The organism is Sulfuricaulis sp. (assembly GCF_041499725.1).
GTDB lineage: Bacteria > Pseudomonadota > Gammaproteobacteria > Acidiferrobacterales > Sulfurifustaceae > Sulfuricaulis.
The window spans coordinates 1-53,830 of sequence record NZ_JBGQKW010000005.1 but is presented as its reverse complement, the minus strand read 5'-3'; the positions used below and the strand labels follow the sequence as shown (position 1 = coordinate 53,830).

Here is a 53,830-nt window from a genome sequence, read left to right as displayed (position 1 = left end):
ATTTCATCAAGCGTGGCGGGCGTGTATGGATCCGGGTGTTTCCGGACAAGCCGGTGAGCAAGAAACCGCTTGAAGTGCGCATGGGCAGCGGCAAGGGCAACGTCGAGTACTGGGTGGCCGAGATCAAACCCGGCGCCGTGCTGTATGAGATGGAAGGAATCAACGAGCAGGAAGCGCGCGAGGCGTTCAAGCTCGCGGCCGCCAAACTCCCGCTCCGAACCACGTTCGTGACCAGAACGTTGTAAGGCAGATATGAAGATGAAAACGAAAGAATATCGAGAGATGGATACCGCGGCGCGCCAGAAGGAGCTGACTGACATGCTGCGCGAACAGTTCAACCTGCGCATGCAGAAGGCGACCGGACAGCTGGCCAATACCGCGAATCTGCCGAAGGTGCGGCGCAATATCGCGCGTATGCGCACCGTTATGAACGAGAAGTCGAGATAAGGACATGGGCGAAAAGACGAAAACTGCGCGCTCGCTGAGCGGTCGCGTGATCAGCAACAAGATGAACAAGACGATTACCGTGCAGGTGGATCGCCGTATCCGCCATCCGCTGTACGGCAAGATCGTTACGCGTCATACCAAGCTGCACGCGCATGACGAGAGCAACGAGTGCAAGGAAGGCGATCTGGTGCAGATCGAGGAATGCCGGCCGTTGTCGAAGTCCAAGGCCTGGCGTCTGGTGAAGGTGCTGGAACGGGCCCGCGAGGTCTGAATAAGGCTTTGAATTTTGGCTGATTTTGGTGTGAATGTTATAATCGCGCGCTTTCGCCCGGGGCGGGGCGCCGTGTGGAGACAGGCTAATGATCCAGATGCAGACCACGCTGATGGTTGCCGACAACAGCGGGGCAAAAACGGTGCAGTGCATCAAGGTGTTGGGGGGTTCCCATCGCCGCTATGCCGGTATTGGTGACGTGATCAAGGTCAGCGTGAAGGAAGCGATTCCGCGCGGCAAGGTCAAAAAGGGCGATGTCTACGACGCCGTCATCGTGCGTACCCGCAAGGGCGTGCGCCGGACGGACGGTTCGGTGATCCGCTTCGACACCAACGCGGCGGTGCTGTTGGACACCAAGCGCGAACTGATCGGCACGCGTATTTTCGGACCCGTGACGCGCGAGCTCCGCAACGAGCAGTTCATGAAGATCATCTCGCTCGCGCCCGAAGTGCTGTAAAGGTTGGAGATTATGAAAAAGATTCGAACAGGTGACAAGGTGATGGTGCTGACCGGCCGCGACAAGGGCAAGCAGGGCACGGTCCTGCGTGTGCTCGAGGACAGCCGCGTGCTGGTCGAGAGCGTGAACATGATCAAGCGCCACACCAAGCCGAACCCCAACAAGGGGGTGACCGGCGGGATTATCGATCGGGAAGCGCCGATCCACGTTTCCAACGTTGCCCTGTACAACCCGGCGACGGGCAAGGGTGAGCGTGTTGGCACGCGAATCATGCAAGACGGGAACAAGGTACGGTTCTTCAGGAAAAGCGGCGAAGTCGCCGACGTGAAATGATTTTTTAAGGAAGCCCTCACCCCTTACCCTCTCCCGCTGATGCGGGAGAGGGGGAGTAGGTGAAATCTTTCCAGGTATAAAACGGTTTTTAAGTGAGTTGATTTTTAATATGGCTAGGTTAAAGGAACATTATCGGAAGAGCGTGGTGCCCGCGTTGCAGGCCAAGTTCGGCTACCAGAACGTGATGCAGGTGCCGCGCATTATCAAGATCACCCTCAACATGGGGGTGGGTGAAGCCATGGCCGATAAAAAGGTGATCGACAACGCCGTCAACGACATGGCGCAGATCAGCGGCCAGAAACCCCAGATCACCCGTGCGCGCAAATCGATCGCGAATTTCAAGGTGCGCGAGAACTGGCCGATCGGCTGCAAGGTGACGCTGCGCGGCGAGCGCATGTATGAATTTCTGGATCGCCTGATCAGCGTGGCGATCCCGCGCATCCGCGACTTCCGCGGTCTGCCGTCGCGCTCCTTCGACGGACGCGGCAATTATTCGCTCGGCATCAAGGAGCAGATCATTTTCCCCGAGATCGATTTCGACAAGGTCGATGCGGTCCGCGGAATGGACATCACTATCGCCACCAGCGCCAAGACCGACGCGGAAGCGCGCGCGCTGCTCGTGGCGTTCAGTTTCCCGCTGCGCAGTTGAGGATTTTTGCATGGCCAAGACAAGCATGATCAATCGTGACAAAAACCGCACCGCGCTGGTTGCCAAGTATGCCGTCCGGCGCGGCGAGTTGCGCGACAAGGTGAAGAACGTAAAACTCTCCGAAGAGGACCGCCACGCGGCCATGGTCGCGTTGCAGAAACTGCCGCGCGATTCGAGCTACACCCGCCGCCGCAACCGTTGCAGCCTCACCGGACGCTCGCGCGGCTATTACCGCAAGTTCGGGCTGTCGCGCTCGAAGTTGCGCGAGATCATGATGCGCGGTGAAGTGCCCGGCGTTACCAAGGCGAGCTGGTAAAAGGAACTAAATTTATGATGACCGATCCGATCGCCGACATGTTGACCCGCATTCGCAACGGCCAGAAGGCCGAGAAGATGAGCGTGCACGTGCCGGCTTCCAAGCTGAAACTCGCCATTGCCAAGGTGCTGCAGGACGAGGGCTATGTCGAGGCTTGCCAGGAAATCATGGTGGCTGGCCGACCCATGCTCGATATCACCCTGAAATACCACGGCGGACAGCCGGTGATCGAGCGCCTCGATCGGGCGAGCACTCCCGGTTTGCGCCGGTATCAGGGCACGAACAAATTACCGCGCGTCGCTGGCGGAACGGGCGTGGCGATTATCTCCACCTCGAAAGGCATCATGTCCGACCGTGCCGCCCGCAAGGCCGGGCTCGGCGGCGAAATTCTGTGCATCGTATCGTAAGAGTCCGCTATGTCACGAATCGCTAAAAATCCGGTGGCAGTTCCGAGCGGCGTCCAGGTGGCGCTTGCCGGCGCCAAGCTCAGCGTGAAAGGCCCTAAGGGCAATCTGGAGCATGAGATGCATCCGCTGGTGAAGATGACGCAGGAAGGCAGCCTGCTCAAGTTCCAGCGCACCAACGACTCGGCACTGGCGCGCGCCGTCTCCGGCACCACGCGGGCACTGGTGAATAATATGGTGAATGGAGTCGCCAAAGGATTTGAGAAGAAGCTCACCATCATCGGCGTCGGTTATCGCGTCGCGGTGCAGGGCAAGAAGCTCAACCTGACGCTGGGCTATTCGCACCCGATCGTTTATGACATCCCGAATGGGATCACGATTGAGGCGCCGGATCAGACGAATCTGGTCATCAAGGGCGCGGACAAGCAGCTGGTGGGCCAGGTGGCCGCCGAAATCCGCGACTACCGCTCACCGGAGCCGTACAAGGGCAAGGGCGTGCGTTACGTCAATGAAGTGGTGGTAAAGAAGGAAGCCAAGAAGAAATAACGGCTTCGGGTACAGGTAAACGAATTATATGAAAAGAGAAATTAACACACGTCTGCGCCGGGCGCGGCATATACGGCGGAAAATCATCGGCCTGCAGGCTGACCGCCTGTGCGTGCACCGTACGCCGCGTCACATCTACGCTCAGATCATCGACAAGACGGGTGGCAAGGTGCTGGCCTCTGCGTCCACGGTCGAAGCGGACGTGCGTGGCCAGATCAAGCACGGCGGTAACGTCGAGGCGGCGAAGCTCATCGGCAAACGCATTGCCGAGAAGGCGAAGAGCGCGGGCATCACGCGCGTGGCCTTCGACCGTTCCGGCTTCAAATATCATGGGCGCGTGAAGGCCTTGGCCGACGCGGCGCGCGAAAACGGTTTGGACTTCTGAGGACTACATAGTGGCGGCATTCACGGAATCCGAAGGACGTAGCGATAATTTTCAGGAAAAACTGATCAGCGTCCGGCGCGTGGCCAAGGTCGTCAAGGGTGGCCGGATTTTCGGCTTCTCGGCACTGACCGTGGTGGGCGACGGCGCCGGCCGCGTCGGCATCGGTCGCGGCAAGGCGCGTGAAGTGCCGGCGGCGGTCAGCAAGGCCATGGAGAACGCGCGCCGTAACATGACCAAGGTTCAGCTCAAGGGACCGACCTTGCATCACGCGGTCATGGCGGCGCACGGCGCCTCCAAGGTCGTGATGAAACCCGCTTCCGTGGGCACCGGCGTCATTGCCGGCGGCGCCATGCGCGCGGTGTTCGAGGTGGTGGGCGTGCAGGACGTGCTCGCGAAGTGCCTCGGCTCGCGCAATCCAGTCAACGTGGTGCGCGCCACCATCAAGGGTCTGCAGGCGATTCACAGCCCGGACATGGTCGCGCGCAAGCGTGGCAAGAAAGTCGAAGAGATCCTCGGTTAAGGAGCGGAACCATGGCCAAGAAAAAACTCCGGGTGACGCTGCTGCACAGCTTTTTCGGCACCGGCAAGAAGCATATGGCGAACGTTCGCGGACTGGGTCTGCGCCGTCAGCGGCATAGCGTGGAGCTGGAGGACACCCCGGCGGTGCGCGGGATGATCAACAAGGTCTCCTACCTGGTGAAGTGCGAGGAGATATGAACATGCAGCTGAATACGATGAAACCGGGCCGCGGCGCCAAAACGGCGGCCAAGCGCCTCGGACGCGGTGGCGGTTCAGGTCTGGGCAAGACCTCCGGCAAGGGTCACAAGGGTCAATCGGCGCGTGCCGGCGGCTATCACAAGGTCGGTTTCGAGGGCGGCCAGATGCCGATACAGCGGCGTCTGCCCAAGCGCGGTTTCCGTTCGGCCATGAAGGTGCAGGGATTGACCGCGGAAGTGCGGTTGCTCGAACTGGGCAAGGTCGAAGAAGCGGTGATCGATCTGGCCGCGCTCAAGAAGGCGAACATCGTTTCGCCGCAGGCGGAACGGGCCAAGGTTTATCTTTCCGGTTCGCTGGAGAAACCGGTAGTGCTGCGTGGAATCCTGTTGACCAAGGGTGCGCGCGAAGCGGTACTGAAGGCCGGCGGGAAGGTCGAGGACTGAGATAATGGAGCCCTGCTTCGTTCGTCTTGCCATGGCAATGAAGCCCTACTTCGTTCGTCCTGTCATATGAGTAGTCCAGCCGGAACTTTCGGCGGTCTCGCGGGCTTGGGCAAGCTCACGGACCTCCGGCAGCGGATTTTTTTCGTGCTGGGCGCATTGATTGTGTATCGCATCGGGACTTATATCCCGGTGCCGGGCATCAACCCGGTGGCGCTGGCAAAGATGTTCGAGGGCACGCAGAACTCCATCGTTGGGCTCTTTAATATGTTTTCCGGCGGTGCGTTGCAGCGGTTTTCGCTGTTCGCGCTGGGGATCATGCCGTACATCTCGTCGTCCATCATCATGCAGCTGATGACGTCGGTGATACCGACGCTGGAGCAGCTGAAGAAAGAAGGCGAGAGCGGGCGGCGCAAGATCACGCAGTACACCCGTTACGGCACGGTGGTGCTGGCCACCTTCCAGGCGCTGGGTATCGCCATCGCGCTGGAGAGCCAGACCTCGGCCGGCATGCCGGTGGTGATCGTTTCGGGCATCGGTTTCAAGCTGATTACGGTGATTTCACTTGTGTGCGGCACGATGTTCCTGATGTGGCTCGGCGAGCAGGTGACCGAGCGTGGCATCGGTAATGGTATCTCGATCCTGATTTTCGCCGGCATCGTCGCCGGGCTGCCGGGAGCGATTGCGCATACGTTGGATCTCGCAAGCCGCGGTACGTTCCAGCCGCTGTTCGTGCTGGTGCTGTTTGCGATCACGCTGGGCGTCACTGGGTTCGTGGTGTTTGTCGAGCGCGGTCAGCGGCGTATTACGGTGAACTACGCCAAACGTCAGCAGGGGCGGCGGGTGATGGCCGGACAATCGAGCCACTTGCCGCTGAAGATCAACATGGCGGGCGTGATCCCGCCGATCTTCGCCTCGAGCATCATCCTGCTCCCGGCCACGGTGGTGAGCTGGTTCGGGCAGGCGGAAGGCATGAACTGGTTGCGCGACATCGCCACGACGCTGTCACCGGGACAGCCGATTTACGTGCTTCTGTACGCGTCGGCGATTGTGTTCTTCTGCTTCTTTTATACAGCCCTGGTGTTCAATCCCAAGGAAACGGCGGAGAACCTGAAGAAGTCCGGGGCATTCATCCCGGGCATACGGCCGGGCGACCAGACGGCGAGCTACATCGATGGCGTGATGTCGCGGCTGACCCTGGGTGGCGCGATCTACGTGACGCTGGTGTGTCTGCTGCCGGAGTTTCTGATCGTGAAGTGGAACGTGCCGTTTTATTTCGGCGGCACCTCGCTGCTGATCGTGGTGGTGGTGTGCATGGATTTCATGGCCCAGGTGCAGGCCCGGTTGATGTCGCATCAGTACGAGAGCCTGTTGAAGAAGGCAAATCTGACCGGTGGCATGGGGTTGTCGCGCTAACCGCGCGGTTTGAGAGTATCGGGAGAAAAACGATGAAAGTAAGGGCGTCCGTCAAGAAAATGTGCCGTAACTGCAAGATTGTGCGGCGGAAACGTGTGGTGCGGGTGATCTGTTCCGATCCGACCCATAAACAACGTCAAGGCTAGAAACCTTGTAAAACGGTTGATTTTTACGAGATGAATCAGTACCCTTGCGCGTTTTCCCGTGCCGGGGCGCAGCAGGAGAGAGAAGCGAAATGGCCCGTATTGCAGGTATCAATCTTCCGAACCAGAAACACATCTGGATCGCTTTGACGTCGATCTTCGGGATCGGCCATACGCGCGCGCGCGACGTTTGCACCGCTTCGGGCGTGTCGCCGGTCGCCAAGGTGAAGGATCTGACCGACGCGGAAGTCGACAAAATCCGCCTCGAGGTGGCGAAGTTCACGGTGGAGGGCGATCTGCGCCGCACCGTGTCAATGAATATCAAACGCCTGATGGACCTCGGCACCTACCGGGGCATGCGTCACCGCCGCGGTTTGCCGGTGCGCGGTCAACGGACTAAAACCAATGCCCGCACCCGCAAGGGTCCGCGCAAGAGCGTCATCCGCGGCACGGGCAAGCCGACCACCGAATAGCACACCGGAATACTGAATAATGGCTACCAATCAAACTGCCGCACCTGAATCCGCCGCCGCACCGGCCAAGGTCAAGAAGCGCGTCAAGAAGAGCGTTTCCGAGGGCGTGGCCCATATCCATGCTTCGTTCAACAATACTATCGTCTCGATCAGCGATCGTCAGGGCAACGTGCTTTCCTGGGCGACCTGCGGCAACACCGGTTTCAAGGGTTCGCGCAAGAGCACGCCGTTTGCCGCGCAGATGGCGGCCGACAAGGCGGGTCGCGGTGCCCAGGAATACGGGGTGCGTTCGCTCGAGGTGCGCGTGAAAGGTCCGGGACCGGGACGCGAATCGGCGGTGCGCGCGTTGCATGCCCTGGGATTCGAGATTGCCAATATCATCGACGTGACGCCGATGCCCCATAACGGGTGCCGTCCGGCCAAGCGACGTCGCGTTTAAGTTCAATACGGAGAGAACAGTCAGTGGCGCGTTATACCGATTCCAAGTGTCGTCAGTGCCGGCGTGAAGGCGGCAAGCTGTTCCTGAAAGGCGAGAAGTGCTTCACCGAGAAGTGTCCGGTGGACAAGCGCGCCTATGCCCCCGGCCAGCACGGCCAGCAGAAGAGCCGCCTGTCCGATTACGGCAAGCAGCTGCGCGAGAAGCAGAAGCTGCGCCGCATCTATGGCGTGCTCGAACGACAGTTCAAGAATTACTACCAGGAAGCCGCGCGCCACAAAGGCTCGACCGGCGAGGATTTGCTGAAGATGCTGGAATCCCGCCTGGACAACGTCGTCTACCGCATGGGTTTCGGCATTTCGCGCTCCGAGTCGAGGCAGCTCGTGCGTCACAACGCCGTGCTCGTCAACACCAAGCGCGTGAACATCCCTTCCTATCAGGTCCGGCCGAACGATCTGATCGAAATTGCCACGTCGTCGCGCGAGCAGTTGCGCATCAAGGCCTCGCTCGAAGCGGCGGGACAGCGCGGCATTCCAGAGTGGCTGGACGTGGACGTCAAGGCCATGAAGGGCACGTTCAAGACCGTGCCCGAGCGCAACGATTTGCCATCGGAGATCAACGAAAGTCTCGTCGTGGCGCTTTATTCGAAGTAATGTAATCAGTATCTAGCGAGGACGCCCTCATGCAGAGTTCTGCAACCGAATTTCTGAAGCCGCGTCTGGTGGATGTGCAGACGCTTTCCTCCACGCACGCGAAAATCACGCTCGAGCCGCTCGAACGCGGTTTCGGCTATACGCTCGGCAATGCGCTGCGGCGTATTCTGCTGTCCTCGATGCCGGGCAGCGCGATCACCGAGGTCAAGATCGAGGGCGTGCTGCATGAATATTCCACCCTGGAAGGCGTGCAGGAGGACGTGATCGAAATCCTGCTCAATCTCAAGACGGTCGCGCTGCGCATGCACGGCCGCCAGGAAGTGACGCTGAGGCTCGACAAAAAAGGACCGGGCGCGGTCACGGCCGGCGACATCCAGCTGGAACACGACGTGGAAGTGGTCGATCCCAGGCACCTGATCGCCACCCTCACCAAGGAAGCGACGCTCAGCATGGAGCTCAAGGTCAATCGTGGCCGCGGTTATCAGCCGGTCACGGTGCGCACCGGCGAGCCGGGCCGTTCCATCGGCACCATGCAGCTCGATGCCTCCTACAGCCCGATTCGCCGCGTGGCCTATACGGTCGAGAACGCGCGCGTGGAGCAGCGTACCGACCTCGACAAGCTGGTGCTGGATATCGAAACCAACGGCGCTATCAACCCGGAAGAGGCGGTGCGGCGCGCGGCCAACATTCTGCAGGATCAAATTTCCATTTTCGTCGAACTCAAGAGCCCCGAGGCCAAATCGGAAGAGAAGAAAGAGCCCGAGATGGACCCGCTGCTGCTGCGGCCGGTGGACGATCTCGAACTCACCGTGCGCTCGGCCAATTGCCTCAAGGCCGAAAACATTTTTTACATCGGCGACCTCATTCAGCGCAGCGAGTTCGAACTGCTCAAGACGCCGAATCTCGGCAAGAAATCTCTCACCGAGATCAAGGACGTTCTGGCCCAGCACGGACTGTCGCTGGGCATGAAACTCGAGAACTGGCCGCCGACCTCCCTGAAGGAGAGAGAGAAGACCCCGGAGCAACAGGGTTCCGGCATCTAAAGAAATCACAAGGCTTAAACCATGCGTCACCACAAGAGCGGTCGTAAACTCAACCGCACCAGCAGTCACCGTGAGGCGATGTTCCGCAACATGGCGGTTTCGCTGCTGCGTCACGAACAGCTGGCAACCACGCTCCCCAAGGCGAAGGAACTGCGGCGCGTGGCCGAACCCCTGATCACGCTGGCCAAGAGCGCGACGCTGGCCAATCGCCGGCTGGCTTATTCGCGCTTGCGTGACCGCGAGATGGTGGGAAAATTGTTCGACGATATCGGCGTGCGTTTCAAGGACCGTCCGGGCGGCTACCTCAGAATTCTCAAGACCGGTTACCGCCGTGGCGATTCCGCGCCCATGGCGCTGGTGCAGTTGACCGAACGTCAGGCCGTAACCACGGCGGCAGAACCGGCGGTTGAAACGGCGCCCGCGGCCGAAGGCAAGGCCAAGAAAGTCAAAAAAGCCAAGGCAGCGCCCAAGAAAAAATCCGCCACACGCAAAAAATCGGCGGCCAAAGCCAAAGCGGAATAGCGCCGGTTAGATCGAGCGTGCATCAAAAGCCGGGCCCGCGCCCGGCTTTTTTGTTTGATGTTTGTGAAAGACAATGAGGCATGCAGGCCATGATTGTCCTTTTTACCGATTTCGGTCTCACCGATCCCTACGTCGGCCAACTGCATGCGGTGCTCGCGCGGGAGGCGCCGGGCGTACCGGTCATCGACCTGTTCCATGCCGTTCCTGATTTCAATATCCGCGCCGCCGCTTATTTGTTGCCGGCCTATATCCACGAGTTTCCGCCGGGCACGGTTTTTGTGTGTGTCGTGGACCCGGGCGTGGGCGGCGCGCGCCGGCCGTTCATGCTCAAGGCCGACGGGCGCTGGTATGTCGGACCGGACAATGGCTTGTTTGAGATGGTGAGGCGCCGCGCCGGTGAATGCGATTGCCGCGTGATCCGCTGGCGGCCGCCGCGGCTGTCCGCCAGTTTCCACGGACGCGACCTGTTTGCGCCGGTGGCGGCGCGGTTGGCGCGCGGCGAGATGCCGGATTCCGAGCCGGCGGGTTATTTCCCCGACCGCCGGTCCAGAGAGTCGACACTGGTGCGCGACGAGATGCCGGATTCCGATCCGATCACGCCTGCACCTCGCCCGGGAGAGTCCTGGCCGGACGACCTGGCTGAAATCCTGTATGTTGACCATTACGGTAATTGCGTTACCGGTCTGCGCGCGGTGACGATGCGTCCGGAGCAGGCACTTCGTGCCGGCGGGGAAGTGGTGAAATATGCACGGATCTTTTCGGATGTACCGCCGGGTACGGTCTTCTGGTACGAGAACGCCAACGGGCTCGTCGAGGTCGCTGTCAATCGCGGCAGCGCCGCCGCGCGTCTTGGTCTGAAACCCGGCGATCCCATCGTGTTTCTGGAGAAATGAACCGCGCATGAAGGAATGGAGCCTGCAGAAACGGGTGCTGTTCATGGCGCTGGCACCGCTCACGGTGGCGGTGTTCCTGTTGGCGCTGCAGCAATTCACCAACGCGCGTATTCAGGACCTCGAACAGGCGCTGCATGACCGCGGACAGGCGCTCGCCACGCGCCTGGCATCGACTTGCGAAGACGCTGTTTCCACCCATAACCGGAAAAAGCTGGCGGAGTTGCTCCAGTCGACCTTGAAGGAAAAGAATGTGTTGTCCGCGACAGTCACGGACATGGGGGGCAGCATTCTCGCGCGCGCCGCCGTTGACGAGAAGGACAAGGGCCCCGTCACAGACGTCACGCGCTACAAATTCCTCGCGCCCATCTATCGTGTTGAATCGTCCGGGCGCGCCACGCCGCCGGTGTCCGAACCGGTGGACCTGCGGAAGCAGGTTGGATGGGTTTCGGTGTCGCTTTCCCGCGCCGCGCTGCAGACGGAGCAGAACCGGATATTGTTCCAGAGCCTGTTCATGGTGGCGCTGGGCCTGGTGGTGACCGTGGTGTTTGCGTTGCGCATGGCGCGCACCGTGACACGGCCGGTGCTATCGCTTACCCAGGCGGTGGGCAAGATCAAGAACGGCCAACTCGATCATCGCGTCGCCACTCTATCGGGTGGAGAAGTCGGCCAGCTGGAGGACGGCATCAACGCCATGGCCGCCGCCCTGCAGGAGGCGCGCGACAAGGAGAAAAAGCGCTCGGAGGACGCACTGTTTCTGGAAAAGGTGCGCGCCCAGGTTACGCTCGAATCCATCGGCGACGGTGTCATCACCACCGACGCCGAAGGCCGGATCGTTTACATGAATCCGGTGGCCGAGCAGTTCACGGAATGGAAAGGCGACGCCGCGCGCGGCAAGCCGCTTTCCGAAGTGTTCAAGATTTTTGACGAGGATTCCAAGCACCTCGTAGAGTACCCCATCCATTATTGCCTCCAGGAAGGCCGTATCATTCGCCACGACAGCCATCACCTGCTGATGAGCCACGAAGGCGGGAAGATCGAAGTCCAGGACTCCGCGGCACCTATTCGCGACCGCGATGGCGCCATTCTCGGTGCCGTCGTGGTGTTCCACGACGTCACCGAGATCCAGAGCATGGCGCGGCGGATGGCATATCTGGCGAGCCACGATCCGCTCACGGGACTACTCAACCGGCGCGAGTTCGAGACGCGCCTGCATCAGGTTCTCGAAAGCGCCCAGGCCGGGTCGCGCGAGCACGCGTTGTTGTATCTCGATCTCGATCAGTTCAAGATCGTCAACGATACCTGCGGGCATATTGCGGGCGATGAACTCCTGAAACAGTTGGCGAACCACATGCAAAAGGAAATCCGCGCCAGCGACGTGCTCGCGCGCCTGGGCGGGGACGAGTTCGGGGTGGTGCTGGAGGATTGCTCCGTTGACAAGGCCAAGCAGATCGCCGACCTGCTGCGCCAGTCGGTCAAGGATTTCCGCTTTTTGTGGGAGAGCCGCACGTTCGAAATCGGCGTTTCCATCGGTCTCGTGCCGATCTCGCGCGACAGCGGTGGAATAACGGAGGTGCTGAGCGCCGCCGATTCCGCCTGTTACGTGGCCAAGGACCACGGGCGCAACCGCATCCATATCTACCAGCCAGGCGATCGCGCCATGGCCCAGCGCCGCGGCGAGATGCAATGGGTGCACCGGCTGCGGCAAGGGCTAGAAAACAACAGCTTTGATCTTTATTGCCAGGCAATCGTCCCGCTGGGCGAGGAAGCATCCCCGTCCGCGCGGTTTTACGAAATATTGGTGCGCGTTCAGGACGAGGACCTGGTGTTGCCCGCGGCATTCATTCCGGCCGCCGAGCGTTATCATCTCATGCCGTCGATCGACCGCTGGGTGATCAGGACCGTGTTCTCGATGCTGGAAGAACATCAGGCGCGCGGCGGTGGCGGCGAACCCGGCAGCGCCCGCTTCGCGATCAACCTGTCCGGCCAGTCCCTGGGCGATGAAAAATTTCTGGATTTCGTCATGCAGCAATTCGCCCAGCACCACATCAGTCCCGCGAGTATTTGCTTCGAAATCACCGAAACGGCGGCCATCGCCAACCTGTCACGCGCGCGCGATTTCATCGCGCGATTCAAGAGCATGGGCTGCCACTTTGCGCTCGATGATTTCGGCTCCGGCCTGTCTTCCTTTGGCTATCTCAAGAGCCTGTCGGTGGATTACCTCAAGATCGCGGGCGATTTTATCGAGGGCATGGTCGAAGACCCCGTCGACCATGCGATGGTGGATGCCATCAACCAGATCGGGCATGTCATGGGGCTGACCACCATCGCCGAATCAGTGGAGAACGCTCCGATCCTGAATAGTATCCGCGAGATGGGAGTGGACTACGCGCAGGGCCTGGGGATCGATACCCCGAAGCCCTTGCACCAGGTGTTGCAGCTGCCCGAGCAGGAATGGAATGCGATCCGCGCGCGGGCGAAAGAAATGTACAGCTGAGAGATTACCCGGTCAGCCGCCGTGGCGGCGCGGCGCGTTTCAGAACCTGCCTGAGAAATGCCCCGGTGTGCGAAGCCGGGTTCTGCGCCATGTTCTCGGGCGTGCCCGCGGCCAGAACCTTCCCCCCGCCGTCGCCGCCTTCGGGGCCGAGATCGATGAGCCAGTCGGCGGTTTTGATGACGTCGAGATTGTGCTCAATCACCACCACCGTGTTGCCGTGGTCGCGCAGCCGCATGAGCACCACGAGCAACTGCTGGATGTCGTAAAAATGTAGCCCCGTCGTGGGTTCGTCCAGGATATATAAAGTGCGCCCGGTATCGCGCTTGGACAGCTCGCGCGCGAGCTTGATGCGCTGCGCCTCGCCGCCGGAAAGCGTGGTGGCGCTCTGGCCCAGCTTGATGTAGGACAAGCCCACGTCCAGCAGTGTCTGCAGTTTCTGGTTCACGGCGGGGATGGCGCTGAAGAATCCCGCCGCCGTTTCCACGGTCATGGCCAGCACCTCGTCGATGCTCTTGTCCTTGTAGCGGATGTCGAGGGTCTCGCGGTTGTAGCGCTTGCTGCGGCAAATATCGCACGGCACGTAGATATCCGGCAGGAAATGCATCTCCACCTTGATCAGACCGTCACCCTGGCAGGCCTCGCAGCGCCCGCCGCGCACGTTGAACGAGAAGCGGCCCGGTCCGTAGCCGCGTTCGCGCGCCATCGGCGTGGCGGCGAAGAGTTCGCGGATCGGCGTGAACAGGCCGGTGTAGGTCGCCGGGTTGGAGCGCGGCGTGCGCCCGATCGGGGCCTGGTCGATGTCCACGATCTTGTCGAACTGGTCGAGTCCCTCGATGTTGCGGCACGACGCCGGTTCGAGCGCGGCCCCGTAGAGGTGCTTGGCGACCGAGGCATACAGGGTGTCGTTAATGAGCGTGGATTTTCCGGAACCGGAAACGCCGGTCACGCAGGTGAATAGCCCCACCGGTATCGATACATCCACGTTTTTCAGGTTGTTGCCGGTGGCGCCGCGTATCACGATCTGGCGCGCGGGATCGTTGCGCGTCCGCGCGGACGGGATGGGGATTTCCCTCTCGCCACGCAAATAGGCCCCGGTAATCGAACGTGGGTGGCGCACGATGTCCTCCGGCGTGCCCTGGGCCACGACCTCGCCGCCGTGCACGCCCGCCCCGGGGCCGATATCCAGCACGTGATCCGCGGCGCGGATCGCCTCCTCGTCGTGTTCCACCACGATCACGGTGTTGCCCAGGTCGCGCAAGTGCCGCAGGGTGTCGAGCAGGCGCGCGTTGTCGCGCTGATGCAGGCCGATGGAGGGCTCGTCGAGCACGTACATGACGCCGACCAGCCCCGCGCCGATCTGCGAGGCGAGGCGGATGCGCTGCGCCTCCCCACCGGACAGCGTTTCCGCCGCGCGCGCGAGCGTCAGGTAATCCAGCCCGACGCTGACCAGAAAGCCGAGCCGGTTGGCGACCTCCTTGACGATCTTGGCGGCTATTTCGCCGCGGCTACCTTCGAGGCGCAGGGCATGGAAGAAATCCAGCGCCGCGCGGATCGGCAGATGGGTGATATCGTGCAGCGGCCGGTTCTCGATGTACACATGCCGTGCCTCGAGTTTGAGGCGCGATCCGCCGCAGGTTTCGCACGGCTGATGGCTGAGATATTTCGCCAGCTCCTCGCGGACTGAACTGGATTCGGTCTCGCGGTAACGCCGTTCGATGTTGGGAATCACGCCCTCGAAGGCGTGTTTGCGCCGCGAGTGCAGGCCGCGTTCGCCGAGATAAGCGAAGGCGATGATCTCCTCGCCGCTCCCGTGGAGAATCACGTTGCGTATCTTTTCCGGCAGCTCCTCGAACGGTTTGTCGAGATCGAACTTGTAATGCTTGGCCAGCGATTCCAGCATCTGGAAATAAAATGCGTTGCGCCGGTCCCAGCCGCGAATCGCCCCGGCCGGCAGCGGCAGGCTGGGATCGCTGACCACGCGCGCGGGATCGAAGAACTGGCGCACGCCGAGCCCGTCGCAGATTGGACAGGCGCCGGCCGGGTTGTTGAAGGAAAACAGCCGCGGTTCGAGCTCGGACAGGCTGTAGCCGCAATGCGGGCAGGCATAGCGCGCGGAGAAAACCATTTCCTGCGCGCTGCGGCCTTCGTCGTCCAATACCACGGTGCGCACCAGGCCCTCGCCCAGACCGATCGCGGTTTCGAAGGATTCGGCCAGACGCTGTTCCTGTCCGCGCTGCACCGCGACACGGTCCACCACCGCCTCGATGGTGTGCTTGATGTTCTTCTGGAGTTCCGGCGCTTCGTCCAGCGAAACCACCGTGCCGTCGATGCGCGCGCGGATGTAACCCTGCGCGCGCAGCCGGTCTAGGATATGTACGTGCTCGCCCTTGCGCGCCTCGATTATGGGCGCGAGCAGCATGAGCTTCGAGCCCTCGGGCAGCTGCATGACGTGATCCACCATCTGGCTCACCGTCTGGGCGGACAGCGTCACGCCGTGTTCCGGGCAACGCGGCTCGCCCACCCGCGCGTACAGCAGGCGCAGGTAGTCGTAAATCTCCGTCACCGTGCCGACCGTCGAGCGCGGGTTGTGCGAGGTGGATTTCTGTTCGATGGAAATAGCGGGACTCAATCCCTCGATCAGGTCCACGTCCGGCTTTTCCATGAGCGCCAGGAACTGGCGTGCGTAGGCCGACAGCGACTCGACGTAGCGGCGCTGGCCCTCGGCATAGAGCGTGTCGAAGGCCAGCGAGGACTTGCCGGAGCCGGAAAGCCCGGTGATGACAATGAGCTTGTCGCGCGGCAGATCGACGTCGATATTCTTGAGATTATGCGTGCGTGCGCCGCGAATTCGGATGGTTTCCATGCTTCTCGACTCGGTGTTATGACCCGGCCCCGAGGGGCCCGGCCAGAACTGCAGGATTTATGGGCAACCTGTTAATATACGCAAAACTGAGTGTTTTTCCCAACGAATCCAGCAATCAAGCATGCTTCCCTCTGAACGGATGAACCCCCTCGAACTGCGGGCCAGCATCGGGCTGGCCAGTATCTACGGCCTGCGGATGCTGGGCATGTTCCTGATCCTGCCGGTATTTGCCGTGTATGCCGAGCATTTGCCCGGCGGGCAAAGTCATACCCTCATCGGTATCGCCCTCGGTATGTATGGCCTCACCCAGGCGATCCTGCAGCTGCCTTTCGGCATGGCCTCGGATCATTTCGGGCGCAAACGCGTCATCTACTTCGGCCTGCTGATCTTCGCCGTTGGCAGTTTTATCGCCGCTTCCGCCCACGACATATATATGGTGATTATCGGCCGCGCCATCCAGGGGGCCGGCGCCATTTCCGCGGCGGTGACGGCACTGCTGGCGGACCTCACGCGCGAGGAACACCGCACCAAGGCCATGGCCGTGATCGGCATGACCATCGGTCTGACCTTTGCGCTTTCTTTGGTTTTGGGACCGGCGCTGTATCATTTGATCAACATCCCGGGAATCTTCGCCATGACCGGCGTGCTGGCGTTGCTGGCCATCGTCGTGGTGAAGATCGCGGTACCGGATCCGCGTCACAGCCACTTCCATTCCGACGCTGAAGCGGCGCCGGCGAAACTGCGCGACGTGTTGCGTAACCGCGAACTGGTCCGTCTCAATTTTGGAATCTTTGCCCTGCACGCGGTGCAGATGGCGATGTTCGTGGTGGTGCCGTTTGCGCTCAAACAGACCGGCGGCATCGACGCCAATCACCACTGGCAGGTTTATCTGCCGGTGATGATCATCTCGTTCCTGTTCATGGTGCCGCCGATCATCTACGGCGAGAAAAAGGGCAGGTTGAAGGAAGTCTTCATTGCCTCCGTGGCGCTCATGCTGATAGCGCAGATCGCCTTCGTGACGGCGATCCAGCATTTCTGGGGTATCTTTATTGTGCTTTCGGTTTATTTCGTGGCGTTCAATATCCTGGAAGCCAGCCTGCCTTCGATTATTTCAAAAATTGCACCCGCGGGATCCAAGGGAACGGCCATCGGTGTATACAACACCTTTCAATCTCTCGGTTTTTTTGTAGGCGGCGCCATGGGCGGGTTGTTGTCGAGTTATTTCGGCGCTTCCGCCGTGTTTATGTTCGGCGCCGGGCTTATCGGTGCCTGGCTCATTCTGGCATTTCGCATGAAACCGCTGCCGGCGGTGAAAAACCTGATGTTCCATGTTCGCGAACTCAGCACGCAAGAAGCGCGTCGCCTGGAAGAAAGGCTTTCAGCTGTCCTGGGCGTCACCGAAGCCAAAGTGATCGCGGAGGAGGGCGTGGCCTATCTCAAAGTCGACAGCCGCCGCCTGGACGAACCGGCGCTGCGAGTGCTCCTGCCTTCCACCTGAAGCCTGTAAGATTTATTTGCGCAGGTTTTTTTCACTTCCCGCTTTAACATATCGGCATAATATGAGGAACCAAGGCTGATTCCACGGGTGGATTGTCGAGGCGTTTGAATCTGGCTATGATGAGCGCACCCTAAACTTCACGGAGAATGTTTTATATTTAAGGCACAGGGCTCTGTGATCAACCATTGGAGAATCGAGTATGGCACGCGGTGTAAACAAGGCAATTCTGGTAGGTAATCTGGGTCGGGACCCCGAAGTTCGTTATTCCCCCAACGGCCAGGCGGTGGCGAATGTCACGCTGGCAACGTCGGAATCATGGAAGGACAAGACCAGCGGCGAAAAGCAGGAGAAAACCGAATGGCATCGCGTCGTATTTTTCGGGCGTCTGGCGGAAATCGCCGGTGAATATCTGAAGAAGGGCGCGCAGATATATGTGGAAGGCCGTCTGCAAACGCGCAAGTGGACGGACAAAGACGGGCACGACCGCTATACCACTGAAATTGTCGCCAACGACATGCAGATGCTGGGCTCACGCGGCGGGGCCGGCGCCCCGAGCAATGACAACTTCAATCAGGACCAGCCGGCGGATAACACCGGCAGTGCCGGAGCCAAGAAGACCACTCCCGCGGTGGCCGGGGAATTCGACGACGATATTCCATTCTGAGCGAGAAGCGCAGCGTACAAGGCGTGAGGACAGGCCCCTCACGCCTTTTTTATGTCTTCCAGGCGGTTAGCCCGGCGGCCAGCGCAGAAAACGTCCACCGAGCAGATGCAGATGCACATGAAACACCGATTGACCGGCATCGGCATTACAGTTCAGGACGGCGCGGTAACCCGACTCGGCGACCCCGGAGTTTTTGGCGATCTGTGCCGCGGTCATTAATAATTTTCCGACGAGACCGGCATCCCCCGGCTTCAGATCATTCAGGGTGGCAGTGTGTTTTTTGGGAATCACCAGGACATGTACCGGGGCCTGGGGGTTGATGTCCTTGAACGCCAGTACGTCGTCGTCTTCGTACACCGTGTTGGGCTTGATCTGACCCGACACCATTTTGCAAAACAGGCATTCTGTTGTCATATATAATTCCCCCTGGAGTTCTTGAGGTGTAGCGCCCGGCGAGGGCCACTCGTGGGCACAGCATAGTGCGTAATGGACGGTTAGAAAAGCGTAGCCCTGCTGCGCTCGTCTTGTATACGAGTAGCGCCCGGGGCTGGCAGACTGCCAAATGCCGTCTATATATATATCGATTATGCATGGCATAACGCGTACAGCAGGATTACATTTATTTATTGGTTACAGATGGGCAATATTTTTGCGGGAGGTGGAAGATGCCTATGTATGAAGAGCCGGTGGTAGGCGCCTTTTACGAGGACGAGGATGGCCGGTCGTTTGAAGTGATCGCTTTCGATGAGAACGACGGATCGATTGAGATCCAGTACGGTGACAGCACAACCAATGAGATTGATCTGGATGACTGGTATGGCCTGGACCTGGAACGGCTTGAATCCGATGAGGAAGACGAAGACGAACTTGAAGAAACGGATGCCAGCAAACCGCCTGACGATGACGATGACGTTGATCCGGATGAGGACGACGACGATTCCCCGGATGATGACGACGAGTAACCAAACGTCTCTTTAAAAAAATGCGGGCCCGCGAAGGTCAGGGGCAGGCCGTCCCTGGCCTGCCCGCTCGACGGGTCAACGATCCAGAGATCATTGACGCGTAACCGTCTCACCCTCGGCGCGCGCTTGCGTGCCTTACCTAAAAAAACTAAATTCTTCTGCTTTCGAAAATGCTGAGATTATTGCCGGTTTCCGCTTAAACCATATCCTTCAGCATTTTTAACGGCTGACACTTGACCACGTTGCGTGCCGGTTTCGCCTTGAAGATGACCTCTTCCTTGGTGAACGGGTTGATACCCTTGCGGGCTGGCACGGCGGGCTTGTAGACCATCTTGATCTTCATCATGCCGACGAGATTGAAGATGCCCGGACCCTTTTTCAGATCACGCTCGATGAGGCTGGTCAGCGTATCGAAAACCGCAACGACGTCTTTGCGCTTGAGACTGGTTTTCTCGGCGATATGGGCGTAGATCTCTGACTTCGTCGTCGGTTTCTTTCCCGGTTTGTTGTTTGCCATGTAGTGCTCCTGAGTGGAAGATTGGGGTTAAGGGGTTTCCATGAACCGGGCATAATTTAGCGGAAAAACCAGGGGGATAGAAGAGCACAATGGCATTTTTCCCTGAAATTTCCGGGTTCCCGGATACCCCGCCGTGACATTCAGCCCAGGCGATGTTTACCCTGTGAAACTAAAAATAATTCATTAATTTAGTGATTCTTTTCTTGGCCACTCTCCTCGCGCCATCCCCATAGGTGGTGCCGTGTCAGATCAACCCGGTGCTTCCTTGTCCGCCCACAACCAGAAGTACCCCTGGGTGGATGGCGTGGTCAAGCCCAACACCGTGTATCGGTGCCCTGCCTAACCCGGTTGGGCCGAGCCGATGGCAGGTGGCTGGATCAGGTTAGCGGATTATCGGCCTTGGTTGTGGCGCCAGGCTCTTCCCCGAATTCAGCAGCACAACCAGACAATGCTTTAAAAATAATGCGTTACAGCGGTCGCCCGGATATAATGCGTCTTGTCTGGCGTATCTACCGCCCCCATAATTTGGGGGCGCACTGTTTTCAGGAGGCTCTGTATGCCGATTTACGAATATGAATGCGGGGCCTGTGGCCACCGGTTTGAAGTCATTCAGAAAATTAGCGACCCGGCGCTTACCGGCTGTCCCAGCTGTGCCAAGTCCGAGCTCAAGAAACTGATCTCCGCGACCGGATTCCAGCTCAAGGGAACGGGCTGGTATGCCACGGATTTCAAGGGAGGCGGCCAGAAGAAGGAGAAATCCGAACCTGGTTCCACGCCACCCAAGAAGAAGGCCGGTGGCTGTGGTGGCGGCACCTGCGGCTGCGCCCACTAAAAGATGATGGCTGCCCTGCGTCGTTACCTCATGGCCGGGCTGCTGGTATGGGTCCCGCTCGGGGTGACACTGTTGATTGTGGCATTTCTGGTGGATCTGATGGACCAGACACTGCGCCTGCTGCCCGAAAGCCTCCAGCCGGAAAACCTCCTCGGTTTCCGCGTCCCGGGCCTGGGAGCCGTGCTGACGGCCGTGATCGTGTTCGTGACCGGCATGATCGTCACCAACCTCTTCGGCATGCAATTGTTCAACATCGGCGAACGGATCCTGCAACGCATCCCGCTGGTGCGTTCGATATATGCCTCGGTCAAGCAGGTGACGGAGAGCATGTTTTCCTCCGGCAAGTCGTTTCGCAAGGTGGTGTTGGTGGAATACCCGCGCAAGGGGATGTGGTCGCTGGCGTTTCAGACCGGCACGGGCGCCGAGGAAGTCCGGGACAAGACCGGACGGGACGTCACCAATGTTTTCATTCCGACCACGCCCAATCCCACCTCGGGTTTTTTTCTCATGGTGCCGCGCGAGGACGTGGTCGAGCTCGATATGAGCGTGGACGACGGCCTCAAGATGCTGTTGTCCGTCGGTGTGGTGGTTCCGGAGCCCAAGAAAGATAAAGCCACTGATCCACGCGTGCGCCGGCTCTCCTGAGCGCACTTCTCCCGATTGTCGATAAATTAATAAATAGGTCAGGCATGCGCAGTCATTTTTGCGGCGAACTCAACGAATCCCTCATTGGCCAACGCGTCACGCTCTGTGGCTGGGCGCATAGCCGGCGTGATCACGGCGGCGTGATTTTCATCGACCTGCGCGACCGCGCCGGGGTGGTACAGACCGTGTTCGATCCGGATCAGAAACAGGCCTTTGCCGCCGCCGAGTCGGTGCGTTCCGAGTTCGTGCTGCGCGTGCAAGGCAAGATACGCGCGCGACCGGCCGGCACTGAAAATCCGCATCTGCGCACCGGGAAAGTGGAAGTGGTGGCCGACGGCATCGAGGTTCTCAACCGCGCCGAGGCCTTGCCGTTCCAGCTTGACGAAGTGGATCTCTCGGAGCCGGTGCGCCTCAAGTACCGTTATCTCGACCTGCGCCGCGATTTCATGCAGAAGAACCTGCGCCTGCGCCACAAGGTCACGCAGTCCCTGCGCCGCTACCTCGAGGATCGCGACTTCACCGAAATCGAAACCCCGATGCTCACCAAATCCACCCCCGAGGGCGCGCGTGACTATCTCGTGCCCTCGCGCACGCATCCGGGGCATTTCTTCGCGCTACCGCAGTCGCCGCAACTGTTCAAGCAGTTGCTGATGGTGGCGGGATTCGAGCGCTATTTCCAGATCACGCGCTGTTTCCGCGACGAAGACCTGCGCGCCGACCGTCAGCCGGAATTCACCCAGGTGGATATCGAGACTTCGTTCCTCGACGAGAACGGCGTGATGGATATTATGGAAGAGATGCTGCGCGTTCTCTTTAAGAACGTGCTGTCCGTGGAACTGCCCCAGCCATTTCCGCGCATGAGTTACGACGAGTCCGTGCGGCGTTACGGCTCGGACCGGCCCGACCTGCGCGTCCCGCTGGAACTGGTCGATGTCGGCGATCTCATGAAGCAAGTCGAATTCAAGGTGTTCGCCGGTCCCGCGAACAATCCCAATGGCCGCGTGGCGGCGTTGCGCGTGCCCAAGGGCGGCGAATTGCCCCGCAGCCAGATCGACGGTTACACTGCCTTTGTCGGCCAGTATGGCGCCAAAGGACTGGCCTATATCAAAGTCAATGACGCCGCGAAGGGACGCGACGGCCTGCAATCGCCGATTCTCAAGTTCCTGCCGGACGACGTCATCGCCGGGATCGTGCAGCGCACCGGCGCCCAGACGGGAGATCTGATTTTCTTCGGGGCCGACACCGCCAAGGTGGTCAACGATTCATTGGGCGCGTTGCGCCTGAAACTTGGCGAGGATCTGGGCCTCAGGCAGGCCGGCTGGAAAATCCTGTGGGTCGTGGATTTTCCGATGTTCGATTATGACGCCGAGGCCAAGCGCTGGGTGGCATTGCACCATCCGTTCACCTCGCCCAAGGCCGAAGATGTGGAGCGCGTCGACCTCGATCCCGCGAACGTGAAGGCACGCGCCTACGACGTGGTGCTGAACGGCTCCGAGATCGGCGGCGGTTCGATTCGCATCCACCGCATGGACGTGCAGGAGAAGGTGTTCGCCGCGCTCGGGATCGGTCACGAGGAGGCGCGCGCCAAGTTCGGTTTTCTGCTGGATGCGCTCAAGTACGGCGCGCCGCCGCATGGCGGCATCGCTTTCGGGCTCGACCGCATTTGCGCGCTCATGAGCGGCGTGGATTCGATACGCGACGTGATCGCCTTTCCCAAGACGCAAAAAGCCACGTGCCTGATGACCGAGGCACCGAGCGAGGTCGACGAAACCCAGTTGCGCGAGCTGCACATCAAGCTGCGCAAGCCCCCGGAGAAAATCGCCGGTGAGGCAACTTAATATGACAGGACGAGCGCAGCAGGGCTACCTTGTCGTTCCCGCCGACGAAAAAGTTTAAACGCCCCGAATCGGTCCTGGTTGTGGTTTACACCCGGACCGAGAAGGTGTTGCTGCTGCGTCGCGCGGACGATCCGGATTTCTGGCAATCGGTAACCGGCAGCCTGTTATGGGAAGAAACCGAACCGCGGCAGGCCGCGGCGCGCGAGTTGCAGGAGGAAACCGGACTCAGGGCGACAGAAGGTTTGCGGGATTTACGGCTGACCCATCGCTACCCGATCCTGCCGAAATGGCGCCCACGCTACGCGCCGGAAGTGCGGGAAAACACCGAGCATGCCTTCGCGCTTGAACTTCCCGCGGAAATCCTTATAACGGTGAATCCCGCCGAGCATGTCGGCCATGGTTGGTTTACCTTTGACGAGGCGGCGGGGAAGGCGGCTTCGTGGACCAACCGTGAAGTTATATTAAAGCTGAAACCCAAGGGTTGAATCATGGCAACTGCGCTCGCCTACGAACAATTCGACAGTGTCGCCGATGATAATTGCGACGCGCGTATCCGCGCCTTTTGCGGCCGCCACGGCGGGCTGGTGTGGCGCACTTCGTCAAGTTCTCGCCCGGCGCTCCGCCGTATGCTCGACGTCTCACCATAACGAACGCCAAGCCCCAAACCGTCGTTCTCATCCACGGCCTGTGGTTCCCGGGCTACATTCTATTTGTGCTCGGGCGCCGTTTGCGGCGCCAGGGTTTTACCGTGCATGCGTTTTCCTATCCTTCGGTTCGTGCCGATCTGAGCGCGAATGCCGAACGGCTCGCAGGTTTTCTCGATACGCTCGATGCCGACACCGTGCATCTCGTGGGGCATAGCCTGGGCGGTATTCTGATCCGCGCGCTGTTTCATCACCATCCACGGCAAAAACCGGGACGCATCGTGACCTTGGGCACGCCGCACGGCGGCAGCCGCGTGGCACAGCATCAGAGTCGTTATGCACCCTGGCGCTGGGCAATGGGTAAGGGAGTGATACAACTGCTGACCGGTGCCCCGCGGCACTGGACGTCTCCGCCACGCGAGATCGGCGTGATCTGCGGCACACGTTCCTTCGGCATGGGCCGGCTGTTGGTTCGCCATTTACCGCGACCGAACGACGGCCTGCTGACCGTGAAAGAAAGCGCCTTTCCTGCCGCCCGCGAGCACCTGGCGCTGCCGGTCTCCCACACCGGCATGTTGTTCTCGCGCGAGGTGGCTGAGCAGGTCGGACAGTTTCTGATGACCGGGAAGTTTTCTCGCTAGCCGGTTGTGAAGGAATGGAAAAGGAATGACTCCAAGCGTAAGCAGCGGAATTCGGATACGTATCTTTAGAGCAATCATCACATCATTCCCGCTTTCGTGGGGACGACAGAAGGTCTATGAGGCTAATCGGGTTTTCTGACACAAATACAGGGTTGGGACACACACGTGGCGATGTTAGACTGTCCCGGCGGCGCGCTAATGCCGCCCACGACATACCACGGGAGTTCGCATGGCCGGCCATTCGAAATGGGCCAATATCAGGCACCGCAAGGGCGTCCAGGACGCCCGGCGCGGCAAGATTTTCACCAAGATAATCCGCGAGATCACCGTGGCGGCGCGCGCCGGTGGCGGGGGCGATCCGAAGCTTAACCCGCGCCTGCGCACCGCCATCGACAAGGCCCTGGATCAGAATATGACCCGGGACACCATCGAGCGCGCCATCAAGCGCGGTACCGGCGAGCTCGAAGGCGCGCATTACGATGAAGTGCACTATGAAGGCTATGGTCCGGCCGGAGTCGCGATCATGGTCGAGTGCACCACCGACAACCGCACGCGCACGGTGGGCGAGGTGCGTCACGCTTTCTCCAAGCATGGGGGCAACCTGGGTCAGGACGGTTCGGTAGCGTTTCTCTTCAAGAAAACTGGTGCGCTTAACTATCCGCCGGGCACGAACGAAGACAGGATCATGGAGGCGGCGCTGGAGGCGGGCGCCGACGATGTCGTTTCCGACAAGGACGGCTCGATCGAGGTGTTGACCGCGCCCGAGGCATTTCATGCGGTGGTCGAGACCATGGTAAAACGCGGGCTCAAGCCCGAGCATGCCGAGATTCAACTGCGCGCCTCGACCTCTGCGCCGGTGAGTGGCGAGGACGCGGAAAATCTGCTCACGCTGCTCGAAGCGCTGGAGGATCTGGAAGATGTACAGAATGTATTCTCCAACGCAGACCTCCCCGAAGAATTACTCAAGCAGGCCGGCTGATGCCGATCTTAGGAAATCGCGCGCAGCGCGCACGGCTCGCATCCTTCCCCCTGAAAGGGGGAAGGAATGAGGATGGGGGTGCGATGCGTCAGGTTTCGCGACAACCCAACCATCCGACCCCCACCCCTTACCCTCCCCCTGAGAGGGGGAGGGGGAGTGATTGGTGATGCGAATATTAGGAATTGATCCCGGTTCCCGCGTTACTGGCTTCGGTGTGGTGCAAGTGTTGCGCAACGGCCGTATCGAATACATTGCCAGCGGCTGCGTGCGCGTGCCCCAGGGCGAACTCGCCGACCGGCTGAAGACCGTCTATGACGGGGTGACCGAGATCATCAAAACCTACCAACCGACGATGCTGGCCATCGAAAAGGTATTCATGGCAAAAAACGCCGACTCCGCGCTCAAGTTGGGGCAGGCACGCGGCGCGGCGATACTCGCCGGCGCCAACCAGATGCTCGACATCGCCGAGTACACCGCCCTTCAGATCAAACGCGCCGCCGTGGGCAAGGGCCATGCCGGCAAACAGCAAGTTCAGCACATGGTGAAGGCACTGCTCGGGCTCAGCGCCGCGCCGCAGGCCGATGCCGCCGATGCGCTCGCCTGCGCCATCTGTCACGCGCACCATGCCGTGGGCCTGCAATCGCTCCCACGGCGACCCTCGCGGCGGCGCCGGATGAGGTTGCCCTTGTGATCGGCCGGCTGCAAGGCGTGCTGTTGCGCAAGGAGCCGCCGGCACTGATGCTGGACGTGGGCGGCGTGGGTTACGAGCTGGAAGCGCCCATGACCACCTTTTACGAACTTCCGGCGGTGGGCGAGAGGGTCACGCTTTATACTCATCTCGTGGTGCGCGAGGACGCGCATCTATTATATGGTTTCGTCCGCGAGGCGCAGCGACGGCTGTTCCGTGAGCTGCTCAAGGTCAATGGCGTGGGCCCGCGCGTGGCGCTTGCGGTACTCTCGGGGCTCTCGGACGAGGAGTTCTGCCGCTGCGTGGCGGAAGAGGATATCGCGCGACTGACCAAAGTGCCGGGCATCGGACGCAAGACCGCCGAACGCCTGGTGATCGAGATGCGCGACAAGTTGCCCAAGGATATTCCGACGCCGGCCTCCACCACCGCGGCCGGTCCGGTGACGCCGGGCGATCCGGTGAGCGAAGCGGTGAGCGCGCTGGTGGCGCTCGGCTACAAGCCCAATGAGGCGAGCCGCGCGGTGCGCAGCGCTTCCACCAAGGGACTGAGCGCGGAAGAAATCATTCGTCAGGCGCTCAAAGGCATGGCAGTATAAAACAAGGTGCCCTCTCCCCTTGCCCTCACCCGGACGAGGGGTCGGGATTGGTGAAATGAATTGGAGGAGCCCTTTCCCCATCCCTCTCCCGCAAAGCGGGAGAGGGAGAGCAGGTGAAAAGTCTATTCATATGATTGAGACCGACCGACTGGTATCCGCGCACGCGGTGGAAGCGACCGACGAAACTGTCGATATGCGCCGGTTGCGTCCGGCGCGCCTCGCGGAATACGTCGGTCAGGAGCCGATCCGGCGGCAGATGGAGATTTTCATCGCCGCCGCCCGCGGGCGGCATGAGGCACTGGACCATGTGCTGCTGTTCGGCCCGCCGGGCCTCGGCAAGACCACGCTGGCCCATATCATCGCCAATGAAATGGGCGTGGGCCTGCGCCAGACCTCGGGGCCGGTGCTGGAGCGCCCTGGCGACCTGGCGGCCATCCTGACCAACCTGCAGCCGAATGATGTCCTGTTTATCGACGAGATTCACCGCCTGAGCCCCATCGTCGAGGAAATCCTCTATCCGGCAATGGAGGACTACCAGCTGGACATTCTCATCGGCGAGGGTCCGGCGGCACGCTCCATCAAGCTCGACCTGCCGCCGTTCACGCTGGTGGGGGCGACCACGCGCGCGGGACTGCTGACTTCGCCGCTGCGCGACCGCTTCGGCATCGTCCAGCGCCTGGAGTTTTACGATCCGGCGGAACTCGCCCGGATCGTCGAGCGCTCCGCCGGGATTCTGGCCGTGCACATCGAATCCGCGGCGGTGACGGCGATCGCGCGTCGTTCGCGCGGCACCCCGCGCATCGTCAACCGTCTGCTGCGCCGCGCGCGCGATTTTGCCCAGATCAAAGGTGACGGGCGGCTGACGAGCGACATCGCCGAGCTGGCGCTCAACATGCTAGAAGTGGACCAGTGCGGGTTCGACATGCTCGACCGCAAGCTGCTGCTGGCGGTGATCGAAAAATTCTCCGGCGGCCCGGTGGGTGTGGACAATCTCGCCGCCGCGATCAGCGAAGAGCGTGATACCATTGAGGACGTGATCGAGCCGTTTCTGATTCAGCAGGGCTACCTCATGCGCACGCCACGCGGGCGCATGGCTACCGCCACGGCGTGGAAGCATTTTGGCCTGAGCGCTCCGCAAACCCCCGATCAGGTGCAGCGCGGCATTTTCGAGGAATGATAATATTGTTCAGCCGCAGAGAACACAGAGCACACAGAGCGAGACAGAATAATTTTTCTTTTCTCTGTGCCCTGTGTGTTCTCTGCGACAAAAATTAATATGAAAGCGGTTTTCTCCATACCCATCCGGGTATATTACGAAGACACGGACGCCGGTAACGTGGTTTATTACGCCAATTATTTGAAATTCATGGAGCGGGCGCGCACCGAATGGCTGCGCGCCCTGGGCTTCGAACAGGATGAACTTTCCCGCCGTGACGGCATCTTATTTGCCGTGCGCTCCGTCAAGCTCGACTTCCTGAAACCCGCCCGTTTCAATGACCTGCTCCAGGCGACGGCGCAGGTCGCGAAACGCGGGAACGCCAGCATTACTTTTGCGCAGCAGATACGGCGCGAGGGTCTCACGCTGTGCGAGGGCGAAGTGAAGGTGGCCTGCCTCGATGCCGCCACGTTCGCGCCCTGTCCCCTCCCGCCGCGTCTGCGCGCGCAGCTGGATGACGGGGAGGCGCCGTGAACGTCACCGCCACCGAAGGCATCGCCATGTGGTCGCTGGTCCAGCATGCCTCGCTGCCGGTGCAACTCGTGATGCTTCTGCTGCTGGCCGCGTCGGTGCTTTCCTGGACCATGATCTTCCGCAAATGGTTCGCGCTGAAGAGCGCCAAGCTCACGGCCGACCGCTTCGAGGCAAAGTTCTGGTCCGGCGCGAATCTCAATCAGATGTTCTCCGAACAGTCGCGCAAGGAGACGAACGCCAGCGGCATGGCCAGCATTTTTGTCGAAGGGTTTCGCGAGTACAAGCGCCTCCATCAGCAGGCCAATATCCAGCCCATGGACATACTCGTGGGCGTGCAGCGCGCCATGCGCGTGGGGCTTTCGCGCGAGATCGATTATCTCGAGACGCATCTTTCGTTCCTCGCCACGGTCGGTTCGACCAGCCCCTACGTCGGATTGTTCGGCACGGTCTGGGGCATCATGAATTCCTTTCGCTCGCTCGGCATGGTCCAGCAGGCCACCATCGCGCATGTCGCCCCGGGTATCGCCGAGGCGTTGATCGCCACCGCCATCGGCCTGTTCGCCGCCATCCCGGCGGTAATCGCGTATAACCGCTATTCCAATAATGTCGAACGGCTGGTGACGCGCTACGAAATCTTCATGGAGGAATTTGCCAGCATTCTCCAGCGCCAGGCGTTTGCCTCGAGGGCCTGACCATGGAGCCCTACCGCAAGCGCCGCAAGAAGCTGATGAGCGAGATCAACGTCGTGCCGTATATCGACGTCATGCTGGTGCTGCTCGTGATCTTCATGATCACGGCGCCCTTGCTTTCGCAGGGCGTGAAAGTGGATCTGCCCAAGGCCGCGGCGCAGCCGGTGGACAGCCAGGACCGCGAAACGCTGGTGGTGACGGTGGATCGCGAGGGCCGGTATTTTCTCGATGACCGCCGTATCACGTCCGATGAATTGAGCAGGAAAGTGGCGGCGATCCTGCGGGCGCGGCCGCAGACGCCGGTGCTGATCCGGGGCGACCGGCAGTCCAATTATGGTGAAGTGGTCAAGGCGATGACTCTGCTGCAGTCGGCCGGTGCGCCGAGCGTAGGGCTGCTTACCGAGCCGCCGGGAAAATAGCGTGTTTGCCAGGACGCTGCGCCGCAATCCGGGGAGAATCCGGGCCATTGTTTATGCCGTGTTGGTGCATGCGGTGGTGATCGGGCTTGCCGTCATCGGTTTCCGCTGGACCAGGGCCCCTTCCACCGACCAGGTGATACAGGCCGTGGCCGTGCCGGAGCAGGCAGCGCGCAAGCCCGAGGCGGTGGACACGCGGGCACAGGAAGAGGAAGAGGCGCGCAAGAAGGCCGAGGCGGAAAAACGCCGTCAAGCGGAGTTGAAGAAAAAGCAGGACGAGGAACAGGCGCAGCAGCGTCTCGTCGTGGAGCGCAAGAAGAAGGAAGCCGAGGAGAAGGAAAAACAGAAACGCGCCGCCGAGCTTGAGCACAAGAATGAAGATAAGCGCCGGCAGAAGCTGACCGAACAGTCGCTGCAGGAGCAGCTGGCGGCAGAGGAAAAACAGCGCACCGATACCACGCGGGCGGCGCGCGCGGCCACCGTCGTCGACAAGTACAAGGCGCTGATCCGCCAGCAGGTCAGCCGCAGCTGGAGCCGTCCGGTCGGTGTCGCCAAGGGGCTGAAATGCGTGGTGCAGGTACACCTCACGCCGGGTGGCAATGTGCTTTCGGCTGTCGTGGTGCGCTCCAGCGGCAACGGGATTTTCGACCGCTCGGTGGAAAACGCGGTACACAAGGCCGAGCCGCTGCCGTTGCCAGGGGACCCGACCTTGTTCGATAATTTCCGTGAAATCGAGTTTTTGTTCAATCCTGAGGAATAGGAAACAGGGAGTCCGATGCGAATGTCTGCCAAATGGATTGTCGTGACGGGAATGCTGCTGTGGTCCTTCACCGCTCAGGCGGTGCTGACCATTGAGATCACGCGCGGAGTGGACACCGGTACGCCCATCGCCATCGTGCCGTTCAGCTGGGAAGGACCGATCAAGCCGGCGCAGAATGTTTCCGACATCGTGGAGGCCGATCTCGCGCGCAGCGGACGGTTTGCCGTGCTGCCCCGCAAGGATTTCATTTCCACGCCACACGAGGACAAGGACGTGGTGTTCAAGGACTGGCGCATCCTCAAGGCCGAGGCGCTGACGGTCGGCAGTGTGCGTCTTTCGACACCGGGCAAGTTTCAGGTGCAGTTCCGCTTGTATGACGTTTTCAAGGAAACCCAGATCGCCGGCTTCCGGTATACCATCAGCGCCGATCTGATGCGCTCGGTCGCGCACCAGATCGGCGACATCATCTATGAAAAAATCACCGGTGAACACGGCGCCTTCAATACGCGCATCGCTTACGTGACGCGCGAGGAACCGCCCCGGGGTTTGCCGGTCTACAAGCTGCAAGTGGCGGATTCCGATGGCTTCAACGCCCAGACCGTGGTCCGCTCCGCCGAGCCGCTGATGTCGCCGGCGTGGTCACCCGACGGTAATCGTCTGGCTTATGTTTCGTTTGAAGACAAGCGCTCGAAGGTGTATGTCCAGAGCTTGACGGACGGGCGCCGCGAATTGCTGGCTGAATTCACCGGCATCAATAGCGCGCCGGCCTGGTCGCCCGACGGTACCCGGCTGGCATTGACCCTGTCACGGGACGGCAATGCCGAAATTTATGTGATGCTTCTCAACTCACGGGCGCTGAAGCGGCTGACATTCGACCCGGCCATCGACACCGAGCCTTCCTGGTCACCCGACGGGCGCGATATCATTTTCACCTCCGACCGCGCCGGATCGCCGCAGATCTATCGCATGAACGCCTCCGGCGGGTCGGCCGAGCGCCTGACCTTCGAGGGCGATTATAATGCGCGTTCCTCATACGCCGCGGACGGCAAATCGATTACGTTTGTCAGCCGTAACCAGGGCGGTTATCGTATTGCCGTCATGCGGCTGGACAACAAGACAGCACAGGTCTTGACGGATACCTCGCTTGACGAATCGCCCAGTTTTGCCCCCAATGGGCGTATGATTATCTATGCCACCGAGGTCCGGGGGCGGGGGGTACTGGCCTCGGTCTCCGCCGATGGACGTGTGCGCCAGCTGTTTAAATTCGAGGAGGGCGATATACGCGAGCCCGCGTGGTCGCCTTACAACCGTGAACTGCAATATAAGGAGTGAAACATGAAGAATAGGAAACATCTCGCCGCATCCTTGCTTATCGCTTTGGCTCTTGCCGGCTGCGCCGGTGAGGAGGCGACCAAGCCCACCCCGGGGGACGAAAAAGGCGCCGCATCGGCGCAGACCGGGTCTGCGACGGACAAATCAGCCACGGGTGCTTCGCTTTCCGAGCGGGAAAAGCAGAGACGCGCCGAGCTGCTGGCTCAGCATAGCGTGCACTTCGCCTTTGACAGCAGCACCATCGATGACGAGGCGCGCGCCATCGTCGAGGCCCATGCCGCCCATCTCGTGGCCAATCCGCAGATTAAGCTGAGTCTCGAAGGTAACTGCGACGAGCGTGGCACGCGCGAGTACAACCTGGCCCTCGGCGAGCGCCGCGCGCAGGCGGTCGAGAAGATGATGAAAGTGCTGGGCGTGACCGGCAATCGCATCAAGACGGTGTCCTACGGCGAAGAGAAGCCACTGTGCCAGGAGCACAACGAGTCCTGCTGGCGCCAGAACCGCCGCGCTGAAATCGTCTACAAATAACGACGATGCCGCTTCCCCGGCGTTTCATCGCTTTGGCCGGGATACTGGCGGCCGGCCTGTCGATTCCGTTCTTGCCGGCCGCAGGCGCGGCCGAAGGTTCACGCAACCTGCCGCCGGTAGTCGAGCTGGGGGCCGGCTCGACGCCGGCCTCGCCGTCACCCGCGCGTGAGGCGCTGGCCGACCTCCTGCAGCAGCTGGAAACCCTGCAGGCGGAAATGCGCAACCTCCGCGGTCAGGTAGAGGTGCAGGCGAACGAGATCGAACGCCTGAAGGCACGGCAGCGCGAGCTGCTCGCCGATATTGACCGGCGGGTCGGTGAGCTTGAACGTCGCGGCACCGCGGCTGCTGCACCCGATGCCAATACCGCTCCCGTGGCGCCGGGCTTGGCGGCGTCGGCCGGTTCAGCGCAGGAGCAGCAGGATTATGACGCGGCGTTCAATCTGATGAAGCAGGGCTTCTATGAACGCGCGGCCAAGGGTTTTCGCGACTTTATTGCGAAATATCCGCAAAGCGCACTGCGCGACAACGCCCGCTACTGGCTGGGCGAGGCTTATTATGTGGCGCGCAATTTCCGTCAGGCGCTGGAGGAATTCGGCAAGCTCATGAGCGATTATCCGAAAAGCCCGAAAGTGCCGGATGCGATGCTGAAAACCGGCTATAGCCATTATGATCTGGGTGAATGGGCCAAGGCGCGCGAGAGCCTCAATCAGGTGATAGCGCGCTATCCCGGTACGCCCGCGGCGAAATCGGCGGAACAGCGTTTGGCGAAAATGAAAAAAGAGAAGCATTAACTTGTGTCGCAGGCCGACACAACAACCGCAAACACCCGGCCGGTGTCGTCCGCCGGAGACCGGCTGCGCATCACCGAAATATTTTTTTCTCTCCAGGGTGAGGCGCGCACGGTAGGTTGTCCCACAGTATTCATTCGGTTGACCGGCTGTCCGCTGCGCTGCTCCTACTGCGACACGGAATATGCTTTCTACGGCGGACAGTGGATGGAGTTCGGCGATATCCTGCGCCGCGTTGCCGAATATACCCCGCGTTATGTCACCGTCACCGGCGGCGAGCCGCTGGCGCAACGCCCTTGCCGCGAACTGCTCACCGCCCTGTGCGATCAGGGCTATGAAGTGTCGCTCGAGACCGGCGGCGCGCTCGATGTCGCCGGTCTCGATCCGCGGGTGAGTATCGTGATGGACCTCAAGACGCCCGGATCGGGCGAAGCGAGTCGCAACCTGTACGCCAATATCGCGCATCTGACGAAAAAGGATCAGGTCAAGTTCGTGATCTGCGATCGCGCGGATTACGAATGGAGCCGCGCAAAGCTCGCCGAACACAAGCTCGACCGGATCGGCGAGGTGCTGTTTTCTCCCTGTTACGGGCAACTGAACCCGACCGATCTCGCCGAATGGATTCTCGCCGACCGCTTGCCGGTGCGCCTGCAGATTCAACTGCACAAAATTCTGTGGAACGATGCCCGCGGACACTGACGCCGGCGGAAAAGCCGTGGTGCTGGTCTCCGGCGGTCTCGATTCGGCCACGGTGCTCGCACTCGCCGCGGCCACGGGCGCGCGCTGTCACGCGCTGACTTTCGACTACGGGCAGCGCCACCGCGTGGAGCTCGATGCCGCGCGCCGCGTGACGCAGGCGCAGCGGGCGGCCGATCATCGCGTGGTCAGGCTCGATATCGGCTGGATGGGTGGATCGGCCTTGACCGATATGGCGATTCCCGTTCCGCAGGTGCCCTCCGCCGGCATTCCGGTAACCTACGTGCCGGCGCGCAACACGGTGTTTCTCTCCATCGCGCTCGGCTGGGCCGAAGTGCTCGGCGCGTCCGATATTTATATCGGCGCGAATGCGATGGACTATTCCGGTTACCCCGACTGCCGCCCGGAATTCATCCAGGTATTCGAGCGGCTCGCGAACCTGGCCACGCGGGCCGGGGTGGAAGGGCGCGGGTTTCACGTGCATGCGCCGCTGATGCAACTGCGCAAGCACGAGATCATCCGTGAAGGCAGCCGTCTGGGCGTGGATTATTCTTTGACCATCTCATGCTATGACCCCGATAGCAGCGGCCGCGCCTGCGGACGTTGCGATTCCTGTCGTCTGCGCGCCCAGGGCTTTGCCGAGGCCGGTGTCGCGGACCCGACCCGGTACCGGAGATAAGGTCCGCCGAGACTGGAAATTTTCTCCCGACTTGGCAATATTGGACTATTCTTTAGAAGGTCGGGCAATCGGAATGGCACCGACTGGAACACTCAGATATTTTGGAGGAGAAGAAAAATAATGATACTTTCGATTCTGGTTCTGGAAGGCCCCTACAATCACGAAGCCTCCGACAGCGCTTACCACTTCATCCAGGCCGCCCGCGCCAAGGGCCACAGCATCCGCGGCATCTTTTTCTACGACGACGGCGTGTACAACGCCACCAAACTCATGGACCCGCCGCAGGATGACCGGCATATTTCCAAACGCTGGTCGGAACTGGGCGCGACCGGAATCGACATGGTGGTATGCGTGGCCGCGGCCAAGCGGCGTGGCATCACCAATGAAGTGCTCGTACCGAATATCCACATTTCGGGGCTGGGGCAGCTGGCGAGCATGATCGACGAGTCCGACCGGATCGTGACGTTCGGCGATTGATTTTTCAGGCATCAAGACAGAGGCGGGGTTCATGGCGGAGAAAGGCAAGAAGGTTATGGTGACGGTGCGCAAGGCGCCGCACGGCAGCATCTATGTGCAGGAGTCCATCGAGGTCATGTTCATCTTCGCGACCTACGAGATGGATCTCTCCGTGGTTTTTCTCGACGACGGCGTGCTCGCCCTGCAGGCAGGGCAGGACACGAAAGATCTCGGCATCAAGGGTTTCATGGCCTCGCTCGGCGCGCTCGTGGACTGGGAGGTCACGAAGGTTTACGTTGACCGGCAATCGCTGAAAGACCGCGGTATCCCCGAAGGCGCGATCATCGCGATCGGCAAGGACGATGACAGCGGCGCACCGATACGCCCCAAGGTGCTGGACACCGCCGAAGTTGCCGCGATGATGACCGAACAGCACAGCATTGTCTCATTCTAGGATTTGTCCATGCTCCATACCGTCAACAAGTCACCGTTTCAGAACAGCGCGCTGGAAAACTGCCTGCGGCTGGCGCGCGAGGGCGACGTCATTCTGCTGCTGGAGGATGGCGTGTACGCGTCTGCCGCGGGCACCGTCAAATCGTCCCTGATCGAACAGGCCGTGAGGCGGCACGCGGTTTATGCCATCGGGGCGGATCTGAAAGCCCGCGGCCTGGACAAGCTCATCAAAGAGGTCCGCATCGCGAGTTACGGCGATTTCGTGGACCTGGTGGAAAAGCATCCGGTCCACGCCTGGTTGTAAGATAATATCTAGGAGCGGGGTTTCATCAGCCCTTCTTGATGTAGAAGTGAATCTTTCCGTCCGCTTCGCTGGTTTCCATGATCTGATCGCCGGTCTTGTTCACCAGGGCGGGAATATCGCTCTTGGTGCCGATGTCGGTGGCCAGCAGATGCAGTACTTGTCCCGCCGCCAGTGATTGCAGCATTTTTTTGCACTTCATGACGGGCATGGGACAGCTAAGCCCGCTGGTGTCGAGTTCTTTGTCAAAGGTCGGCATCGATTGTACCTCACGGTGAACGCTGGGTGGTTATTTTAACGCTCCCGGTTCTTTCGGGTAAGCCCTGTCGTGTATGTCGGAATGTCGTTGCGAGCGCCAGGATTCAGTGACCGGCGGTTATGGCACTAGACGTCAAAGCCACGCAAAATAATCCATGGGGTGGCCCGGGAATAAAGCCCCGGGTGTCCGCGTCTAGAGCGGTCATGTGTATTTCACCGTAAGGCAGTGAGCAGGGGGTTTTATGGAACTCAGCAATGTTCAGAACGTAGCGTTGGGGGGATTTCTGGTGGCCGTGGCGTTCGGCGCTATCGCCAACAAGACGAATTTCTGCACCATGGGCGCGGTGAGCGATTGGGTGAACATGGGCGACAAGAAACGTCTGCGCGCCTGGTTTCTGGCGATCGGCGTCGCCATCCTCGGCTCGCAACTGCTGCAGGCGCTGGGTTACATTGATCTCAACAAATCCATTTACCTGGCCGCCAACTTCGGCTGGCTCGGACATCTCCTCGGCGGGTTTCTTTTCGGCGTGGGTATGACCTTGGGCGGCGGCTGCGGGCAGCGCACGCTGGTGCGCACCGGCGGCGGCAGCCTCAAGTCGCTGGTGGTGATGCTGCTGATGGCCATCACGGCCTACATGACTCTGCGTGGTCTGCTGGCGCTGGTGCGTCTGAATGCCATCGAGACCACGAATATCGATCTGGCGGCGCGCAACATCGCGGACCAGAGCATGGCGACGTTGATTCAGGTGGTCACCGGCGCCGCGGATGCGAAAACGGTGCGCTGGATTGTGGCCGGCATTACCGGTCTGGGATTCACGATCTACGCCCTGGCCAGCGCCGAGTTTCTCAAGAGCTTCAAGAACCTGTTCGCCGGCGTCAGCATCGGACTGTTCATCGTCGCGGGCTGGTACATCACCGGCAAGCTCGGCTTCGATGAGTTCGAACCGGTGCGGCTCGAATCCTACACCTTCGTCGCGCCGGTGGCGGAAAACGTGAATTACCTAATGACCTTCACCGGCTCCACGATCAACTTCGGCATCGCTGCGGTATTCGGTATCGTCGCCGGTTCGTTTCTGTACGCCGTGCTTTCTGGAAATTTCAAGATCGAAACCTTCAGCTCACGCGGGGACATGGTTAACCACATGATTGGCGGCGTGCTCATGGGTTTTGGCGGCGTCATTGCCCTGGGCTGCACCATCGGCCAGGGCGTCACCGGCATGTCCACGCTGGCGCTGGGCGCGGTAATCACGCTCACCATGATCATCTTCGGCGCCGCGTTGACCATGAAAGTGCAGTATTACCTCATGGATGAGCATGGATTTTTCCGGGCGTTGCGGCTGGCGCTGGCGGACATGAGACTGCTGCCCGCCGCCCGCTAGCCAGAATCAGCCTGATCCTTCGCTTCTCCGGCCCGAGTCATTCGGTTTGACAGGGTTACGCGGCCTCTGGATAATGCCGCCTCCCGTTTTCCCCCACTTTGGCACACGCGGGCCGTTAGCTCAGTCGGTAGAGCAGCTGGCTTTTAACCAGTTGGTCGGAGGTTCAAATCCTCCACGGCCCACCAATTATCAACAACTGTGGTGAGCAGCAAAATTTAAACTATTGGCCGGAGGTTCACTTTCTTCGCTCCGCTATCCCGCTCCGCTCGAAAGCCCAGGGTTCGCCATCCCTGGCGAACCCGCTCGCCAGGGCCTTTGTCCAGTGGACAAAGGCCTTAATCCGGCTCGCCCTCCACGACCCACCATTAATCAATCACTTAATGCATGTCTCGGAGTAGTGCTGTCCGATAAAACACTGATTGTCCGATATCCGATCCTATTGAGCGGCTTCACGCGCTCAGGACGCCGCCGATAGATGCGTTGCGTGGTTGCGCTGTCAGCGTGAGTAAGTAGCTGTTGAGCCTGCGCTAGTGTCTCGGCATCCGAAACGCACTTCGCCCGCAGGTCGTGTCCAGTGAAACGCTCTTTTACCCAGCGATGACCCGGAGAATTCGAATTCCCGGCGACGTCATAGGGTCGAGTTCGATCCTACAGCTTCAACCATCCCGTGGAAATTGCGAGAAAACTCGCGCTTCCGACGATGATCCATAACACAAGCCCGTGGACGAACGGACGATATCTGATGTTCTTCAGCGTTGAACGGGCCATGCCACTGCCGATCAGGAATAAAGCTAGCACGAGGGTTCGCTGCGAAACGTCAGAAACCACATGACCGGCCGGTATGAGCGTAGGCGCCCAGGTGACGAGAGCCGCCATCAAGAGAAATCCCAGAATGAACCAAGGCCGCTTCACTTTAGTCTGAGCGCATGCTCCATCCTTTCGCATCCAGAACAAGCTGACCACACACACCACCGGAACGATCCAGAGGGCTCGAGCCAATTTCACAGTTGTGGCGACCTCCAGCGCTTTGGTCCCGTATTGCGACGCTGCTCCGACCACCGAGCTCGTGTCGTGGATTGCCAAGGCGCTCCAAAGGCCGAATTGGTTTTCATCGAAGCCCGCCCGGTGTCCAATCCAAGGGAACAGAAAAAGCGCCAAAGCGTTTAGAAAAAATACGATCGTCAGAGACAGCGAAACCTCATGATCCTTGGCCCGCATGGTTGATGCGACCGCGGCGATCGCACTGCCACCGCAAATCGCCGTGCCTACTGAAAGCAGAAGCGAGGTCGTGTAATTAGTTCGGGTTAACTTTCCCAACGCGAGGCCGAGAGCCAGCGTCATCGATATGCCTACGGCAGTATAGAGCGCGCCATGCATTCCGACGGCAGCAATGGTCATTAGATTCATCGCCGCGCCAAGTCCGACGACGGATACCTGCAGTAGTATGGGTGTGTAGCGGTGAGTCGTCGCAAGATAAGGATTGCCGATAGTGAGGGCGAAGAACATACCCATCATGAGTGCGACGCCAGCCGATATGATTGGCAGCAGTGTAAATAAACCGACCACAAGAAAGAGAACCCGAGCGATTGTGGTTTTAGACGTCCCTATCGGATCTCGAAAGCGGGCAAGCGCGCGGGTTACGGGCGGCAGCGATCGGGTCGCGGTATTCAACCCGAAACTGATCAAGGAAAGGATGCTCAAGCCCCCGCGCTGCAGGATCGACGGTGCAACAGTCTTATGCGCAGCATCTTGTGCCGCCGGCTTTATGTAAGCCTGAGTTGGTAATTCCATTTTAGAGTCCAAGCGTGACAGCGGTCTAACCGATGCCATGTCGGACCATTTGGTTGAAGACAATCCCTGCCATAGGCGAGTGCAAGGAATATGCCAAGGAAAGCGGTGTCGCAATGCGCAGCGAGCAATAATAGTAGAGGGCAGAAACCAGGATAAAAAATGCCTTCAGATATGCGTTTCCGTGGGAGCGAAGGATGGTGTTCCTCTTGGGAATTGGTTCACCCCTTTATTTCTCCGGTTTTAACGCGATAGGCAAATTTTATATGTCCCCTGCCAAATATTATATATCCGAGGACATCCAATTCTTTGAAAAGACAGGCTTATTGAGTTGGCACGGAGATTGCTGCTTACCTGGTGGTTTAATTAAATTAAAGGAGAGTATCCATGAAAGCAGAATCCATCACACGTAAATTACAGCTCGTAGTTTTTTTATCCGCGTTAAACACACTAGCCGTCATGGCCATGATGGGCCAGGCATACAGCTTCGATGTCGATAAAGCATCAGCCAAAGCACCTGAAAAGGTATCGCTAATCGGCAATATGGACGCGTCAATAAACGCAACAGATGCGGTTGTGCTTGAAAGATAGAGCCACCGGAAAATAAGCGAGCAAGATTGAGGTATTCAGCGTCCTTTGGGTCTAACCCGCTAAAAGTACCTGTATGCTTGGCATTAATTTTGCTATACGTATCTAATGATACGAACACAATGTGAGATCGGCCTGGAGTGGAAGGCCAGGGGACTCCCCGTCGAGTAAGCCTGTATTCATTCGCAGCCGGCAACCGCACATGGCAGGACACGTAACTTTATGCTGAAAGATCTAAGTATCAAAATGCGACTCTACATCAACATGGGCTTGGCGCTCATGGTGATGTTTATTCTAACAGGGGTGGACCTCTACAGCGTCAGACAGGGTTCGAGCGCGCTTGAATCTGTCTACGAGCGCTGGGTAGTCCCGACATCGGATCTCACGGCTGTTGACGCCGATCTGAAGGAATTGCGCTTCCGCATGGCGGCCTATCTTGTGGATCAGATGCCGGCGGTAGGCAACATCAATCAGCTCGGCGAGGCGCGCGCGCAGATCCCGGAGCGCTGGAAGAAATACAAAACGCTCACGGAACAGGACAAACTCAACGACGAGGGGCGCGAGCTGATCGGAAAGATCGACAATCAAATTGCGATTCTGGGGCCTTTTCTGGACAAATTGGAGGCGGCCTACCGCGCGAACAGAAAAGCGCAGGTAGCCTCAATGCTGGAGAACGAATGGCCGCAAGTACATGCCGGGCTGCTGAAGCCGATCTCCAGCCTGCTGAAGACCCAAGAGGACGCGGTCAAGAGTACCTATGATCACTATGCGGCCGACGGCTGGCGGCTGATCTCGTTTGTACTGATAGTGCTCGTGGCCGTTATGGTAGTAATGATCTATTCCGGATTGCGTAACGTTCAGGCTATTGGAAAACCGCTCGCGCAGGCGGCGGCTCTGGCCGCGCGCATCGCCTCGGGCGATCTCACCGGCAAAGTTGAAGTACGCAACCATGACGAAGTCGGACGACTGTTGATGGCGCTGAAGCAAATGAACGATAACCTGCGGCGCCTGGTGGACAGTATTCGCAGTAGCGCCGACTCGTTTGCGCACGGCTCGCAAGAAATGAGCTCGGCGGCGGAACAACTTTCCTCCTCCGCTCAGGAACAGGCCAGCTCGCTCGAAGAGACCGCTGCTTCGATGGAAGAGATGACCAGTACCGTGAAGCAGAACGCCGACAACGCGCTGCGCGCCGACAAGGTGGCGCTCGAGGCTCGCGAAGCGGCAAATGAAGGCGTGGTGATGTCGTCCTCGGTCCAGCGGTCCATGGAAGCGATCAACGCGAGCAGTAATAAGATCGCCGACATCATCGGCGTTATTGACGAGATCGCCTTTCAGACCAACCTGCTGGCGCTCAATGCCGCGGTCGAGGCAGCGCGCGCCGGCGAACAAGGACGCGGGTTTGCCGTGGTCGCCGCTGAGGTACGCAACCTCGCCCAGCGTAGCGCTTCGGCAGCCAAGGAAATCAAAACATTAATCCAGGACAGCGTGGAAAATGTGCAGGACGGTACGCAGCTTGTCAACGCCTCCAGCAAAACACTAGAGGGCATCGTCGAAAGCGTAAAGAACACGGCCGAGATCATCGCCGAAATCAGCGCCTCCAGCCAGGAACAGGCTTCCGGCATCGAGCAGGTCAACCGCGCCATCATGCAGATGGACGGTGTCACGCAATCCAACGCCGCCCAGGTCGAAGAACTCTCCGGCACCAGCCAGTCGCTGGCCGTGCAGGCGGAACAGTTGCAGGAACTGGTTGCTCAATTCAAGATCGACTCCGGGCAGCCGCAGCGGGTTTCCGTGTCGGTGCCTTCCTCCGCTGCGCCAGCCTCTCAAGCGGAATCTAAACGCACGCAGGAAAAGATTTCCTCGAAGGTCCTGTCTCTTCGACCCCAAGCGCGGGGAGTCGCGGCACGCGCTGTAAAGCTGGATCTTGGGGATTTTTGAAACACATGTTGTTTATCAAAGGAGATCAAGTCATGGCTATCTTTATTGTCAAGCTCAGAAAATTTCTTTATGGCCTGTTCGGTTTCGCGGTCTTGGCGTTCCCGACCCTGGCTTTGTCATCCGGACCTCAGACACCCGAGTCCATCCCGGGAGTGACGGTGGTCACGGCCGAGAAGGCGAAGGCCATGGTGGATGGCGGCATGCTGATGGTGGATACGCGTGTTGCCAACGAGTATGTCGAGCAGCACATCAAGGGAGCCGTTAGCATTCCATACAAGGAGAAGAGCGACAAATCAGTGCACTTCGACGTGCGCCAGGACAGTTTTGATCTTGAGAAACTGCCCACGGATAAAAACACATCGGTGATTTTTTATTGCAACGCGGGCGAGTGCTGGAAAAGCTATAAGTCTAGCGTGGTCGCCGTCAAAGCCGGGTACAAGAATATCTACTGGCTGCGTGGCGGGATTCCGGAATGGAAATCAAAGGGTCTACCGGTCGAGTAGGCTCGGCAGGCAGCGCGGCTGCACCAGAAATACTGGCCGAGTTTCAAATTCCGTTTTTTAAGGATCATTCTCGGCAACGCGTACAGAAAAAGCTTCAAGGGCAGAAACGCTCTCAAAAATCCCAGGGCAACACGCGTACATTCGTCGGATGTCCTGAAGGTTCTTCAGGACATCAAGGGATCTCCAAAGGGCAGGGATGGCATTCGTTTAATCGTTACTCGGGCCAGACCGTAAAAGGGGATTGTTATGTACCGTGTTAGCAGAAAGTTTGTATTTTTCCTATTGATAGTCGGGGTTACTGCTTGTTTGCCCACCACGGCGGGGGCCGAGCAGAACAATGAATTCCCACTGCGCTGGCGATACCCGGACGTGAGGACTCTTTCGACCCAAGAATTCTACAAGATGCACGATAGCGTCCTGGTCGTGGATGCCCGCACCAGGTTCGAGTGGGAGACGATGCGCGTCAACGGTTCGATCAACGTGCCGGTGGACGAAGTCGATAACGGCAGGAACCGCGCGTTCGAGGCGGACATGTCAAAAGTACAAAATGCGAACACCAAGCCGATCGTTTTCTACTGCAACGGCAAGGCGTGCGCCAAATCCTATGAAGCGGCACGGCGGGGGCAACGCGCCGGAATCACCAATATTTTTGCCTATGACGCCGGGATCTTTGACTGGGCCAACGCTCATCCGGAACTCACCACGTTGTATGAAAAAACACCGATCGACAAGTCGGACCTTATCAGCCCCGCGGAGTTCAAGGCGCGCATGCTCCCCGCCAAGGATTTTCGCGCCAGGGCGAATGCCGATAAGTGCAACTGTATCATCGTGGATATCCGCGACCGGGGACAGCGCGATTTTCTACTGTTTCCGATGCGCGAGGAGCATGTGAAGGTTGACGATAAGGCCGCGCTGAATGTCCTGATAGAACAAGCAAAGCTGCAAAGGAAGACATTGCTCATTTATGACGCCGTGGGCAAGCAGGTCATGTGGCTTCAATATTATCTGGTGCGGCGCGGAGCCGGGGACTATTTCTTCATGCAAGGCGGCGAAGAAGGGTATGTGGCGTCGCTGAAGTAGGGCGCATGCATGTAAACGTTGTGGCCAATAGCCAGCTGTTGAAAACATCGTCTGTGGTCCCCCGGGGCTGGGGCCGGTTGAAGTCGCGTTAGGAATTTTGGACAGTGATGGATATATCCGTACTCAGCCCGTTGCGAGTCGGCTCTTGCCTAACAGGGTGGCGAACTCCGCGGCAGGCAACGGCTTACTGAAATAAAAGCCCTGCGCGGCGTCGCAGTGTTCCGAACGGAAAAACTCAAACTGCGTCTGTGTCTCTACGCCTTCAGCGATTGTTTTCAACCCCAGGATGTGCGCCATGTTGATGATCGCCCGAGCGAGGGCGGCGTCGTCCGCATCGTCCGGAATGTCGTGTGTGAACGACTGGTCGATCTTGAGCGCCTTGACCGGGAAACGTTTGAGGTAGGACAGTGAGGAGTAGCCAGTACCGAAATCGTCGATGGTGAGCGTGATCCCCATCTCGGCCAGAGCGCGCAGTGACTCGAGCTTCTCGGCATCATGGTGCAGCAGGACGCTTTCGGTGATCTCCAGCTCAAGCATAGTCGGGTCGAGGCCGGCATCCTTGAGCGCCCGGCGCACGGTGCGCGCAATGGGCGGTTGGCCGAATTGCCGCGCCGAAAGATTGACCGCCACGCGCAACGGGCGCTTGAACTCGCGCTGCCAGCGCTGACATTGGGCGCAGGCCTCGCGCAGCACCCATTCGCCGATTGGCACGATCAATCCGGTGTCCTCGGCCAGCGGGATGAACTGCGCCGGCGGGATCAGCCCGCGCGCGCCGTGCCGCCAGCGCACCAGTGCCTCCATGCCAAGGATCTCGCCGGCTGCGCATCCAATGATTGGTTGGTAATGCAGCACCAGCTCCCCGCGGTCCACCGCGTGGCGCAGGTCATTCTCGAGCGCTAGATTTTCGACCGCTTTGGCCATCATATCCGCGGCATAGAAACGATAGGTATTACAGCCGTGTTCCTTGGCGCGGTACATCGCGATGTCGGCGTTGCGCAACAGCCCCGACACATCCTTGACGTCGAAGGGGTAAAGCGTGATGCCGAGGCTGGCGGTCATATGGAGTTCACGCCCGGCGATGTGAAACGGCTGCGTGAAGGCATCGAGAATTTTCTGCGCCACGCGTGCAACATCGTCCACGTGTCCTATATCGGCGAGAATCAGTGTGAACTCATCTCCGGATAGGCGCGCGACCGTGTCGCCCTTACGTGCCGCGCCGGTCAGGCGCTCGGCTACGGCCTTCAGAAGCTGGTCGCCGGCGTCATGCCCGAGCGTGTCATTGATGTTCTTGAAACGGTCGAGGTCAAGGAATGCCACGCCCACCAATCGTCCGTGACGGTCGGCCTCGATCATGGCTTGGCCCAGACGGTCGGCGAACAACACGCGATTTGGCAGCGCGGTCAGACTGTCATAGTGCGCGAGATGTCCGAGTTGTTCCTCGGCGCGCCGGCGCTCGGTGATATCCACCTGAACGCCGAGCATGCGGACCGGCCGGCCGGCTTCGTTGCGCCGCAACGCGCCGCGCGACAGGAACCAGCGGTACGAGCCGTCCTTATGACGCAGCCGGAACTCGACCTCATAGTAAGACATGCGGTCGGCGAGACAGTCTTGGATCGTCGCAAGTGCGCGCTCGCGATCTTCGGGATGCAGGCGGCTTTCCCATGCTTCGTAGCTGCTCGGCATTTCCTCCTCACGATAACCGAGCTGGCGCTTGAACACCGGCGACAGGTAGACAGCGTTGTTTTGCGGGTCCCAGTCCCACAAGCCGACATCGGCGGCTTCGGTAGCGAGTTGGAATTGCTCTTCGCTGTTCTGCAGCGCAGTAAGCGCCACGCGCGTCTTCTCATGCATGTGATTAATAGCGGCGGCCAGTTCATCCAGTTCATTGGGGATACGGTGACCCTTCTGTGCCAATATCAGCGGCGACGCGGGCAGGCGCACGTCCATGCCGCGCACGTAGGCGGCCATGGTCTGCAAATGGCGGTTCACCAGCCAATGGAAAAACACAAACGCGAATCCGGCCATCAGGAAGGTCTGGAGACCATTGCTCGCAAGAATGATGAGCGTCTGGGTGAGCAGTTGGTGGTAGACATCATCGAGGCTTACCACCACGGTCAGGGTGCCGAGCGGGATTTCTCGTCCCTCTTGCGTGTACACCATCGGGTATTGCTGCTCGATCACGTTGGCCGAGCGCCGGGCCCCCGCCTGTGACCAGAGTTTCTCGCCCTCGCGCACCGCGACGTACTCGAAATTCGGGATGTGCGCGATGCCTTCGAGTTGCAACAGGAGGTCATTTTCGTTGGTGGCCCACAACGATCGGGTCAAGGCCTTCAGATGCACCTGTTCGATTTGCCGAAGGTCAGCCTCGATGCCGCGCATGTCGTGACGGTACTGGCTGTAGAGCTGGATGACGGTAAGGAGCAGCGTAATAGCCAGGCTGAACAGAACGATCGCGACGATCAGTCGCCGCGCAAGCGGCGAGCGCAGCTGCTCGCGACGCCATATGAAATTGTTTACCATCCTGTGGTCTTGTCGTACGGCAGGAGTTTTTCGCGGTAGACGCGTTGATAAAATCCCTCGCGCTTGAGTGTCAGCAAGGCCGTTGCCAACTTCGGCACGAGCTTGGTGTGACGCTTATTCAGGTAGATATACATCGCGCTGCTCGCGAGCGGTGGTTCGAGCGGGCGAATGTTCTTGAGCCCCTGCTTCTGGATAAGCGCCAAGCCCATCCAGCGCGCATACAATGCCACCTCGATGCGATCACGATCGAGCAAGCGGAAAAGTTGCTCGGGGTCATCGACGGTGGTCACGCGCCCGGCGCCGGCCATGTTCCGCTCGTAGAATTTCCAGCCCTTGATGAACCCCACGGAATGATGGCGGATCGCTTCAAGGTTGGCTGGGATCGAAGCTTCCTTGCTGAAGGCGGCAAAATCCCAGTCGATGAGTTTCTCCGGCACGCGCACGAGATTCGGGTATTGCTCCTCGATACCCGCAATCCGTGTCAAATCACCATCCTGCAGCCCGTTGTTGGTAAGCAACAGCGCACGTTCGGCGGGCAATTTGACCAAGCGCAACTCGACCCCGATCCGTCTGAATGCTTCGGTGGCGATCACATCGAGAAAACCGGTGTGTTCGGGGGTGGTGAAGGGCGGCTCATTGACGTCGTTCAGTACCAGCACCTGCGGCTCGGCGGCGAAATCAACCGGCGAGATAAACAAAAGGCACGTCAACAATAATAACGTCCGACCACAGACATTCCTTAACCATGCCACAGTTATTCGAGCCGCCGAGAGCAGATCTGGGAAAATCACATCTTTCCATCGCCTATGGGACTTATAAAAATCATACCGGCAACACCGGGCCGAGGCCTGCATCGTTATCGCGGCAAGAATCCTATATGCGCTATAAATATACATGTGAGCATGACTGTCATTTATCATTATAGCCAAGCCCGTAGTCCAAAAATCCATACAGGCCGCTCCCATTAACCGAGTCCAGCTGTGCTTGGTCAATTCTCAGGATCCCACCGCCCCGGCGCCTGAAACCACCCACAGCCCACCACATACGGGTAAACTGTCATTCGTTGACGTGAATGACGATGAATCCTGACAGCCCTCCCGCACCGGCGCCGGAAACGAAAAACCAGCGGTTGTTTTTCGCGCTGTGGCCGGCCCTTGAACTGAGCCGCGAGCTGTATAGCGTTGCCGGCCGGGTTCTGGAGGGCGACGCACGACGCGTGCCGCCGGAGAACATTCATCTGACGCTGGCGTTTCTCGGCTCGGTGAAGGCGTCATTCCGGCAGTGCGCTGAACAGATTGCCGCGGCGATTCGAACCGGCTCCTTTACGCTGACGCTGGAACAGATCGGCTGCTGGCCGAAGCCGGGCATCGTGTGGGTGGGACCCCGGAATACGCCCGAGCCCTTGTCGCGACTGGTGCAGGAATTGAATGCCGGGCTGGCCGCCTGCGGTTATGTGCCCGAGGAGCGATCTTATGCGGCGCACCTCACCGTGGCGCGCAAGTTGCGCCGGTGTAATAAAAATCTTCCGATTGACCCGCTGATGTGGGAGGTGCGCCGATTCTGCCTCGTGCAATCGCACACTCACGCCGAAGGCGCGCGCTATGAGATTGTCAGCGCCTGGGAGCTTAATTCGTCGGAGCCGTGAGTACGCGTCCCTGGGAAGGCAGTTTTGTATAGAGCAGGGCGCGCATGGTCAGCAGGTTTGCCAGCGTCCCCTCGTGGATATGAATCTTGAGCGCGTTTTTTCCTTTGCGTTCGGCCATGCATTCGCGACGACGCAGATCCGCGGTGCGCAGGATGGGGTCGCTGTAGGAAAAATAGGCCACACGTTGCCGGCGCCGGATGAGTTCGAGAGTGATCGTATGGCTGCGCAAGTCACCGCGCGTGCCGATGACCAGCGCCAGTTCGCCGCGTTTGGCGATAAGATAGCTGAAGTAATTGGTATTGCTAACGGCGCAGATCAACCGGGCGATGTCTTGCCGTATCAGATCCAGCAAGTCGACGCGCTTTTCTTCATGCTGGCATTTTCCCCGCGCACGACCATCTCTAAGCTGGGCGGCGATTTCATCAGGCGTGAAGTAGCCCATCATGTCGCGCACGCCTGGCCGTGTCCCGCCTTACCAGCGCGCATAGAGTCGACCGTTCTCAAGCTTGGATTCAAAACGTTTTAAAGGTCGATTTCCTTTTTCCACGCACTTGCCGGTTTTGATGTCGAAAGCCCAGTGGTGTTTGGGGCAGGTCAAACGAAAGCCTTCCAGCGCGAGATGCGGGATGTTGGTGACCTGATGCGGACAGCGGCTGTCGTAGATGTGGAACTCGCTATTGGCGCGGTATACGAAAAGGCTGCGCCCGTCGCTGTCGCAGTAGGTGATTTTGCCTTCCGGGACCTGATCCGCCGGACTGACTTCATGCCAGCGTTTTTCGACGCCGAGGTTCTCGGCGCGGAATTCGGGAATATCCATGTCGATCAGGATGTCGATGGCCCAGACGATCTTGGCCAGCCCGAGCGCCGGGAACGCGTGCAAAATCGCGTCGAGAATTTCATTGGGCGTGGCGCCGGCGTCGAGTGCGCGCGGCAGGTACTGGCGGAGTCCCTTTTCGGTCTGGGTCGCGATTTTGGTGATGACGGTGATCAGCATCCGGGTTTTCGGGTCGAGCGATTTCCCCGTTTCCTTGAGAAACTTGAAATAGGACGTCATCGCGTCGGGCCGAATCTTGACCAGATAATCCAGGGCGTCACTCATCTCGGAAATTCTCCTGTCGTTGTTGAGTCGGCATGACAATCGCACGCTGCCGGTTGGTGTGTATTATGAGCAGCCGCCGTCACCCGCACCAGCAATCCAAAAGAGATAACCCGAGTGGGTTGTCGTCTAGAAAAACCGGGAATGAAAGAGACTTAGCCACCCAGGGGGATGTATTTGGTCGGCAAGACGCCGTGCGCGCCCGGGGGGAGGACCTTACGGATTTCCAATTCCCGGCCGGGTCCCGCACCTTCCTGATGCATCAGGTCGATGACCTTGGCGGGCGTAAACGGCGTCTTGTCCGGGTTGAGAACCATGGCCACCTTGGGTTTCAGGCGGCGCGTGCGGTTGACGGAGATCACCACTCCGACAGCGCCGGTGCTGAGTTCGACAACGCTGCCGATGGGATAGATGCCCATGCACTGGATGAACTGTTCGACCAGCACCGGCTGAAAATCGCGGCCGCGCCACGAGTACATTTTTTTCAGGGCATCGTGCGCCGACATGCCGGCGTGATAGGAGCGATCCGAAGTGATGGCGTCATAACAGTCCACGATGGCCCCGACGGTACCGAAGAGTCCGATGTCTTCTCCCTTGACGCCGATGGCGTAGCCGCCGCCCGCATAGCGTTCGTGATGGAACCGGGCGACGTCAATCGCAACGGAAGGAATGCCGTGGGTTTGTTCGAGAATATCGACGCCGCAGGGGACGTGACTTTTCATGAGAGTGAATTCTTCTTCTGTCAGCTTGCCCGGTTTGTTGATGATATCGTTCGGGACTTTCATTTTTCCCACGTCATGCAGCAGCGCGCCAAGCCCGAGCAGGTTCAGCTCCTCGTCCGAAAGATCCAGATGACGACCGAAGGCGAGCGCGAGCACGCACACGCGCAGACTGTGGAGCGCGGTGTATTCGTCTTTTTTCTTGAGCTGGTTGAGGCACATGAGTGCATCCGGGTTGCGGATGACGCTGTCGACCATGTCGGCAACGACTTTTTTTGCGCCGCTGGTGTCGATGCTGCGGCCGAGACGCACATCCTCCATGATGTCGTAGACGGCCTCGCGAGTATTGGTCACGACGATTTTGGCCTGGCCGATTTCTTCGTCGAGCGTCGTTAAATCCTGATACCGCGGTGCGTGGCGATGCCACGGGGCGAAATTCTCCACCACCTTTTCGAGATGGATGATGCGCTCCTTGGAATTTTCCCCGGACGCCACCGCCGTGAACGATGTAGCCGCGACGCGCCGTGGCTTCGGGGAGACATCGGAACCTTCGTTGGTGTCGATGAAGACGTGCTTGCAATGTCGCTTGAGTTCCTCGATCTCCTCTTCCGACGTGATCTCGAAACCCTGAAACAGGAACGGCGTATCGCGCCAATTCCGGTCCAGCTCGGAGACGTACATGCCCGGGCGCAGGTCCTCGACGGGAATCTTCTTCTTCATAATCCTAAAGATAGCAGCAAGAACTACGCCAAATTGGCGCGAAATTCAGGGGGTGGGAGAGAAAAACAGGCTAGACATTCTTTTTGTTTTCAAGCAGTTTATAGATTATCGGCGTGAGGATGATTTCCATGGCAAAGCCCATCTTGGCGCCAGGCACGACGATGGTATTGGGGCGGGACATGAACGATCCGTGGATCATAGTCAAAAAGTAAGGGAAATCGACGTTCTTCGGATCGCGGAAACGGATCACGACCAGACTCTCGTCAGGCGTGGGGATGTCGCGCGCGATGAAGGGGTTGGAGGTGTCCACGACCGGCACGCGCTGAAAGTCGATGTGGGAGCGCGAAAACTGCGGAGTGATGTAATGCACATAGTCGTACATGCGCCGTAGAATGGTATCCACCACGGCCTCGGCGGAGTAGCCGCGCTCGGCGGTGTCGCGTTGAATCTTCTGGATCCATTCCAGGTTGACGATCGGCACCACGCCGACGAGCAGATCCACCCACTTGGCGACATCCACGCCGGCCTTGGCGTCCACGACGCCGCCGTGCAGGCCTTCATAAAACATGAGATCGGTGCCGGAGGGAATGTCTTCCCAGGGAGTGAACTCGCCGGCCTTGAGCGTTGTGCCAAGCCGCTTGTTGTGTTCGGCGGCCTCCTCTTCGCTGTGCAGGTAGTAGCGTTTCTTGCCAGTGCCGGTTTCGCCGTAGGCCTTGAACTGTTTTTCCAGCTCATCGAAGATGTTGGACTCGGGACCGAAATGGCTGAAGTTGCGGTTGCCGCTGGCTTCGGCTTTTATCATCGCCTGACGCATCTCGGCGCGGTTGAAGCGGTGGAAGCTGTCGCCTTCCACGATCGCCGGGTTGATTTGGGCCCGCCGGAAAATGTGCTCGAAAGCACGTTTGACGGTGGTGGTGCCGGCGCCGCTCGAACCGGTGATGGAGATGATCGGATGCTTCTGGGACATCGCTAGAATTCCTTCAGGTCGCTGAAAGCGGCACATTCTACCTCAGAGAGATAAACGGATACTACTCGCCGCGAATCCGGCGAAGCCGCGGTTATGCTTCAGCCAGCGTATCCGGGGTTGCCGGAAGCACCTTTGAGACGGGGAATATAGGGTTGGCCGATGCGGGCGGATCTCGAAGCGCGCAGATATTCGGCCACGACGTCCCACACGGGCTTGCCGGGCTCGATCGGCTGGACGCTGGCCCAGCCGGCGACCTGGTATTTTTTCGCGGCAGCGAGCGGTTTGCCTTTTATCGTCACATCCTGGATGCGCCGGCCGTGCGTCTGGGCGATGTCGAGCGTGTACTGGAGGCCGCCGACGCGTACCATGTCGCCGCCCTGCTGATAGTAAGGATCCGGGTGGTACAGGTTATCGGCGATGTCCTCCATGATGATCTTGATCTGTTCGCCGCTGAGCTGGTTCACGGTGGCGGTAGCGTAGGTGATGGCGGTCTGATCCATGAGGTTATCCATGGTGATCGTGTCGCCCGGTAACAGCGTGGTGCCCCAGCGGAAGCCGGGTGAGAACGCCATGTCCGCGCCCTGCACCGCGAGCAGCGCATCGATGATCAGCTGATCGAAGGTGCCATTGAAATTTCCGCGGCGGTAAAGCAGACCTTCGGTGACCGCGAGTTTCTCGGCGAGCTTATCGGCATAAGGCGCTCGCACCTTTTCGATGTAAGCGGCCATTTCCTTGTCGGGTGCAAGCAGGTTGGCGAACACCGGCAGCAGCTTGTAGCGGTAACCGCGCAGCTTGCCGTCTTTCACGTCGAGATCGAGCAACGACAGGAATTTTCCGTTGCAGCCGGAGTTGATGACGAGTGTCTGACCGCCGCGATTTTTCACGAGAGACGGCGCCGGCACGGCGTCATGCGTATGTCCGCCGAGGATGGCGTCGATGCCGCGCACGCGGCTTGCCATCTTGAGGTCCACGTCCATGCCGTTGTGCGACAGCACCACGACGACTTGCGCACCCTTGCCCTGCACCTCGTCCACCATTTTCTGCATGTGATCGTCGTTGATGCCGAAAGTCCAGTCCGGAATGAGATATCGCGGGTTGGCGATCGGCGTGTACGGAAATGCCTGGCCGATGATCGCGACCGGCACCTTGTTGATTTCGCGGATGACGTAGGGTTTGAAGATCAGTTCACCCCAGGTGGCGTCGCTGACGTTCTGCGCCAGAAATTCGATGTGACCCTTCAGGTCATTATCGACAATCTGCTTCACGCGTTCGGCGCCGTAGGTGAATTCCCAGTGCCCGGTCGCGATGTCCACGCCGAGCAACTTCTGGGCATCGACCATGTCCTGTCCCTTGGTCCACAGCGAGGTGGCCGACCCCTGCCAGGTGTCGCCGCCGTCCAGCAGCAGCGTGCGGTCCGGGCGGCTGGCGCGCAGGTTTTTCACCAGCGTGGCGAGGTGGGCAAAGCCGCCGATCTTACCGTAGCGGCGCGCGGCCTGCTCGAAATCGAGATAGGTGAAGGCATGCGCTTCGATGGAGCCGGGCGCGATCTTGAAATGTCTGAGCAATGCTTCGCCCACCAGATGCGGGGGTTTTCCGCGAGCCGCACCCACCCCAATATTAATGTTGGGTTCGCGAAAGTAGGTCGGCATCAACTGCGCATGGCAGTCGGTCATGTGCAGCAGCGAAACGTTGCCGAATGGCGGCACGTCGTAAAGACCCCCCGCCTTTCTGTCGTCGGCCAGTGCCTTACGGCCGGTTACATCGTTGTCGAACACAAGGCCGGCGGCGGCTCCCACGGCGAGCATTTGCAGGAATTCGCGTCGCGAAAGACTCATTGTTTTATCCTGTTTCTGGTAGTTGTCAGAAAAAATAAAAAATTTAATGGGTGGAATCCGGCTTTGTTCCTTGGCTGCGATGGGACGCGTGGAGGTATATGCCTATTCCTTAAATAATGAAGTACAAATTAAAAACCCGGCGTTACGCCGCCGGGTTTTTAATGAGCGCCCGGTCAGTCTAGTTGCGCATGGCCGGCGCCGTCAGGGGCAGGCCGCTGCTCATATAGGTCTCGTAGAACTGAAGGTCGTTATAAATCTCGCTGCCGTGCTTCTGCGATTTCGCGCGTATTTGCGAGTTGCAGGTCATGTAGCGGAAGTGAATGGTCTCGAGACGGCCCCATTCCAGACGCTGGGCCGGCCACGCCGTGGTGTGTCCCAGCGCGGCGCTGAGCGGTTGGTTGCCGCCGAAGTTTTTGCCCGCAAGGTCCATATGGCAATTGGCGCAGGCGAAATTGAGCTGCCCGCGACGTTGCCACCAGTATTTTTTCCCCTCTTCATAGGCCTTGACGGCCCCGGGGCTGGAGATGTCGATCTTGACGCGTTGTCCTTTTGACAGAGAATAGAAATAGGCGGTCAATTCGGCCAGCCTGATCCGTGTATTTTGATCCTTGTCGAGATCGGTGAATTCGGGCTCGCCGTTTTTCTTCAGGCAGCCGTTCAGGTCCATCTCGGCGGTGCGCACCTTCTGCATGGCCTCGTCCCAGTAGGGGTAACCTTGGGCGATATTCTTGCCGCCATTCGGGAAGCAGCTGGCGAAGGCCTTGCCGTTTTTGAACGGGGTTTCCCAGATTTTTTTGCCGATGGCGAGTCCCAGCTCCAGCGGCGGAAACTCGTTGTACAGCAGCCATTGCTCCCGGTAAGTCTCCATACCCGGCAGGGCATAGAAACCATTGGCGTATTCATCGAACGGCACCGTGGGAAATTTCTTTTTGAAGAAAGCCTGGAAATTTTTGAGATCGGTGGCCGGATCGGCGATGGTCACGGGCGATGTTGCCGCGAACACACCCAGAACAGTCATAAACAGGAATATTTTTTTCATCGCGGGTTCTCCTATGGTGAATACACGGACCGGATCGAACGCAGTGTTCGATCAGCTGATGGTTGTTTCCTCGCTGGCGCTCTCTCCCATGTTGTCGCTCCAGGTAACCTTGAGCTTGGCACCGGATTTGGCGCCTTTGAGCTTGATGCCGATCAGCGGGTCCTTGGCAACCGCCGTCCCGAGATCGGTCGAGGCGACTTCCTTGCCGTCCAGGGAAAAGCTCATTTTCTGGATGAAATGCGGCGGGACCTTTTCCTTGGTTTTGGGGTCTACGCGCAGCCCGGTTTCCATCGGGTGGCTTACTAGCACCAGCACGTCGGTCACGCCGTCCTGGGTCTTGGTGCGTATTTTCGTCTGTTTGTCTGTTGCCATGTTGTGTTCCTCAGCGATATTCGTTTGGAATCTTCAAGCTTATCCGCCGCACCCACCCACCGTCACCTTGATGTTCTGCCGGGCGCTGTAGAGCTTGCCGCCGGACTTGACCACGGCGACGACGTCCGAGGTCTGGGCCATCTTCATGCGCGCGGAGAAATAGCCCTCGGCGCCCTGGAAGCTGGCGTGG

66 protein-coding genes, 1 tRNA gene and 1 pseudogene (1 of these 68 cut by a window edge) are annotated in these 53,830 nt (G+C 59.5%); 53 read left to right on the top strand and 15 right to left on the bottom strand.

Going from position 1 to position 53,830, the window contains the following annotated elements:
• From rplP to ACC569_RS01915, 22 genes and pseudogenes are all read left to right on the top strand, one after another.
• Window positions 1–245, top strand: the 3' portion of a protein-coding gene (rplP, locus tag ACC569_RS02020) for a 50S ribosomal protein L16 (protein ID WP_372521822.1). The gene continues 166 nt to the left of window position 1, outside the view; the window shows 245 of its 411 coding nt (coding positions 167–411); its start codon lies off the left edge, out of view; it ends in the stop codon at window positions 243–245.
• A gap of 13 nt (window positions 246–258) precedes the next feature.
• Window positions 259–447 carry a 50S ribosomal protein L29 gene (gene rpmC / locus ACC569_RS02015; RefSeq protein WP_372521821.1) on the top strand — a complete coding sequence of 63 codons (189 nt, stop codon included), beginning with the start codon at window positions 259–261 and terminating at the stop codon, window positions 445–447.
• A 4-nt stretch (window positions 448–451) separates the two neighbouring features.
• Window positions 452–718 carry a 30S ribosomal protein S17 gene (gene rpsQ, locus ACC569_RS02010; RefSeq protein WP_372521820.1) on the top strand — a complete coding sequence of 89 codons (267 nt, stop codon included), beginning with the start codon at window positions 452–454 and terminating at the stop codon, window positions 716–718.
• Between the two features lie 88 nt (window positions 719–806).
• Entirely contained in the window at window positions 807–1,175 is a 369-nt protein-coding gene (rplN, locus tag ACC569_RS02005; protein WP_372521819.1) for a 50S ribosomal protein L14, read from the top strand.
• A 12-nt stretch (window positions 1,176–1,187) separates the two neighbouring features.
• The gene (gene rplX / locus ACC569_RS02000; RefSeq protein WP_372521818.1) at window positions 1,188–1,508 is read left to right on the top strand and encodes a 50S ribosomal protein L24; all 321 of its coding nucleotides are present in this window, start codon (window positions 1,188–1,190) and stop codon (window positions 1,506–1,508) included.
• Between the two features lie 109 nt (window positions 1,509–1,617).
• On the top strand, window positions 1,618–2,157 hold the full coding sequence (gene rplE, locus ACC569_RS01995; protein ID WP_372521817.1) for a 50S ribosomal protein L5: 540 nt from the start codon (window positions 1,618–1,620) through the stop codon (window positions 2,155–2,157).
• A gap of 10 nt (window positions 2,158–2,167) precedes the next feature.
• A complete protein-coding gene (rpsN, locus tag ACC569_RS01990) occupies window positions 2,168–2,473 on the top strand; it encodes a 30S ribosomal protein S14 (RefSeq protein WP_372521816.1) in 306 nt (101 codons plus the stop codon).
• Between the two features lie 14 nt (window positions 2,474–2,487).
• Complete coding sequence (gene rpsH / locus ACC569_RS01985; protein WP_372521815.1) at window positions 2,488–2,880, top strand: 30S ribosomal protein S8; 393 nt, start codon at window positions 2,488–2,490, stop codon at window positions 2,878–2,880.
• 9 nt (window positions 2,881–2,889) lie between these two features.
• Window positions 2,890–3,423, top strand: a complete 534-nt coding sequence (rplF, locus tag ACC569_RS01980; RefSeq protein WP_372521814.1) for a 50S ribosomal protein L6 — start codon at window positions 2,890–2,892, stop codon at window positions 3,421–3,423.
• 28 nt (window positions 3,424–3,451) lie between these two features.
• On the top strand, window positions 3,452–3,808 hold the full coding sequence (gene rplR, locus ACC569_RS01975; RefSeq protein WP_372521813.1) for a 50S ribosomal protein L18: 357 nt from the start codon (window positions 3,452–3,454) through the stop codon (window positions 3,806–3,808).
• 10 nt (window positions 3,809–3,818) lie between these two features.
• Window positions 3,819–4,328, top strand: a complete 510-nt coding sequence (rpsE, locus tag ACC569_RS01970; RefSeq protein ID WP_372521812.1) for a 30S ribosomal protein S5 — start codon at window positions 3,819–3,821, stop codon at window positions 4,326–4,328.
• Between the two features lie 11 nt (window positions 4,329–4,339).
• Window positions 4,340–4,525 (top strand): 50S ribosomal protein L30, encoded by a 186-nt coding sequence (gene rpmD, locus ACC569_RS01965; RefSeq protein WP_372521811.1) that lies wholly within the window; start codon window positions 4,340–4,342, stop codon window positions 4,523–4,525.
• Window positions 4,526–4,527: 2 nt separating this feature from the next.
• Entirely contained in the window at window positions 4,528–4,968 is a 441-nt protein-coding gene (rplO, locus tag ACC569_RS01960) for a 50S ribosomal protein L15 (protein WP_372521810.1), read from the top strand.
• Between the two features lie 66 nt (window positions 4,969–5,034).
• Complete coding sequence (gene secY / locus ACC569_RS01955; protein ID WP_372521809.1) at window positions 5,035–6,381, top strand: preprotein translocase subunit SecY; 1,347 nt, start codon at window positions 5,035–5,037, stop codon at window positions 6,379–6,381.
• 32 nt (window positions 6,382–6,413) lie between these two features.
• A complete protein-coding gene (gene rpmJ, locus ACC569_RS01950) occupies window positions 6,414–6,527 on the top strand; it encodes a 50S ribosomal protein L36 (RefSeq protein WP_096361292.1) in 114 nt (37 codons plus the stop codon).
• Between the two features lie 89 nt (window positions 6,528–6,616).
• Complete coding sequence (gene rpsM / locus ACC569_RS01945) at window positions 6,617–6,997, top strand: 30S ribosomal protein S13 (RefSeq protein ID WP_372521808.1); 381 nt, start codon at window positions 6,617–6,619, stop codon at window positions 6,995–6,997.
• A gap of 19 nt (window positions 6,998–7,016) precedes the next feature.
• Window positions 7,017–7,436, top strand: coding sequence for a 30S ribosomal protein S11 (rpsK, locus tag ACC569_RS01940; protein ID WP_372521807.1), 420 nt, complete (start codon window positions 7,017–7,019; stop codon window positions 7,434–7,436).
• Between the two features lie 23 nt (window positions 7,437–7,459).
• Window positions 7,460–8,086, top strand: coding sequence for a 30S ribosomal protein S4 (gene rpsD / locus ACC569_RS01935; RefSeq protein WP_372521806.1), 627 nt, complete (start codon window positions 7,460–7,462; stop codon window positions 8,084–8,086).
• A gap of 29 nt (window positions 8,087–8,115) precedes the next feature.
• Complete coding sequence (gene rpoA / locus ACC569_RS01930; RefSeq protein WP_372521805.1) at window positions 8,116–9,129, top strand: DNA-directed RNA polymerase subunit alpha; 1,014 nt, start codon at window positions 8,116–8,118, stop codon at window positions 9,127–9,129.
• 21 nt (window positions 9,130–9,150) lie between these two features.
• Window positions 9,151–9,528 (top strand): annotated as a pseudogene (rplQ, locus tag ACC569_RS01925) (50S ribosomal protein L17); the annotation flags it as partial.
• A gap of 203 nt (window positions 9,529–9,731) precedes the next feature.
• Entirely contained in the window at window positions 9,732–10,544 is an 813-nt protein-coding gene (locus ACC569_RS01920) for an S-adenosyl-l-methionine hydroxide adenosyltransferase family protein (protein WP_372521804.1), read from the top strand.
• A 7-nt stretch (window positions 10,545–10,551) separates the two neighbouring features.
• The gene (locus tag ACC569_RS01915) at window positions 10,552–13,038 is read left to right on the top strand and encodes an EAL domain-containing protein (protein ID WP_372521803.1); all 2,487 of its coding nucleotides are present in this window, start codon (window positions 10,552–10,554) and stop codon (window positions 13,036–13,038) included.
• Window positions 13,039–13,042: 4 nt separating this feature from the next.
• Here ACC569_RS01915 and uvrA read toward each other — a convergent pair whose 3' ends face one another.
• On the bottom strand, window positions 13,043–15,901 hold the full coding sequence (gene uvrA / locus ACC569_RS01910; protein ID WP_372521802.1) for an excinuclease ABC subunit UvrA: 2,859 nt from the start codon (window positions 15,899–15,901) through the stop codon (window positions 13,043–13,045).
• A 139-nt stretch (window positions 15,902–16,040) separates the two neighbouring features.
• On the opposite strand from uvrA, the gene ACC569_RS01905 reads away from it, so the two are divergent.
• Both ACC569_RS01905 and ssb read left to right on the top strand, forming a co-directional pair.
• Window positions 16,041–17,399 (top strand): MFS transporter, encoded by a 1,359-nt coding sequence (locus ACC569_RS01905; RefSeq protein WP_372521832.1) that lies wholly within the window; start codon window positions 16,041–16,043, stop codon window positions 17,397–17,399.
• 199 nt (window positions 17,400–17,598) lie between these two features.
• Window positions 17,599–18,063 carry a single-stranded DNA-binding protein gene (gene ssb / locus ACC569_RS01900; RefSeq protein WP_372521801.1) on the top strand — a complete coding sequence of 155 codons (465 nt, stop codon included), beginning with the start codon at window positions 17,599–17,601 and terminating at the stop codon, window positions 18,061–18,063.
• 66 nt (window positions 18,064–18,129) lie between these two features.
• Here ssb and ACC569_RS01895 read toward each other — a convergent pair whose 3' ends face one another.
• The gene (locus ACC569_RS01895; RefSeq protein ID WP_372521800.1) at window positions 18,130–18,477 is read right to left on the bottom strand and encodes a histidine triad nucleotide-binding protein; all 348 of its coding nucleotides are present in this window, start codon (window positions 18,475–18,477) and stop codon (window positions 18,130–18,132) included.
• Window positions 18,478–18,728: 251 nt separating this feature from the next.
• Here ACC569_RS01895 and ACC569_RS01890 point away from each other — a divergent pair, with 251 nt between their 5' ends.
• A complete protein-coding gene (locus ACC569_RS01890; RefSeq protein WP_372521799.1) occupies window positions 18,729–19,025 on the top strand; it encodes a DUF6763 family protein in 297 nt (98 codons plus the stop codon).
• Window positions 19,026–19,221: 196 nt separating this feature from the next.
• On the opposite strand, the gene ACC569_RS01885 is transcribed toward ACC569_RS01890, so the two are convergent.
• On the bottom strand, window positions 19,222–19,542 hold the full coding sequence (locus tag ACC569_RS01885; RefSeq protein ID WP_372521798.1) for an HU family DNA-binding protein: 321 nt from the start codon (window positions 19,540–19,542) through the stop codon (window positions 19,222–19,224).
• Between the two features lie 556 nt (window positions 19,543–20,098).
• Between ACC569_RS01885 and ACC569_RS01880 the strand changes: the two genes are divergently transcribed.
• From ACC569_RS01880 to tusB, 21 genes are all read left to right on the top strand, one after another.
• Window positions 20,099–20,374, top strand: a complete 276-nt coding sequence (locus ACC569_RS01880) for an FmdB family zinc ribbon protein (protein WP_372521797.1) — start codon at window positions 20,099–20,101, stop codon at window positions 20,372–20,374.
• Window positions 20,375–20,377: 3 nt separating this feature from the next.
• Window positions 20,378–21,019 (top strand): DUF502 domain-containing protein, encoded by a 642-nt coding sequence (locus tag ACC569_RS01875; RefSeq protein WP_372521796.1) that lies wholly within the window; start codon window positions 20,378–20,380, stop codon window positions 21,017–21,019.
• A gap of 44 nt (window positions 21,020–21,063) precedes the next feature.
• Window positions 21,064–22,857 (top strand): aspartate--tRNA ligase, encoded by a 1,794-nt coding sequence (gene aspS / locus ACC569_RS01870; RefSeq protein WP_372521794.1) that lies wholly within the window; start codon window positions 21,064–21,066, stop codon window positions 22,855–22,857.
• A 29-nt stretch (window positions 22,858–22,886) separates the two neighbouring features.
• The gene (gene nudB, locus ACC569_RS01865) at window positions 22,887–23,342 is read left to right on the top strand and encodes a dihydroneopterin triphosphate diphosphatase (protein ID WP_372521793.1); all 456 of its coding nucleotides are present in this window, start codon (window positions 22,887–22,889) and stop codon (window positions 23,340–23,342) included.
• Window positions 23,343–23,443: 101 nt separating this feature from the next.
• Entirely contained in the window at window positions 23,444–24,142 is a 699-nt protein-coding gene (locus ACC569_RS01860; RefSeq protein ID WP_372521792.1) for an esterase/lipase family protein, read from the top strand.
• A gap of 229 nt (window positions 24,143–24,371) precedes the next feature.
• Entirely contained in the window at window positions 24,372–25,121 is a 750-nt protein-coding gene (locus tag ACC569_RS01855; protein ID WP_372521791.1) for a YebC/PmpR family DNA-binding transcriptional regulator, read from the top strand.
• A gap of 166 nt (window positions 25,122–25,287) precedes the next feature.
• Window positions 25,288–25,812, top strand: a complete 525-nt coding sequence (gene ruvC / locus ACC569_RS01850; RefSeq protein ID WP_372521831.1) for a crossover junction endodeoxyribonuclease RuvC — start codon at window positions 25,288–25,290, stop codon at window positions 25,810–25,812.
• Window positions 25,809–26,405: a Holliday junction branch migration protein RuvA gene (ruvA, locus tag ACC569_RS01845; RefSeq protein WP_372521790.1), complete on the top strand. Its 597-nt coding sequence runs from the start codon at window positions 25,809–25,811 to the stop codon at window positions 26,403–26,405. Before ruvC ends, ruvA begins: the two co-directional genes overlap by 4 nt.
• A 130-nt stretch (window positions 26,406–26,535) precedes the next feature.
• A complete protein-coding gene (ruvB, locus tag ACC569_RS01840; RefSeq protein ID WP_372521789.1) occupies window positions 26,536–27,582 on the top strand; it encodes a Holliday junction branch migration DNA helicase RuvB in 1,047 nt (348 codons plus the stop codon).
• 99 nt (window positions 27,583–27,681) lie between these two features.
• Window positions 27,682–28,095 (top strand): tol-pal system-associated acyl-CoA thioesterase, encoded by a 414-nt coding sequence (gene ybgC / locus ACC569_RS01835; RefSeq protein WP_372521788.1) that lies wholly within the window; start codon window positions 27,682–27,684, stop codon window positions 28,093–28,095.
• Window positions 28,092–28,787, top strand: a complete 696-nt coding sequence (gene tolQ, locus ACC569_RS01830) for a protein TolQ (RefSeq protein WP_372521787.1) — start codon at window positions 28,092–28,094, stop codon at window positions 28,785–28,787. The genes ybgC and tolQ overlap by 4 nt, the downstream gene beginning before the upstream one ends.
• A 2-nt stretch (window positions 28,788–28,789) precedes the next feature.
• Window positions 28,790–29,203 carry a protein TolR gene (gene tolR, locus ACC569_RS01825; protein WP_372521786.1) on the top strand — a complete coding sequence of 138 codons (414 nt, stop codon included), beginning with the start codon at window positions 28,790–28,792 and terminating at the stop codon, window positions 29,201–29,203.
• A 1-nt stretch (window position 29,204) separates the two neighbouring features.
• On the top strand, window positions 29,205–29,960 hold the full coding sequence (tolA, locus tag ACC569_RS01820) for a cell envelope integrity protein TolA (protein ID WP_372521785.1): 756 nt from the start codon (window positions 29,205–29,207) through the stop codon (window positions 29,958–29,960).
• Window positions 29,961–29,981: 21 nt separating this feature from the next.
• A complete protein-coding gene (tolB, locus tag ACC569_RS01815; RefSeq protein WP_372521784.1) occupies window positions 29,982–31,292 on the top strand; it encodes a Tol-Pal system beta propeller repeat protein TolB in 1,311 nt (436 codons plus the stop codon).
• Window positions 31,293–31,295: 3 nt separating this feature from the next.
• Window positions 31,296–31,820, top strand: a complete 525-nt coding sequence (gene pal, locus ACC569_RS01810; protein ID WP_372521783.1) for a peptidoglycan-associated lipoprotein Pal — start codon at window positions 31,296–31,298, stop codon at window positions 31,818–31,820.
• Window positions 31,821–31,825: 5 nt separating this feature from the next.
• Window positions 31,826–32,611: a tol-pal system protein YbgF gene (gene ybgF, locus ACC569_RS01805; RefSeq protein WP_372521782.1), complete on the top strand. Its 786-nt coding sequence runs from the start codon at window positions 31,826–31,828 to the stop codon at window positions 32,609–32,611.
• Between the two features lie 3 nt (window positions 32,612–32,614).
• Window positions 32,615–33,307 carry a 7-carboxy-7-deazaguanine synthase QueE gene (queE, locus tag ACC569_RS01800; protein ID WP_372521781.1) on the top strand — a complete coding sequence of 231 codons (693 nt, stop codon included), beginning with the start codon at window positions 32,615–32,617 and terminating at the stop codon, window positions 33,305–33,307.
• The gene (queC, locus tag ACC569_RS01795; RefSeq protein ID WP_372521780.1) at window positions 33,291–33,983 is read left to right on the top strand and encodes a 7-cyano-7-deazaguanine synthase QueC; all 693 of its coding nucleotides are present in this window, start codon (window positions 33,291–33,293) and stop codon (window positions 33,981–33,983) included. The genes queE and queC overlap by 17 nt, the downstream gene beginning before the upstream one ends.
• Before the next feature lie 120 nt (window positions 33,984–34,103).
• Window positions 34,104–34,460 carry a sulfurtransferase complex subunit TusD gene (gene tusD / locus ACC569_RS01790; RefSeq protein ID WP_372521779.1) on the top strand — a complete coding sequence of 119 codons (357 nt, stop codon included), beginning with the start codon at window positions 34,104–34,106 and terminating at the stop codon, window positions 34,458–34,460.
• A gap of 31 nt (window positions 34,461–34,491) precedes the next feature.
• Window positions 34,492–34,893 (top strand): DsrE family protein, encoded by a 402-nt coding sequence (locus ACC569_RS01785; protein WP_372521778.1) that lies wholly within the window; start codon window positions 34,492–34,494, stop codon window positions 34,891–34,893.
• A 9-nt stretch (window positions 34,894–34,902) separates the two neighbouring features.
• Window positions 34,903–35,196 (top strand): sulfurtransferase complex subunit TusB, encoded by a 294-nt coding sequence (tusB, locus tag ACC569_RS01780; protein ID WP_372521777.1) that lies wholly within the window; start codon window positions 34,903–34,905, stop codon window positions 35,194–35,196.
• A 25-nt stretch (window positions 35,197–35,221) separates the two neighbouring features.
• On the opposite strand, the gene ACC569_RS01775 is transcribed toward tusB, so the two are convergent.
• Entirely contained in the window at window positions 35,222–35,452 is a 231-nt protein-coding gene (locus ACC569_RS01775) for a sulfurtransferase TusA family protein (protein WP_372521776.1), read from the bottom strand.
• Window positions 35,453–35,693: 241 nt separating this feature from the next.
• Between ACC569_RS01775 and ACC569_RS01770 the strand changes: the two genes are divergently transcribed.
• The gene (locus ACC569_RS01770) at window positions 35,694–36,830 is read left to right on the top strand and encodes a YeeE/YedE family protein (protein ID WP_372521775.1); all 1,137 of its coding nucleotides are present in this window, start codon (window positions 35,694–35,696) and stop codon (window positions 36,828–36,830) included.
• A gap of 109 nt (window positions 36,831–36,939) precedes the next feature.
• Window positions 36,940–37,015: transfer RNA gene (locus ACC569_RS01765), tRNA-Lys, on the top strand.
• Between the two features lie 463 nt (window positions 37,016–37,478).
• On the opposite strand, the gene ACC569_RS01760 is transcribed toward ACC569_RS01765, so the two are convergent.
• Window positions 37,479–38,621, bottom strand: a complete 1,143-nt coding sequence (locus ACC569_RS01760) for a YeiH family protein (RefSeq protein WP_372521774.1) — start codon at window positions 38,619–38,621, stop codon at window positions 37,479–37,481.
• 384 nt (window positions 38,622–39,005) lie between these two features.
• Here ACC569_RS01760 and ACC569_RS01755 point away from each other — a divergent pair, with 384 nt between their 5' ends.
• The 4 genes from ACC569_RS01755 (at window position 39,006) to ACC569_RS01740 (ending at window position 42,727) form a co-directional block, all read left to right on the top strand.
• A complete protein-coding gene (locus ACC569_RS01755; protein ID WP_372521773.1) occupies window positions 39,006–39,209 on the top strand; it encodes a hypothetical protein in 204 nt (67 codons plus the stop codon).
• Window positions 39,210–39,428: 219 nt separating this feature from the next.
• Window positions 39,429–41,144, top strand: a complete 1,716-nt coding sequence (locus ACC569_RS01750; protein WP_372521772.1) for a methyl-accepting chemotaxis protein — start codon at window positions 39,429–39,431, stop codon at window positions 41,142–41,144.
• A gap of 32 nt (window positions 41,145–41,176) precedes the next feature.
• On the top strand, window positions 41,177–41,647 hold the full coding sequence (locus tag ACC569_RS01745; protein ID WP_372521771.1) for a rhodanese-like domain-containing protein: 471 nt from the start codon (window positions 41,177–41,179) through the stop codon (window positions 41,645–41,647).
• 246 nt (window positions 41,648–41,893) lie between these two features.
• Window positions 41,894–42,727 carry a rhodanese-like domain-containing protein gene (locus ACC569_RS01740; RefSeq protein ID WP_372521770.1) on the top strand — a complete coding sequence of 278 codons (834 nt, stop codon included), beginning with the start codon at window positions 41,894–41,896 and terminating at the stop codon, window positions 42,725–42,727.
• 123 nt (window positions 42,728–42,850) lie between these two features.
• Here the strand turns inward: ACC569_RS01740 and ACC569_RS01735 are convergent, their stop codons facing one another.
• Together ACC569_RS01735 and ACC569_RS01730 are read right to left on the bottom strand one after the other, a co-directional pair.
• Window positions 42,851–45,247: an EAL domain-containing protein gene (locus ACC569_RS01735; protein ID WP_372521769.1), complete on the bottom strand. Its 2,397-nt coding sequence runs from the start codon at window positions 45,245–45,247 to the stop codon at window positions 42,851–42,853.
• Complete coding sequence (locus ACC569_RS01730) at window positions 45,241–45,960, bottom strand: substrate-binding periplasmic protein (protein ID WP_372521768.1); 720 nt, start codon at window positions 45,958–45,960, stop codon at window positions 45,241–45,243. Before ACC569_RS01730 ends, ACC569_RS01735 begins: the two co-directional genes overlap by 7 nt.
• 365 nt (window positions 45,961–46,325) lie before the next feature.
• On the opposite strand from ACC569_RS01730, the gene thpR reads away from it, so the two are divergent.
• Entirely contained in the window at window positions 46,326–46,892 is a 567-nt protein-coding gene (gene thpR / locus ACC569_RS01725; protein WP_372521767.1) for an RNA 2',3'-cyclic phosphodiesterase, read from the top strand.
• Here thpR and ACC569_RS01720 read toward each other — a convergent pair.
• The 8 genes from ACC569_RS01720 to ACC569_RS01685 all read right to left on the bottom strand — a co-directional run.
• Window positions 46,873–47,337, bottom strand: coding sequence for a hypothetical protein (locus ACC569_RS01720; protein ID WP_372521766.1), 465 nt, complete (start codon window positions 47,335–47,337; stop codon window positions 46,873–46,875). The genes thpR and ACC569_RS01720 overlap by 20 nt on opposite strands.
• 27 nt (window positions 47,338–47,364) lie before the next feature.
• Window positions 47,365–47,991, bottom strand: coding sequence for a Rieske 2Fe-2S domain-containing protein (locus ACC569_RS01715; protein ID WP_372521765.1), 627 nt, complete (start codon window positions 47,989–47,991; stop codon window positions 47,365–47,367).
• Between the two features lie 152 nt (window positions 47,992–48,143).
• Window positions 48,144–49,427, bottom strand: a complete 1,284-nt coding sequence (locus ACC569_RS01710; protein ID WP_372521764.1) for an HD-GYP domain-containing protein — start codon at window positions 49,425–49,427, stop codon at window positions 48,144–48,146.
• Between the two features lie 70 nt (window positions 49,428–49,497).
• Window positions 49,498–50,394, bottom strand: a complete 897-nt coding sequence (locus ACC569_RS01705) for a phosphoribulokinase (protein WP_372521763.1) — start codon at window positions 50,392–50,394, stop codon at window positions 49,498–49,500.
• A gap of 98 nt (window positions 50,395–50,492) precedes the next feature.
• A complete protein-coding gene (gene soxB / locus ACC569_RS01700; RefSeq protein WP_372521762.1) occupies window positions 50,493–52,229 on the bottom strand; it encodes a thiosulfohydrolase SoxB in 1,737 nt (578 codons plus the stop codon).
• A 178-nt stretch (window positions 52,230–52,407) separates the two neighbouring features.
• Window positions 52,408–53,268 carry a sulfur oxidation c-type cytochrome SoxA gene (soxA, locus tag ACC569_RS01695; RefSeq protein WP_372521761.1) on the bottom strand — a complete coding sequence of 287 codons (861 nt, stop codon included), beginning with the start codon at window positions 53,266–53,268 and terminating at the stop codon, window positions 52,408–52,410.
• 51 nt (window positions 53,269–53,319) lie between these two features.
• Complete coding sequence (gene soxZ, locus ACC569_RS01690; protein ID WP_372521760.1) at window positions 53,320–53,640, bottom strand: thiosulfate oxidation carrier complex protein SoxZ; 321 nt, start codon at window positions 53,638–53,640, stop codon at window positions 53,320–53,322.
• Between the two features lie 39 nt (window positions 53,641–53,679).
• The coding region (locus ACC569_RS01685; RefSeq protein ID WP_372521830.1) for a thiosulfate oxidation carrier protein SoxY at window positions 53,680–53,830 on the bottom strand (151 nt) is incomplete at its 5' end.

What these genes read in the sequence shown, in the direction of transcription:
- ACC569_RS01915 (WP_372521803.1), top strand. Translation starts at nt 10,552, where the DNA reads ATGAAGGAATGGAGCCTGCAGAAACGGGTGCTGTTCATGGCGCTGGCA.
- uvrA (WP_372521802.1), bottom strand. Translation starts at nt 15,901, where the DNA reads ATGGAAACCATCCGAATTCGCGGCGCACGCACGCATAATCTCAAGAAT.
- ACC569_RS01710 (WP_372521764.1), bottom strand. Translation starts at nt 49,427, where the DNA reads ATGAAGAAGAAGATTCCCGTCGAGGACCTGCGCCCGGGCATGTACGTC.
- tolB (WP_372521784.1), top strand. Translation starts at nt 29,982, where the DNA reads ATGTCTGCCAAATGGATTGTCGTGACGGGAATGCTGCTGTGGTCCTTC.
- rpoA (WP_372521805.1), top strand. Translation starts at nt 8,116, where the DNA reads ATGCAGAGTTCTGCAACCGAATTTCTGAAGCCGCGTCTGGTGGATGTG.
- secY (WP_372521809.1), top strand. Translation starts at nt 5,035, where the DNA reads ATGAGTAGTCCAGCCGGAACTTTCGGCGGTCTCGCGGGCTTGGGCAAG.
- ybgF (WP_372521782.1), top strand. Translation starts at nt 31,826, where the DNA reads ATGCCGCTTCCCCGGCGTTTCATCGCTTTGGCCGGGATACTGGCGGCC.
- rplE (WP_372521817.1), top strand. Translation starts at nt 1,618, where the DNA reads ATGGCTAGGTTAAAGGAACATTATCGGAAGAGCGTGGTGCCCGCGTTG.
- rpmD (WP_372521811.1), top strand. Translation starts at nt 4,340, where the DNA reads ATGGCCAAGAAAAAACTCCGGGTGACGCTGCTGCACAGCTTTTTCGGC.
- thpR (WP_372521767.1), top strand. Translation starts at nt 46,326, where the DNA reads ATGAATCCTGACAGCCCTCCCGCACCGGCGCCGGAAACGAAAAACCAG.
- ACC569_RS01750 (WP_372521772.1), top strand. Translation starts at nt 39,429, where the DNA reads ATGCTGAAAGATCTAAGTATCAAAATGCGACTCTACATCAACATGGGC.
- rplX (WP_372521818.1), top strand. Translation starts at nt 1,188, where the DNA reads ATGAAAAAGATTCGAACAGGTGACAAGGTGATGGTGCTGACCGGCCGC.
- ACC569_RS01715 (WP_372521765.1), bottom strand. Translation starts at nt 47,991, where the DNA reads ATGAGTGACGCCCTGGATTATCTGGTCAAGATTCGGCCCGACGCGATG.
- soxA (WP_372521761.1), bottom strand. Translation starts at nt 53,268, where the DNA reads ATGAAAAAAATATTCCTGTTTATGACTGTTCTGGGTGTGTTCGCGGCA.
- ACC569_RS01880 (WP_372521797.1), top strand. Translation starts at nt 20,099, where the DNA reads ATGCCGATTTACGAATATGAATGCGGGGCCTGTGGCCACCGGTTTGAA.
- ACC569_RS01905 (WP_372521832.1), top strand. Translation starts at nt 16,041, where the DNA reads ATGAACCCCCTCGAACTGCGGGCCAGCATCGGGCTGGCCAGTATCTAC.
- ACC569_RS01705 (WP_372521763.1), bottom strand. Translation starts at nt 50,394, where the DNA reads ATGTCCCAGAAGCATCCGATCATCTCCATCACCGGTTCGAGCGGCGCC.
- ACC569_RS01890 (WP_372521799.1), top strand. Translation starts at nt 18,729, where the DNA reads ATGCCTATGTATGAAGAGCCGGTGGTAGGCGCCTTTTACGAGGACGAG.
- ruvB (WP_372521789.1), top strand. Translation starts at nt 26,536, where the DNA reads ATGATTGAGACCGACCGACTGGTATCCGCGCACGCGGTGGAAGCGACC.
- rpsM (WP_372521808.1), top strand. Translation starts at nt 6,617, where the DNA reads ATGGCCCGTATTGCAGGTATCAATCTTCCGAACCAGAAACACATCTGG.
- rpsK (WP_372521807.1), top strand. Translation starts at nt 7,017, where the DNA reads ATGGCTACCAATCAAACTGCCGCACCTGAATCCGCCGCCGCACCGGCC.
- ACC569_RS01775 (WP_372521776.1), bottom strand. Translation starts at nt 35,452, where the DNA reads ATGCCGACCTTTGACAAAGAACTCGACACCAGCGGGCTTAGCTGTCCC.
- soxB (WP_372521762.1), bottom strand. Translation starts at nt 52,229, where the DNA reads ATGAGTCTTTCGCGACGCGAATTCCTGCAAATGCTCGCCGTGGGAGCC.
- ACC569_RS01885 (WP_372521798.1), bottom strand. Translation starts at nt 19,542, where the DNA reads ATGGCAAACAACAAACCGGGAAAGAAACCGACGACGAAGTCAGAGATC.
- ssb (WP_372521801.1), top strand. Translation starts at nt 17,599, where the DNA reads ATGGCACGCGGTGTAAACAAGGCAATTCTGGTAGGTAATCTGGGTCGG.
- soxZ (WP_372521760.1), bottom strand. Translation starts at nt 53,640, where the DNA reads ATGGCAACAGACAAACAGACGAAAATACGCACCAAGACCCAGGACGGC.
- tusD (WP_372521779.1), top strand. Translation starts at nt 34,104, where the DNA reads ATGATACTTTCGATTCTGGTTCTGGAAGGCCCCTACAATCACGAAGCC.
- tolR (WP_372521786.1), top strand. Translation starts at nt 28,790, where the DNA reads ATGGAGCCCTACCGCAAGCGCCGCAAGAAGCTGATGAGCGAGATCAAC.
- ACC569_RS01720 (WP_372521766.1), bottom strand. Translation starts at nt 47,337, where the DNA reads ATGATGGGCTACTTCACGCCTGATGAAATCGCCGCCCAGCTTAGAGAT.
- rplN (WP_372521819.1), top strand. Translation starts at nt 807, where the DNA reads ATGATCCAGATGCAGACCACGCTGATGGTTGCCGACAACAGCGGGGCA.
- ruvC (WP_372521831.1), top strand. Translation starts at nt 25,288, where the DNA reads ATGCGAATATTAGGAATTGATCCCGGTTCCCGCGTTACTGGCTTCGGT.
- ACC569_RS01785 (WP_372521778.1), top strand. Translation starts at nt 34,492, where the DNA reads ATGGCGGAGAAAGGCAAGAAGGTTATGGTGACGGTGCGCAAGGCGCCG.
- queC (WP_372521780.1), top strand. Translation starts at nt 33,291, where the DNA reads ATGCCCGCGGACACTGACGCCGGCGGAAAAGCCGTGGTGCTGGTCTCC.
- rpsQ (WP_372521820.1), top strand. Translation starts at nt 452, where the DNA reads ATGGGCGAAAAGACGAAAACTGCGCGCTCGCTGAGCGGTCGCGTGATC.
- ACC569_RS01875 (WP_372521796.1), top strand. Translation starts at nt 20,378, where the DNA reads ATGATGGCTGCCCTGCGTCGTTACCTCATGGCCGGGCTGCTGGTATGG.
- rplO (WP_372521810.1), top strand. Translation starts at nt 4,528, where the DNA reads ATGCAGCTGAATACGATGAAACCGGGCCGCGGCGCCAAAACGGCGGCC.
- ybgC (WP_372521788.1), top strand. Translation starts at nt 27,682, where the DNA reads ATGAAAGCGGTTTTCTCCATACCCATCCGGGTATATTACGAAGACACG.
- rpmC (WP_372521821.1), top strand. Translation starts at nt 259, where the DNA reads ATGAAAACGAAAGAATATCGAGAGATGGATACCGCGGCGCGCCAGAAG.
- ACC569_RS01745 (WP_372521771.1), top strand. Translation starts at nt 41,177, where the DNA reads ATGGCTATCTTTATTGTCAAGCTCAGAAAATTTCTTTATGGCCTGTTC.
- ACC569_RS01920 (WP_372521804.1), top strand. Translation starts at nt 9,732, where the DNA reads ATGCAGGCCATGATTGTCCTTTTTACCGATTTCGGTCTCACCGATCCC.
- ACC569_RS01855 (WP_372521791.1), top strand. Translation starts at nt 24,372, where the DNA reads ATGGCCGGCCATTCGAAATGGGCCAATATCAGGCACCGCAAGGGCGTC.
- ACC569_RS01735 (WP_372521769.1), bottom strand. Translation starts at nt 45,247, where the DNA reads ATGGTAAACAATTTCATATGGCGTCGCGAGCAGCTGCGCTCGCCGCTT.
- ACC569_RS01760 (WP_372521774.1), bottom strand. Translation starts at nt 38,621, where the DNA reads ATGGAATTACCAACTCAGGCTTACATAAAGCCGGCGGCACAAGATGCT.
- ACC569_RS01755 (WP_372521773.1), top strand. Translation starts at nt 39,006, where the DNA reads ATGAAAGCAGAATCCATCACACGTAAATTACAGCTCGTAGTTTTTTTA.
- aspS (WP_372521794.1), top strand. Translation starts at nt 21,064, where the DNA reads ATGCGCAGTCATTTTTGCGGCGAACTCAACGAATCCCTCATTGGCCAA.
- rpmJ (WP_096361292.1), top strand. Translation starts at nt 6,414, where the DNA reads ATGAAAGTAAGGGCGTCCGTCAAGAAAATGTGCCGTAACTGCAAGATT.
- rpsN (WP_372521816.1), top strand. Translation starts at nt 2,168, where the DNA reads ATGGCCAAGACAAGCATGATCAATCGTGACAAAAACCGCACCGCGCTG.
- rpsH (WP_372521815.1), top strand. Translation starts at nt 2,488, where the DNA reads ATGATGACCGATCCGATCGCCGACATGTTGACCCGCATTCGCAACGGC.
- rplR (WP_372521813.1), top strand. Translation starts at nt 3,452, where the DNA reads ATGAAAAGAGAAATTAACACACGTCTGCGCCGGGCGCGGCATATACGG.
- ACC569_RS01895 (WP_372521800.1), bottom strand. Translation starts at nt 18,477, where the DNA reads ATGACAACAGAATGCCTGTTTTGCAAAATGGTGTCGGGTCAGATCAAG.
- pal (WP_372521783.1), top strand. Translation starts at nt 31,296, where the DNA reads ATGAAGAATAGGAAACATCTCGCCGCATCCTTGCTTATCGCTTTGGCT.
- tusB (WP_372521777.1), top strand. Translation starts at nt 34,903, where the DNA reads ATGCTCCATACCGTCAACAAGTCACCGTTTCAGAACAGCGCGCTGGAA.
- rplF (WP_372521814.1), top strand. Translation starts at nt 2,890, where the DNA reads ATGTCACGAATCGCTAAAAATCCGGTGGCAGTTCCGAGCGGCGTCCAG.
- ACC569_RS01770 (WP_372521775.1), top strand. Translation starts at nt 35,694, where the DNA reads ATGGAACTCAGCAATGTTCAGAACGTAGCGTTGGGGGGATTTCTGGTG.
- ACC569_RS01740 (WP_372521770.1), top strand. Translation starts at nt 41,894, where the DNA reads ATGTACCGTGTTAGCAGAAAGTTTGTATTTTTCCTATTGATAGTCGGG.